At 66.3% G+C, this 57,671-nt stretch carries 37 protein-coding genes, 2 tRNA genes and 3 rRNA genes (2 of these 42 running past the window's edge); 16 read left to right on the top strand and 26 right to left on the bottom strand.

What is annotated here, in order from left to right; translation table 11 throughout:
- On the top strand, positions 1 to 28 hold the 3' end of the coding sequence (locus tag OHZ10_RS36700; protein ID WP_059241049.1) for a nuclear transport factor 2 family protein. The gene continues 344 nt to the left of window position 1, outside the view; 28 of the gene's 372 nt are visible here — the last part of the coding sequence; its start codon lies beyond the left edge, outside the window; the stop codon is at positions 26 to 28.
- Positions 29 to 287: 259 nt separating this feature from the next.
- Here OHZ10_RS36700 and OHZ10_RS36705 read toward each other — a convergent pair whose 3' ends face one another.
- Positions 288 to 2,117 carry a methyl-accepting chemotaxis protein gene (locus OHZ10_RS36705; RefSeq protein ID WP_342706143.1) on the bottom strand — a complete coding sequence of 610 codons (1,830 nt, stop codon included), beginning with the start codon at positions 2,115 to 2,117 and terminating at the stop codon, positions 288 to 290.
- 273 nt (positions 2,118 to 2,390) lie between these two features.
- Here OHZ10_RS36705 and OHZ10_RS36710 point away from each other — a divergent pair, with 273 nt between their 5' ends.
- The 4 genes from OHZ10_RS36710 (at position 2,391) to OHZ10_RS36725 (ending at position 4,411) form a co-directional block, all read left to right on the top strand.
- Positions 2,391 to 2,972, top strand: a complete 582-nt coding sequence (locus OHZ10_RS36710) for an RNA polymerase sigma factor (protein ID WP_196486675.1) — start codon at positions 2,391 to 2,393, stop codon at positions 2,970 to 2,972.
- Between the two features lie 12 nt (positions 2,973 to 2,984).
- The gene (locus tag OHZ10_RS36715; protein WP_059241051.1) at positions 2,985 to 3,293 is read left to right on the top strand and encodes a hypothetical protein; all 309 of its coding nucleotides are present in this window, start codon (positions 2,985 to 2,987) and stop codon (positions 3,291 to 3,293) included.
- 2 nt (positions 3,294 to 3,295) lie between these two features.
- Positions 3,296 to 3,592: a 4Fe-4S dicluster domain-containing protein gene (locus OHZ10_RS36720; RefSeq protein ID WP_081052077.1), complete on the top strand. Its 297-nt coding sequence runs from the start codon at positions 3,296 to 3,298 to the stop codon at positions 3,590 to 3,592.
- 102 nt (positions 3,593 to 3,694) lie between these two features.
- Positions 3,695 to 4,411 carry an O-methyltransferase gene (locus OHZ10_RS36725; protein ID WP_342706144.1) on the top strand — a complete coding sequence of 239 codons (717 nt, stop codon included), beginning with the start codon at positions 3,695 to 3,697 and terminating at the stop codon, positions 4,409 to 4,411.
- A gap of 561 nt (positions 4,412 to 4,972) precedes the next feature.
- Here the strand turns inward: OHZ10_RS36725 and rrf are convergent.
- The 5 genes from rrf to OHZ10_RS36750 all read right to left on the bottom strand — a co-directional run bounded on the left by rrf (position 4,973) and on the right by OHZ10_RS36750 (position 10,270).
- Positions 4,973 to 5,085, bottom strand: a 5S ribosomal RNA gene (gene rrf, locus OHZ10_RS36730).
- 228 nt (positions 5,086 to 5,313) lie between these two features.
- Positions 5,314 to 8,195, bottom strand: a 23S ribosomal RNA gene (locus tag OHZ10_RS36735).
- A gap of 285 nt (positions 8,196 to 8,480) precedes the next feature.
- Positions 8,481 to 8,556 (bottom strand) — tRNA-Ala (locus tag OHZ10_RS36740).
- Between the two features lie 41 nt (positions 8,557 to 8,597).
- Positions 8,598 to 8,674, bottom strand: a tRNA-Ile gene (locus OHZ10_RS36745).
- A 63-nt stretch (positions 8,675 to 8,737) separates the two neighbouring features.
- Positions 8,738 to 10,270, bottom strand: a 16S ribosomal RNA gene (locus tag OHZ10_RS36750).
- The 16S, 23S and 5S rRNA genes sit together here with 2 tRNA genes alongside, the layout of an rRNA operon.
- Positions 10,271 to 10,882: 612 nt before the next feature.
- Here OHZ10_RS36750 and OHZ10_RS36755 point away from each other — a divergent pair.
- Complete coding sequence (locus OHZ10_RS36755; protein WP_174994620.1) at positions 10,883 to 11,353, top strand: ATPase; 471 nt, start codon at positions 10,883 to 10,885, stop codon at positions 11,351 to 11,353.
- Positions 11,354 to 11,527: 174 nt separating this feature from the next.
- On the opposite strand, the gene OHZ10_RS36760 is transcribed toward OHZ10_RS36755, so the two are convergent.
- From OHZ10_RS36760 to OHZ10_RS36805, 10 genes are all read right to left on the bottom strand, one after another.
- Entirely contained in the window at positions 11,528 to 12,214 is a 687-nt protein-coding gene (locus OHZ10_RS36760; RefSeq protein WP_342706145.1) for a DUF429 domain-containing protein, read from the bottom strand.
- A 9-nt stretch (positions 12,215 to 12,223) separates the two neighbouring features.
- On the bottom strand, positions 12,224 to 12,748 hold the full coding sequence (locus tag OHZ10_RS36765) for an HD domain-containing protein (protein ID WP_059241055.1): 525 nt from the start codon (positions 12,746 to 12,748) through the stop codon (positions 12,224 to 12,226).
- Positions 12,749 to 12,859: 111 nt separating this feature from the next.
- Entirely contained in the window at positions 12,860 to 16,330 is a 3,471-nt protein-coding gene (locus OHZ10_RS36770; RefSeq protein ID WP_342706146.1) for an ATP-binding protein, read from the bottom strand.
- 3 nt (positions 16,331 to 16,333) lie between these two features.
- Positions 16,334 to 17,584 (bottom strand): DNA repair exonuclease, encoded by a 1,251-nt coding sequence (locus OHZ10_RS36775; RefSeq protein ID WP_342706147.1) that lies wholly within the window; start codon positions 17,582 to 17,584, stop codon positions 16,334 to 16,336.
- Between the two features lie 55 nt (positions 17,585 to 17,639).
- Entirely contained in the window at positions 17,640 to 17,819 is a 180-nt protein-coding gene (locus OHZ10_RS36780; protein ID WP_342706148.1) for a hypothetical protein, read from the bottom strand.
- 335 nt (positions 17,820 to 18,154) lie between these two features.
- Positions 18,155 to 18,931, bottom strand: a complete 777-nt coding sequence (locus OHZ10_RS36785; RefSeq protein ID WP_059241059.1) for a hypothetical protein — start codon at positions 18,929 to 18,931, stop codon at positions 18,155 to 18,157.
- Positions 18,932 to 19,181: 250 nt separating this feature from the next.
- Complete coding sequence (locus tag OHZ10_RS36790) at positions 19,182 to 19,724, bottom strand: hypothetical protein (protein WP_174994609.1); 543 nt, start codon at positions 19,722 to 19,724, stop codon at positions 19,182 to 19,184.
- Positions 19,725 to 20,037: 313 nt separating this feature from the next.
- Complete coding sequence (locus tag OHZ10_RS36795) at positions 20,038 to 20,406, bottom strand: hypothetical protein (protein ID WP_342706149.1); 369 nt, start codon at positions 20,404 to 20,406, stop codon at positions 20,038 to 20,040.
- Positions 20,407 to 20,475: 69 nt separating this feature from the next.
- Positions 20,476 to 22,461, bottom strand: a complete 1,986-nt coding sequence (locus OHZ10_RS36800) for a gamma-glutamyltransferase family protein (protein WP_342706150.1) — start codon at positions 22,459 to 22,461, stop codon at positions 20,476 to 20,478.
- A gap of 217 nt (positions 22,462 to 22,678) precedes the next feature.
- A complete protein-coding gene (locus OHZ10_RS36805) occupies positions 22,679 to 23,635 on the bottom strand; it encodes a LysR family transcriptional regulator (protein WP_174994612.1) in 957 nt (318 codons plus the stop codon).
- A 102-nt stretch (positions 23,636 to 23,737) separates the two neighbouring features.
- Here OHZ10_RS36805 and OHZ10_RS36810 point away from each other — a divergent pair, with 102 nt between their 5' ends.
- From OHZ10_RS36810 to OHZ10_RS36825, 4 genes are all read left to right on the top strand, one after another.
- A complete protein-coding gene (locus OHZ10_RS36810; protein ID WP_342706151.1) occupies positions 23,738 to 24,862 on the top strand; it encodes an aryl-sulfate sulfotransferase in 1,125 nt (374 codons plus the stop codon).
- A 58-nt stretch (positions 24,863 to 24,920) separates the two neighbouring features.
- Positions 24,921 to 26,276 carry a uracil-xanthine permease family protein gene (locus tag OHZ10_RS36815; RefSeq protein ID WP_059241065.1) on the top strand — a complete coding sequence of 452 codons (1,356 nt, stop codon included), beginning with the start codon at positions 24,921 to 24,923 and terminating at the stop codon, positions 26,274 to 26,276.
- Positions 26,277 to 26,574: 298 nt separating this feature from the next.
- On the top strand, positions 26,575 to 27,087 hold the full coding sequence (locus tag OHZ10_RS36820) for a DUF2165 family protein (RefSeq protein WP_174994615.1): 513 nt from the start codon (positions 26,575 to 26,577) through the stop codon (positions 27,085 to 27,087).
- Between the two features lie 84 nt (positions 27,088 to 27,171).
- Positions 27,172 to 28,110: a tyrosine-type recombinase/integrase gene (locus tag OHZ10_RS36825; RefSeq protein WP_059241066.1), complete on the top strand. Its 939-nt coding sequence runs from the start codon at positions 27,172 to 27,174 to the stop codon at positions 28,108 to 28,110.
- Positions 28,111 to 28,131: 21 nt separating this feature from the next.
- Here OHZ10_RS36825 and OHZ10_RS36830 read toward each other — a convergent pair whose 3' ends face one another.
- Both OHZ10_RS36830 and parS read right to left on the bottom strand, forming a co-directional pair.
- The gene (locus OHZ10_RS36830) at positions 28,132 to 28,611 is read right to left on the bottom strand and encodes an RES family NAD+ phosphorylase (RefSeq protein WP_342706152.1); all 480 of its coding nucleotides are present in this window, start codon (positions 28,609 to 28,611) and stop codon (positions 28,132 to 28,134) included.
- Positions 28,608 to 29,063, bottom strand: coding sequence for a type II RES/Xre toxin-antitoxin system antitoxin (gene parS / locus OHZ10_RS36835; RefSeq protein ID WP_262531115.1), 456 nt, complete (start codon positions 29,061 to 29,063; stop codon positions 28,608 to 28,610). The genes OHZ10_RS36830 and parS overlap by 4 nt, the downstream gene beginning before the upstream one ends.
- An 821-nt stretch (positions 29,064 to 29,884) precedes the next feature.
- Here parS and OHZ10_RS36840 point away from each other — a divergent pair.
- A complete protein-coding gene (locus OHZ10_RS36840; protein WP_342706153.1) occupies positions 29,885 to 43,582 on the top strand; it encodes an LWXIA domain-containing protein in 13,698 nt (4,565 codons plus the stop codon).
- A gap of 21 nt (positions 43,583 to 43,603) precedes the next feature.
- Here OHZ10_RS36840 and OHZ10_RS36845 read toward each other — a convergent pair whose 3' ends face one another.
- Complete coding sequence (locus OHZ10_RS36845) at positions 43,604 to 44,245, bottom strand: HD domain-containing protein (RefSeq protein ID WP_059241069.1); 642 nt, start codon at positions 44,243 to 44,245, stop codon at positions 43,604 to 43,606.
- A gap of 173 nt (positions 44,246 to 44,418) precedes the next feature.
- Here OHZ10_RS36845 and OHZ10_RS36850 point away from each other — a divergent pair, with 173 nt between their 5' ends.
- The 3 genes from OHZ10_RS36850 to OHZ10_RS36860 all read left to right on the top strand — a co-directional run bounded on the left by OHZ10_RS36850 (position 44,419) and on the right by OHZ10_RS36860 (position 46,965).
- Entirely contained in the window at positions 44,419 to 45,384 is a 966-nt protein-coding gene (locus OHZ10_RS36850; RefSeq protein ID WP_174994618.1) for a GlxA family transcriptional regulator, read from the top strand.
- 284 nt (positions 45,385 to 45,668) lie between these two features.
- A complete protein-coding gene (locus OHZ10_RS36855; RefSeq protein ID WP_059241071.1) occupies positions 45,669 to 45,980 on the top strand; it encodes a DUF4148 domain-containing protein in 312 nt (103 codons plus the stop codon).
- A 265-nt stretch (positions 45,981 to 46,245) separates the two neighbouring features.
- On the top strand, positions 46,246 to 46,965 hold the full coding sequence (locus OHZ10_RS36860) for a dienelactone hydrolase family protein (RefSeq protein WP_342706154.1): 720 nt from the start codon (positions 46,246 to 46,248) through the stop codon (positions 46,963 to 46,965).
- 111 nt (positions 46,966 to 47,076) lie between these two features.
- Here the strand turns inward: OHZ10_RS36860 and OHZ10_RS36865 are convergent, their stop codons facing one another.
- The 4 genes from OHZ10_RS36865 to OHZ10_RS36880 form a co-directional block, all read right to left on the bottom strand.
- Positions 47,077 to 48,597 carry an efflux transporter outer membrane subunit gene (locus OHZ10_RS36865; RefSeq protein WP_342706155.1) on the bottom strand — a complete coding sequence of 507 codons (1,521 nt, stop codon included), beginning with the start codon at positions 48,595 to 48,597 and terminating at the stop codon, positions 47,077 to 47,079.
- A 2-nt stretch (positions 48,598 to 48,599) separates the two neighbouring features.
- Positions 48,600 to 51,791: an efflux RND transporter permease subunit gene (locus OHZ10_RS36870; protein WP_342706156.1), complete on the bottom strand. Its 3,192-nt coding sequence runs from the start codon at positions 51,789 to 51,791 to the stop codon at positions 48,600 to 48,602.
- 15 nt (positions 51,792 to 51,806) lie between these two features.
- Positions 51,807 to 53,060 (bottom strand): efflux RND transporter periplasmic adaptor subunit, encoded by a 1,254-nt coding sequence (locus OHZ10_RS36875; RefSeq protein ID WP_059241075.1) that lies wholly within the window; start codon positions 53,058 to 53,060, stop codon positions 51,807 to 51,809.
- 230 nt (positions 53,061 to 53,290) lie between these two features.
- Positions 53,291 to 54,172, bottom strand: coding sequence for a LysR family transcriptional regulator (locus tag OHZ10_RS36880; RefSeq protein ID WP_342706157.1), 882 nt, complete (start codon positions 54,170 to 54,172; stop codon positions 53,291 to 53,293).
- Positions 54,173 to 54,765: 593 nt separating this feature from the next.
- On the opposite strand from OHZ10_RS36880, the gene OHZ10_RS36885 reads away from it, so the two are divergent.
- Positions 54,766 to 55,746 carry an AraC family transcriptional regulator gene (locus OHZ10_RS36885; RefSeq protein WP_342706158.1) on the top strand — a complete coding sequence of 327 codons (981 nt, stop codon included), beginning with the start codon at positions 54,766 to 54,768 and terminating at the stop codon, positions 55,744 to 55,746.
- Between the two features lie 6 nt (positions 55,747 to 55,752).
- Here OHZ10_RS36885 and OHZ10_RS36890 read toward each other — a convergent pair whose 3' ends face one another.
- Positions 55,753 to 55,875, bottom strand: coding sequence for a hypothetical protein (locus OHZ10_RS36890; RefSeq protein WP_342706159.1), 123 nt, complete (start codon positions 55,873 to 55,875; stop codon positions 55,753 to 55,755).
- 12 nt (positions 55,876 to 55,887) lie between these two features.
- Between OHZ10_RS36890 and OHZ10_RS36895 the strand changes: the two genes are divergently transcribed.
- Positions 55,888 to 56,082 (top strand): hypothetical protein, encoded by a 195-nt coding sequence (locus OHZ10_RS36895; protein WP_342706160.1) that lies wholly within the window; start codon positions 55,888 to 55,890, stop codon positions 56,080 to 56,082.
- A gap of 27 nt (positions 56,083 to 56,109) precedes the next feature.
- On the opposite strand, the gene OHZ10_RS36900 is transcribed toward OHZ10_RS36895, so the two are convergent.
- Together OHZ10_RS36900 and OHZ10_RS36905 are read right to left on the bottom strand one after the other, a co-directional pair.
- Positions 56,110 to 57,081, bottom strand: coding sequence for a sulfonate ABC transporter substrate-binding protein (locus OHZ10_RS36900; protein ID WP_059241079.1), 972 nt, complete (start codon positions 57,079 to 57,081; stop codon positions 56,110 to 56,112).
- Between the two features lie 268 nt (positions 57,082 to 57,349).
- Positions 57,350 to 57,671: the 3' portion of a LysR family transcriptional regulator gene (locus OHZ10_RS36905; protein ID WP_059241080.1), read on the bottom strand. 629 nt of this gene lie beyond the right edge of the window; 322 of the gene's 951 nt are visible here — the last part of the coding sequence; the start codon falls outside the window, past its right edge; it ends in the stop codon at positions 57,350 to 57,352.

The following is a 57,671-nucleotide window of genomic DNA, read 5'->3' on the forward strand; positions in this document are numbered from 1 at the left end:
TGCCGGGCATGCATCGCAGGTCATGTAGATTGCGCCGGATTCCGGCTGTCCGGACAGCCGCGTGCGCGTGACTTTCCCATTCAGCGCGCACCACCGGGAACAGGCGCCGGCCGCTCTCGATATCGCTGCGTCGCGGGATCGATGGACGGCTACCCGTCGCGGGTCACGTCCATTTCGGCCTGTCGATGGAGGCGGTGCCGCCTCTGCGTGCGCCAGCCGCGCCGGCACGCGTGAGGGATGCCACGCCCGCCCATCCAGCAGACGAGCGTGGCCGGTGTCGCGCGTCGTCAAACAGGCTGCATCGTCGATGCGCGCCTGTCCTCGAGCTTGAACTCGCCGACCGTCTGCGCGAGTTTGGCGGCCTGCTCGCGCAGCAACGTCGCCGCGGCCGCCGACTGCTCGACGAGCGCCGCATTCTGCTGGGTCGCATTGTCGAGATGCGACACGGCCTGATTCACCTGCTCGAGCCCGGTGCTCTGCTCCTTCGCTGCGACGGTCATTTCGGCGATCACGCCCGTGATGCCGCGCACGCCCTCGACGATTTCATCCATCGTCGCGCCGGCCGTCTGGACGAGTCCGGAGCCCCCCTCGATCTTCTCGACCGACGAGTGGATCAACTGCTTGATCTCCTTGGCGGCCTGCGCGCTGCGCTGCGCGAGTGCACGCACCTCGCCCGCGACGACCGCAAAGCCGCGGCCATGCTCGTTCGCACGTGCTGCCTCGACGGCGGCATTCAACGCGAGAATGTTGGTCTGGAACGCGATGCCGTCGATCACGCCGACGATGTTGGCGATCTCGCCGGAAGCCTGCGTAATGTCGTTCATCGTCGAGACGACCTCGCTCACGACCGAGCCGCCGCGCAGCGCGACATTCGACGCGGATTCCGCCAGACGGCTCACCTGGCTTGCGGCATCGGCCGAATTGCGGGCCGTGCCGGCGATTTCCTCGAGTGCAGCGGCCGTTTCCTGCAGGCTCGACGCCGCATGTTCGGTCCGGCTCGACAGATCCTGGTTGCCCTGGGCGATCTCGGCGCTCGCAAGGTTGACCGATGCGCTGAATTCGCGAATCTGCAGCAGGATCGTGCTGATCTTTTCGGCGAACAGGTTGAACGCATGCGCGATCTGCGCGGCTTCGTCCGTGCCGTCGGCAGGCAGGCGTTTCGTCAGGTCGCCGCTGCCGCTCGAGACGTCCGTGAGCGCATCGCGAACCAGCAGAATGCGTTTGAAGGCCGCGTTCGTCATCGCGCCGACGAGCGCCGCGGCGATGACGGCGACGATCAGGATCGCCGCCAGCGTCGTCGTCGCGACCGCACGCATACCGGCCGTCACGTCAGCCTTGTCGAGCGCGAGCACCAGCGACCAGTCCGTGCCGGCGATCGGTTGTGCGCGCATCAGCTTGGTGGCCCCGTCGATGTCGACCGCGACGGGGGCGGACGCCGTTTGTAGCGCGCCGAGGTGATCGGCGTCGAGCGCAGGCGACAAGCCGGTCGCAGGCTTCATGATCAGGTCGGTCTTGGCCGACGCGATCACGCGCCCGCTCTTGTCCACCAGGAACGCGAAGCTCGCCGGTGTCGGGTGAACGGAGGTGACAATCGCGCTTACGCTCTCCATGAACAGGCTGGCGGCGAGCACGCCCTTCACGGTGCCGTCTCGCACCACGGGCACCGCGAACGCAACAGCCGGCTTGCCGGTCGTCGCATCACGGTAGAGCGCCGTCACGACCAGCTGGCCCGCGCTGACGGCTTGCTTGTACCAGGGCCGTGCGGTCGGGTCGTAGCCGGGCGCGAGCGGAACATTCGAGAAGGCGGTCTTGTCCGGCAGTCCAAGCGTCAGCACCTCGAAGCCGCCCGACTTGCCGAGCAGCTTCAACGCCGGCAGCGGGTCGCCCTCGCCGATGGCGATCGTATCGGCTAGCGCCTGGGTTTCCCGTCCCCTGCTGGCCACCCATTCGTTGATCGCCAGCGCGTGACCGGCGAGGATCGACTTGTGATTCTGGTCGATGGTCTCGTCGTTGTGGTTCTTGACGACGCAATAGACCAGCCCCCCCGTCACAGCCAGCGCCGTGACCACGATGGCGACGCAGGTCGCGAGTATCCGAGCACGAATCGAGGACAGCATGATGACTTCGATCTCCGTTACTACGTTATTTGAATGGGGTCGCCGAAGGCCGGCAACGTCCTGTTTAACGACAGCGCCTGCGGGAACTTAAGGCCTGACTGGCCAGACCAGTTCACACAAGAGATCGGCGGGGGGCGAAAACGGAAGAGGACGGCTTGATTCGGCAGGGCCGGACGACCGTGCCGGCTGCCCGTGGCGCATAGCGGGAATGCGTGCTGCAGCAGATTTTCACAGGCGCCACAATATTCGGGCGCCTGAAACGTCTTCAGAGGCATGGAATCGCCACCCACTTCGCACATGATGACCGACCCAGACCGCGACATCACAGCGACAGTGATGCGTGAACGAACGAGGCTCGTGAATTTCATCCGGCGTCGAATACGCGACCCGGACGACGCCGAGGACATCCTGCAGGATGTGTTTCACGAATTCGTGCAAGCGTATCGACTGCCTGCGCCAATCGAACAGGCAAGCGCGTGGCTTTTCCGTACCGCGCGCAACCGCATCATCGATCGCTTTCGCAAGAAGAAGGAGCAGCCGCTGACCGACCTGCTCGAGGCCGAGGACGAAGCGGGCAGCGAGTATCGCCTGGACCTCGCGCTACCGGCACACGATGCCGGCCCCGAAGCGCTCTACGCTCGCACGCTCGTGCTCAAGGCCTTGCAGGATGCGCTCGACGAGTTGCCATCGAATCAGCGTGAGGTTTTCATCGCGCATGAACTCGAGGGGCAGTCCTTCAAGGAAATGGCCGCGCAAAGCGGCATCACGCTCAATACCCTGCTCGCGCGCAAACGCTATGCGGTCTTGCATCTTCGTGCGCGGTTGCAGCCCATTTATGACGAACTGGATCTCTAAAGGAGTCGGCGAATGAATTTTCGAATCAGATGTGCGGGCAAAGCAGTGCTCGTGGTGATCGCCATAGGCGTGCTCGGATGGGTCGTCATGATGCTGTGGAACTGGGTGATTCCGGCGCTATTCGTCGGTGCCCGTACGATCGACTTCGCCCGTGCGCTGGGCCTGCTCGTGTTGAGCCGCATTCTGTTCGGCGGATTCCGCGGACACCGTGGCTGGCACGGCCGGCGCCACTGGCGCAAATGGGAATCCATGACCCCGGAAGAACGCGAGCGTTTCCGGGCCGCATGGCGATCGGGCAGCAACCCGCGCACGGGAGAGTGAACATGCGCGAGAAATCAACGGGCGACTGCAAACAGAAGCCGGGGGTGATCGCGCCGGTCGTCGATCTGAAACGTTGCGAAGGCAAGGGGGATTGCGTCACCGTCTGCCCTGAGAACGTGTTCGAGATCCGGCGCATCGATCAGGCCGATTACCTCGGCCTCGGTCTGATGCATCGCCTGAAACAGCGCGTGCATGGCATGAAAGTCGCCTACACGCCGAATGCGCACGCCTGCCGGTCATGCGGGCTTTGTGTGACGGCGTGTCCTGAACGCGCCATCACGCTCGCCCGAAGGACCTAGCATCGCCCGGGTTCGTCGATGACGGAACCGCAGCGCAGGAAGCCTGACGGAGGGGCAGCCGCCGGATATGTCGTCGACTTCAATAATCTATTAGGAATGCAAATGGCTTCATCCACCATCGATCTGCTGCAACGGCTTCATGAAGAGAGCCGAGCCGAAATCATCGCCCGCGCACGCGCGCAGTTCCAGGGATCGAACGAAGCGTTCCTGACGCTCGGCGACGAATACGAGGCGCTGGCCCCCCGGCTGCGGGGACGATTTCTCGACATGATCGGGCTGTCCAGCGAAGACTTCGGGTCCCCGGAAGGCAGCCCGCTGTCGTTAGCCGTGTCGGCGGAAACAGGAAGATTCCTGCACAACATGGTGCTCTCGCAACGGCCGGCCAGAATCCTCGAGCTCGGCAGTTCCCGCGGCGTGTCCACGCTGTATTTCGCCGAGGCACTGCGCACGTTGGGTCGGGGCGTGGTCGTCGCGACCGAACGCGATGCGCTCAAGTGCGCACATCTGCGCGCTCACGTCGAGACAGCGGGCCTGGACGCCTATGTCGATATGCGGGAGGGCGATGTATTCGAGACCGTTGCCGCACTGGACGGCATTTTCGACTTGGTATTCATCGACGTGTGGGCCGACGCCTATCTCGCCGTATTCAAGCAGATCGAGCGTCTGCTGCGCCCGGGATCGATCGTACTTGCCGACAATATGTACACGGCCGAGGACGCCGCTCGACCGTACAAGCGCTATCTCGACGACGATCCGCGGTTTTCGACTACGACACTGGAGTTTGAATCGGGAGTTGAATTTACGGTTGTCGTTTCTTGAGCCGGGATGTCGTCGAGGGATTGGTTTTGCGGGAATGCCATTTACCGCAGCCAAGCCTGGGCATCAGCTCGACGTGGCGTGTCGAAAGACAGATGGATCACGCAGGGAGTTTTTCGGCAGGAATCGGGATTTGTCGATCATCGTCGACAAACGTCTCCCATCATCGGCCATCACGTGATCGCTGCTAAGCGCGTCGACCTTGGCAGGACGTCGGCTGACGGTGCGCTGGTGCAGCCCATCGACGAACGTACCGGGGATTTCAGAGGTGCTGGCGGTGGATCGCGAAGACAGCAGATACCTGAGTAGAAGGACACCAGCTTCGATAGTACCGACGCAAGTGAACGGGCAACCTGGGCAGGCGGAACATCTTTATATGCCAAGCTCGTGGAAGCGGGATGGAAGGTGGTCGAATGTGGCGCGTGGCGTGGATGCGGCCTCGGTCCGAATCGACGCCCGTCGGCGCCGCAGCGCCGGCCGCATTTCGCGTGGCCGGCATCGAACATTTCCGCCGCCGAAATGCAAAAACCCCCGCCTTTCGGGCGGGGGTTTCTGGCTTAGGGAGCCTGACGATTACCTACTTTCACACGGGAATCCGCACTATCATCGGCGTAGAGTCGTTTCACGGTCCTGTTCGGGATGGGAAGGGGTGGGACCGACTCGCTATGGTCATCAGGCAAAGAGGGTTGTTGCGCTGCTTCGCAGCACAACCAATCTTGGAAGAAGCAGTAATTTTGAGTTGTGTGTATCACACACGAGAATCCAACTTGTCTCGTCTTGCTACGCAGGTCGCCGGCACTTCAACCGGCGCTCCGCATCGATCAGCTTCGCTGCTCGATGCTCTGCGTGGGATGCTCGTAAGTGCTGAAGCACTAACGATCATCGACACAAGGCAGACTTGTTATAGGATCAAGCCTTACGGGCAATTAGTATCAGTTAGCTGAACGCATTACTGCGCTTACACACCTGACCTATCAACGTCCTGGTCTCGAACGACCCTTCAAGGGGATCTAGTCCCCAGGGATATCTCATCTTAAGGCGAGTTTCCCGCTTAGATGCTTTCAGCGGTTATCTCTTCCGAACATAGCTACCCGGCGATGCCACTGGCGTGACAACCGGTACACCAGAGGTTCGTCCACTCCGGTCCTCTCGTACTAGGAGCAGCCCCCTTCAAATATCCAACGCCCACGGCAGATAGGGACCAAACTGTCTCACGACGTTTTAAACCCAGCTCACGTACCTCTTTAAATGGCGAACAGCCATACCCTTGGGACCGGCTACAGCCCCAGGATGAGATGAGCCGACATCGAGGTGCCAAACACCGCCGTCGATATGAACTCTTGGGCGGTATCAGCCTGTTATCCCCAGAGTACCTTTTATCCGTTGAGCGATGGCCCTTCCATACAGAACCACCGGATCACTATGACCTGCTTTCGCACCTGCTCGACTTGTCGGTCTCGCAGTTAAGCACGCTTATGCCATTGCACTATCAGCACGATTTCCGACCGTACCTAGCGTACCTTCGTACTCCTCCGTTACGCTTTGGGAGGAGACCGCCCCAGTCAAACTGCCTACCATGCACTGTCCCCGACCCGGATCACGGGCCAAGGTTAGAACCTCAAACAAACCAGGGTGGTATTTCAAGGACGGCTCCACCGAAACTAGCGTTCCGGTTTCATAGCCTCCCACCTATCCTACACAGATCGGTTCAAAGTCCAATGCAAAGCTACAGTAAAGGTTCATGGGGTCTTTCCGTCTAGCCGCGGGTAGATTGCATCATCACAAACACTTCAACTTCGCTGAGTCTCGGGAGGAGACAGTGTGGCCATCGTTACGCCATTCGTGCAGGTCGGAACTTACCCGACAAGGAATTTCGCTACCTTAGGACCGTTATAGTTACGGCCGCCGTTTACCGGGACTTCAATCAAGAGCTTGCACCCCATCATTTAATCTTCCGGCACCGGGCAGGCGTCACACCCTATACGTCCACTTTCGTGTTTGCAGAGTGCTGTGTTTTTATTAAACAGTCGCAGCCACCAGTTTATTGCAACCCCTTCACCCTTTGCCCGCAGGGGCATCAAGCTACAAGGGCGTACCTTATCCCGAAGTTACGGTACCAATTTGCCGAGTTCCTTCTCCCGAGTTCTCTCAAGCGCCTTAGAATACTCATCTCGCCCACCTGTGTCGGTTTGCGGTACGGTCATCGTTAGACTGAAGCTTAGAGGCTTTTCTTGGAACCACTTCCAATTGCTTCGCTCCCTAAGGAGCTCGCGCCACACCCTTGAATTCCGCGCCCGGATTTGCCTAAGCGCCTTCTCCAATGCAGCGACCGGGACTTCCAACACCCGGACAACCTTCCGCGATCCGTCCCCCCATCGCATCTAACAATGGTGCAGGAATATTGACCTGCTTCCCATCAGCTACGCATTTCTGCCTCGCCTTAGGGGCCGACTCACCCTACGCCGATGAACGTTGCGTAGGAAACCTTGGGCTTACGGCGAGGGGGCCTTTCACCCCCTTTATCGCTACTCATGTCAGCATTCGCACTTCCGATACCTCCAGCACGCTTTTCAACGCACCTTCGCAGGCTTACGGAACGCTCTCCTACCATGCGTGCAAAGCACGCATCCGCAGCTTCGGTATATAGCTTAGCCCCGTTACATCTTCCGCGCAGGACGACTCGATCAGTGAGCTATTACGCTTTCTTTAAAGGGTGGCTGCTTCTAAGCCAACCTCCTGACTGTTTTAGCCTTCCCACTTCGTTTCCCACTTAGCTATATTTGGGGACCTTAGCTGGCGGTCTGGGTTGTTTCCCTCTTGACACCGGACGTTAGCACCCGATGTCTGTCTCCCGTGATTGCACTCTTCGGTATTCGGAGTTTGCTATGGCGGGGTAATCTGCAATAGACCCCCCAACCATGACAGTGCTCTACCCCCGAAGGTGAGACACGAGGCACTACCTAAATAGTTTTCGGAGAGAACCAGCTATTTCCAAGTTTGTTTAGCCTTTCACCCCTATCCACAGCTCATCCCCTAACTTTTCAACGTTAGTGGGTTCGGACCTCCAGTACGTGTTACCGCACCTTCATCCTGGCCATGGATAGATCACTTGGTTTCGGGTCTACGCCCAGCAACTGAACGCCCTATTCGGACTCGCTTTCGCTACGCCTGCCCTATACGGTTAAGCTTGCTACTGAACGTAAGTCGCTGACCCATTATACAAAAGGTACGCCGTCACCCCTTACGAGGCTCCGACTGTTTGTATGCATGCGGTTTCAGGATCTATTTCACTCCCCTCCCGGGGTTCTTTTCGCCTTTCCCTCACGGTACTGGTTCACTATCGGTCGATCACGAGTATTTAGCCTTGGAGGATGGTCCCCCCATCTTCAGACAGGATTTCACGTGTCCCGCCCTACTTGTCGCACACCTAGTTCTTTCATACTGTTTTCGCCTACGGGGCTATCACCCGCTATGGCCGCACTTTCCAGAGCGTTCGGCTAACAATACAAATAAAGAGTGCAAGGCTCATCCCATTTCGCTCGCCACTACTTTGGGAATCTCGGTTGATTTCTTTTCCTGCGGTTACTTAGATGTTTCAGTTCACCGCGTTCGCTTCGCATGGCCTATGTATTCAGCCATGGATACTCCAAAAGGAGTGGGTTTCCCCATTCGGACATCTACGGATCAAAGCTCGTTTGCCAGCTCCCCGTAGCTTTTCGCAGGCTACCGCGTCCTTCATCGCCTGTGATCGCCAAGGCATCCACCACATGCACTTGTTCGCTTGACCCTATAACGAGTCTGTCTCGTCGACAGTCGCTACAGGTTGAGTTCTCGCGTTGTGCCGTATTCCAATTGAGTCAAACATAGAGTTCGAATCATCTTGAGATACATCGATACAATCACAACCCGGATAGTTTTCACGTCCATCTCAAGACGCTTCCGCTATCCAAATTACTTACTTCTTCCAGATTGTTAAAGAACGACAGCCGATATCTATTGATATCCTCTGACTGGCTCAATCGCCAATGCAAAGCGCTCGCTGAATTTTCAGCAAACTCTTAGCATTGAGGATTGGTGGAGGCAGACGGGATCGAACCGACGACCCCCTGCTTGCAAAGCAGGTGCTCTCCCAGCTGAGCTATGCCCCCATGTACAGATGACCTCAGGTACCTACAGTCAGACAAGACATTGGTGGGTCTGGTTGGATTCGAACCAACGACCCCCGCCTTATCAAGACGGTGCTCTAACCGACTGAGCTACAGACCCCTGAGTCTGTCTTTAAATTTACAGCCGATAAGCGTGAGCGCTCAACTTTGCGAGAAGCTCTGGAAAGGAGGTGATCCAGCCGCACCTTCCGATACGGCTACCTTGTTACGACTTCACCCCAGTCATGAATCCTACCGTGGTGACCGTCCTCCTTGCGGTTAGACTAGCCACTTCTGGTAAAACCCACTCCCATGGTGTGACGGGCGGTGTGTACAAGACCCGGGAACGTATTCACCGCGGCATGCTGATCCGCGATTACTAGCGATTCCAGCTTCATGCACTCGAGTTGCAGAGTGCAATCCGGACTACGATCGGTTTTCTGGGATTAGCTCCCCCTCGCGGGTTGGCAACCCTCTGTTCCGACCATTGTATGACGTGTGAAGCCCTACCCATAAGGGCCATGAGGACTTGACGTCATCCCCACCTTCCTCCGGTTTGTCACCGGCAGTCTCCTTAGAGTGCTCTTGCGTAGCAACTAAGGACAAGGGTTGCGCTCGTTGCGGGACTTAACCCAACATCTCACGACACGAGCTGACGACAGCCATGCAGCACCTGTGCGCCGGTTCTCTTTCGAGCACTCCCACCTCTCAGCAGGATTCCGACCATGTCAAGGGTAGGTAAGGTTTTTCGCGTTGCATCGAATTAATCCACATCATCCACCGCTTGTGCGGGTCCCCGTCAATTCCTTTGAGTTTTAATCTTGCGACCGTACTCCCCAGGCGGTCAACTTCACGCGTTAGCTACGTTACTAAGGAAATGAATCCCCAACAACTAGTTGACATCGTTTAGGGCGTGGACTACCAGGGTATCTAATCCTGTTTGCTCCCCACGCTTTCGTGCATGAGCGTCAGTATTGGCCCAGGGGGCTGCCTTCGCCATCGGTATTCCTCCACATCTCTACGCATTTCACTGCTACACGTGGAATTCTACCCCCCTCTGCCATACTCTAGCCTGCCAGTCACCAATGCAGTTCCCAGGTTGAGCCCGGGGATTTCACATCGGTCTTAGCAAACCGCCTGCGCACGCTTTACGCCCAGTAATTCCGATTAACGCTCGCACCCTACGTATTACCGCGGCTGCTGGCACGTAGTTAGCCGGTGCTTATTCTTCCGGTACCGTCATCCCCCGACTGTATTAGAGCCAAGGATTTCTTTCCGGACAAAAGTGCTTTACAACCCGAAGGCCTTCTTCACACACGCGGCATTGCTGGATCAGGCTTTCGCCCATTGTCCAAAATTCCCCACTGCTGCCTCCCGTAGGAGTCTGGGCCGTGTCTCAGTCCCAGTGTGGCTGGTCGTCCTCTCAGACCAGCTACTGATCGTCGCCTTGGTAGGCCTTTACCCCACCAACTAGCTAATCAGCCATCGGCCAACCCTATAGCGCGAGGCCCGAAGGTCCCCCGCTTTCATCCGTAGATCGTATGCGGTATTAATCCGGCTTTCGCCGGGCTATCCCCCACTACAGGACATGTTCCGATGTATTACTCACCCGTTCGCCACTCGCCACCAGGTGCAAGCACCCGTGCTGCCGTTCGACTTGCATGTGTAAGGCATGCCGCCAGCGTTCAATCTGAGCCAGGATCAAACTCTTCAGTTTAAACCTGTTACTGTTTTCGGTTCAGTTAAGAACCGATCGCTCACTCAAAGCTGACAGGAATATGAATCACTTCATAAACCTGACTTACTTTAGTGTGAGACTCTTGATACTTTCGCTATCTGATCCGAGGATCAGCTCGCTTCCATCAAGCGCCCACACTTATCGGCTGTTAATTTTTAAAGAGCATTTCTGCGAGGAACTTCGTGTTTCTCAGCAGCGCTGCGTTTTCAGCAGCAGAGAAGCGAGATTATGAACCGTGTTTCGCAGCTCGTCAACAACTTTTTTACTACATCGTTGCGACTGCGGGGCTCAACTTCCTGCACCGCCGAGGCCGCTACTACCGGACCTCAACAGCACCGCTTCCCTTCCTCCCGCGCCGTGTTTCCGTTAGCGCGAAAGAGGCGTGATTCTATGCACCTCACGCCGTTCGCGCAAGCCCCTTTGTGAAGAAATTTGAAAAAGCCCCCGTGCACTGACGCGCACGGAGGCTTGGGGCTCGGCCGACGCTGATCCCACCGCGAGCGGTTCTCTATAGATATGACCTATGCCCGTCTTGCCACCTATATAAAGAGGGCGGCGAAACGGACAAGGAACCCGGTGCTGTCGAGTATCATGCCGCGACCGAACCACGCACTCATATCGACGATGGACAGCACGACTCAACCCGGCGACGCCGATCTTCGCGACGAATACGCGGCGCTGCGCGAACGCGCCATCCTGCTGGAAGAACAGACGCCGCCGCTGCTTCAGCGCATCTCGGATGTACTGCCGCGGATCAGCGGCGAATCCGAACTGGCGGACGAGCACCGCGAACGGCTCGTCGGCGCGCGCAATGCGGCGATGGTCTCGATCGAGAACTATCAGCAGGCGATCCCCTTCCTGCAGACGGCCGATTCGATCATCGAGCAGCTCGACAAGACGCCCGAGCGCGATGAAGACATCGAGTGGCGTGAATCGCTGCTGCAACGGCTCGACGAGCTGATCGACGTCGCCGTCGTGATGATCAACGATGCGGAAGACTACTTCGATCAGGCGCAAGCCTGCGACCTGGCCAACGTACCGAAGTCCATCCTCGAGGATTGAGCGGCGCTGCCCGGGATTGCCTGGTGCGCCGGCTTCATGTCGTGCGCACCGGCAATCCTGATGTTTGTCGGCCGACACTCGACATCTGACGCCACCGGCGCCAGGAAGACCGAACCTCTCCCGCAAACGCTCACCTTGTCGTGACAACTGCCCCGCAGTCGCCACGTGCCATCGCTACGGCGAGTCGAGCACGATCGCCTCGCTGACGATCGGCACGCGGATGTAGCCGCCCTCCGTATCGCCATACGCATGTGCGTTCCCGTCGATCACGTATTGCGCGGTCAACGCGCACAGGGTCGCGTCTCGCGCATCGACGGAGCGCAGCGTCGACACATCGATCCCCAGTCGCTCCAGCAATTGCAGGCGCTGCGTACGCTTCAGCTTCGCCGACGCCACCGCCTTGCCCAGCATCGAGCAGGTAATCGCGTACGGATAGGTCTCGAAACTCGCACGGCCACCCGCATAGTGCGCGCCCGTCAGCAACGGATAGGTGTCCGCGAGCGCGCGGTACACGCGCTCGCCGATGAACATCCAGTCGAAGAAGCCCGACGTGCTTGTGACGGCCTGCTCCCGCGACGGCGTCGGAAAGCACGAGATCCGTTCGCGCGCGAGCGCCTGTTCGGCCGCCCGGCGACCGGTGCCCGTCCACCACACGCTCGGTGCGTCGACGCCGACGGCCACGACGTCATGGGCGACGCACAGCGCGGGCACCGCCTCCGGCGCAATCCGCGCTTCGCGGCAAACGACCGTCGCCCCGCGCAGGATCACGAGATCGCACAGCTTCTTGTCGCCCCCGACGTCGACGCCCGCCACCGCGGGTACTGGCCGCTCTGCGGATTCGACGGATCGGGTCGCTGCCATGCGGAAACCTCAGTCCGCCGGCCGTGCCGCGTACGCGGTGTCGAAGATCGCCTCGAGGCCGGGATGGACGCCGCGCATCGGGTCGACGACCGACTTCGCCCAGTCGAAATACGCCTGCTTGCGCTCGAGCGGCCAGTCCGCGGGCGGATGCTGCGCGATGTCGCGCAGGTTGCAGATCTTGTCGGCCAGCTTCACGAGCTTCGCGCGACGGCTGATGGTGGCCGCATGCTCGACCTGCAGACGCTTGCGCTCTTCCTTCGGCAACGACTTGTCGTCGGTGACTTCCATCACGATGTCCGCCACGTCCTTGCCGAACAGCCGCAGCAGCTCCTGCTCGGTCGTCTCCGTATCCTCGACCGTGTCGTGCAGCACGGCTGCGACGATCACACGCTCGTCCTCGACGCCGGCCTCGTTGGCCAGCACGTCGGCGAGTGCGATCGGATGATTGATGTACGGCGACGCCTCTTCGTCCTTGCGACGCTGATTGCGATGCTTGTCCGCCGCGAACGCGATGGCGGCTACCAGCTTTTTCATATTTTCCCCTCGTGTGGCCAGACCCGCGACCGGTTGACCCGGCCGCGTGCGTTTCGGAACCGCTCATACTACCTGTACGCGATGCCCCCTCCCGCGTGCCGGCATCCCGCCTCACGCGCCGGCCGGCGCGCGCTGCAACTCGACCACGTTGACCCGCGCGCCGAAGACGTCCCTCACGAGCGGCAGCAGGTGGTCGTGGTGCGTCAGGAACAGCACCTGGGTGCGCGTCGACAGATCGCGCAGCGCGTCGAGCCCGGCCTTCGCGCGCGCGTCGTCGAAATTGATGAACAGATCGTCGGCGACGAACGGCAGCGCGGTCCGGCTGCCGAGCTGCAGCTCCAGCGCCGCGATGCGCAGCGCGAGGAACAACTGATCGCGCGTGCCTTCACTCAATCCCGCGACCTCGACCGATGCGCCCTTCGTGCGCCGTGCATACAACGCGGGCGGCGTCCGTTCGGTATCGACGGTCAGCTTCGCGAATTCGCCCAGCGTGAGCCCCGCGAAAATCTCGCCCGCGCGCCGGAGCATCGGCCCCTGCTTCTGGTCGCGATAGCGATCCGTCGCCCACTTCAGCAAGCGGCTCGCAGTGGCCGCCTCCAGATACTGTTCGGCCGCATCGCCCATCGCCGCCAGTGCTTCCTGCCGCTTCGACTCGGCAACGGCTGCGTTCGCCTGGCCGTCGATCGCGCCGAATGCCTGGTCGGCCACGACCTGCTGCTGCGACAGCTCGTTCAGCCGCCTGCCGACATCGCCGAGAGACTGCTTCACCGCTTCGAGATGCGCCGGCACGTCGGCAATGTCCTGCTCCGCGACTTCTACTTCCACGGCGGACCGGGACAGCCCGTCGCCGTCGCGCACCAGCGCTTCGTGCGCGGCATCGACCGCCTGCCGAAGCTGGCGCTGACGATCCGAGCGCTCGGCGAGAGGCAGCGCCGCGTCGATCGAAGCGACGCCGGCCAGTTGCAGCAGCGGCTGGATACGGGCATCGGCCCCGGCCACCGCGGCGGCCGCGTCCGCGACCTTGCCGTCGGCCTGCCGCACGGCCTCGTCGGCACGACCGATCGCACGCGCGAGTTCCCTGGCGGCCGTGAGGCGCATCGTCAACCGTCGCGCCACGTCCGGCCAGTCGCCGCCGGCAAGCCATTCCGGCGCGAGCGCTTCGGCAAGGCGCCGCGCGCCAGCCTCGAGCGCGGCCAACTCCGCGCGAATCGCTGCGATCCGGTTGCGCGGCGCATCGGCATCGGCCAGCTCGGCCGTCACTGCATTCGCGAGCCCGAGCGCCCCCTCCGCCGCGGCCAGCGTCGTCGCGCTCGCGGACAGTTTCGCGGCGGCCAGCGCGTCGCGCCATTGTGCCTGCCATGCATCGTAGGCCGCCTGTGCGTGACCGGCCCGCGATTGCGCCGTCGCGCATCCGCGTTCGGCTTCCCGCGCGCGATCGTCGAGACTGTCCTTCTGCGCGATCGCTTTCTCGGCCGACTGCACGAAAGTCTCGGCGATCGCGACGAGCGCCGCCAGCCCGTCAGACTCGCCGCCGCGCGATACCGGACGCAGTGCCGCACGTAGCGCGGCTTCCGCGCCGGCCCGTGCAGCGCGAATCGTGTCGAATTCGCGGCGCTGACGGTCAAGATCGGCCTGTGCAGCAAACACCGTTTCGCGCTTCGCGAGCCAGTCACCCATCGCCGCCAGCGGCATGCCGGGCACCGCGGCCGTCGTTGCAAGCGCGGCCCACGCGTCGCGATGCGCCGTCAGTTCGCGTTCGCGTTCGTCCAGTGCGGCCTTCCTGCGTGCCACGCCCGCACGCGCAGATTCGACCTGCTGACGCAGCGATTGCAGCGTCGCGGCCGCCTGCGTGGCGCCGAGCTGCGCATCGACGAGTTCGTCAGCGAGACGAATCGCGTCGTCGACTGCCGGTGCGCCGATTGCGAGATCGACCGCGCCACTGCGGATGTCTCCCCACGCGCCGTCGCGACGCGCGCGCGCCGCCAGCACGTCGGCGGTCGTAACGACCTTGTGGTTCTCCGCGAAATGCTTCTCCTGCAGCTCGAGCCGTTCGAGCTCTTCGAGCGCACCGTCGCGCGCTTCGCGCGCAGCAGCTGTCGCGCTTGCGCGTTCGCTGTCTTCCTTGAGCAGCGTGCCAAGACGCGCCGCTGATGGGACGTCGAGTGCGCGCAGCGCGTCGACCGGCATGCGCCACTGGCCGAGCGCATCGAGCGCGCCGGACAGCACGCGTTCGGCGGCCGCGATTTCGTGCGCCAGCGCCTGCTCGCGCTGGCCGCTATTGCGAAAGCCTTGCGCATCGGCCAGCGCCGCGCGCAGCGCTTCCGGCACGTCGACGGTCGACAGGCGCGCCTGTTGCTCCTGCACCTGCGCCAGCTCGCGCGTACGTTCGTCGAGCGATTCGCGCGCGCCGGCGAGCGCCTGATGCAGCGCGCCGTGCTCGCGCAGCAGGTTCGCGACGGTCTTCAGCGACAGCGCCGTCGGCAGCGACGCGCGCAGCGATGCTTCGTCCGTCGGCCAGTCGAGCTGGGCGGCTGCCGACGACGCGGCGGACAGGTGCCGCTCGACGTCCGCACCGAGCAGCAGCAGATCCTGCGCGTGATTCATGCACGCGCCGCGCAGCCGATCGAGCGCTTCGATATCGGCTTCCAGCGCCAGCGTGTCGGCGTCCGCGTCGATCGCATCGCGCGCCTGCCGTTTCGCGAGCAGGTCCGCGCGCCGTTCTTCGAGCACCTTCTGCTCGGCCGCGAGATCGCCCTGTGCCTTCAGCAGATCCGCATACGCAGTCGGCGGCAACTCGACGACTGCGCCGAGTTCGGCCAGCGCCGCATCCTTGACCGTCAGCTCCTTCAGGTACGGCGCGAGCCGCCGCACGCGCTCGAGCTTCGAGCGCAGCGTTTCGAGCCGGCGCTGTTCCGCACGCGCCTGCTCGATCTGCTGTTCGACCGCTTCGCGTGCATCCTTGCGATCGACCCAGTCGCGCGTGCGCACCTGGACCGTCTTCAGTTCGGTCACGGCTTCGTTGAACGACGTTTCGGCCAGCGCAAACGCGCTGCCGCTCCGGCGCGGCGCCCACAGCTCGACCGAACGCGCGTCGAGTTCCTCACGCACCGGCCCAAGGCTGCCGACACCGGCGGCCGATTCGAACAGCACCTGCCCGAGCTTGTCGGATGCATCGAGAATGCTCCGGCCGCCGTCGACCAGCCGCCCGTGATCGAGCCCGAACATCTGCTCGAAGAACTCGCGCGTCGCGCCGTCGAGAATGGCCGCCAGGTAGTCGTCGGGCAGCTTGTCGTCGGCCGGCGTGCGCAATGGACTGCGCCCGCGCGCGCGGTGGAACGCGAGTTCACCCGCGCCGCTCTCCAGCACGCCGCCGATCCGCAACTCGGGCGTGCTGTGCAGGAAATCGAGCGGCGTCTGCAGCTTCATCCCGAACAGCAACTCGGACACAGCCGTGCGGATCGTCGACTTGCCGGCCTCGTTCGGCCCGACGATCACATGAAAATCCTCGCCGGCCGACGGGAACCGCAGCGTCTCGTCGGTGAACTTGCCGTACTTGATCAGATCGAGCTGGCTGATGCGCATCGCTTATTCCCCCCTCGCCAGCCGCGCGAGCAGTTCAGGCCCGACCTGCTCGACCAGCGCCGTCAGCTCGCCCGCCCGCGCCATCGTCAGCAACGGCACGTCCTCCTTCACGTCGCTGCGGACCTTGCCGACGAACGGCTTCAGGTCGCGTTCGAGCAACGCGAGGAAATCCGGATCGTGCGCGGCATCGGCCAGGATCTGCTTCAGGTCCTCCAGCGCTTCGAGCGGCTCGCTTTCGCCCGGCTGATGATCGGCGGCGGACGTCGCGAGCCGGACCTTCTCGAGCCACAGCCGCTCGTTGCCGATGATGCCGATCTGGTTCAGCACTTCCGCGCGCAACTGCGGCGCGCGACCGAAAAAGAGTCCGTGTGCAGGCGTGCGCCCCGTGACCGTCACGCGCACCGCGCGCGGCACGTGGCCGTCGACGGTCAAAAGCGCTTCCAGCGCCTGGCCGATCTTTCTCGACAGATCGGCAACCGACAGGCAGTCGGATGCATCGACCGTCACGGCCTCCCAGCGCAGCACGTCGAGATACAGGCGCTCGACCTGCGTGCGGCCTTGCTCGACCGTCACGAGTACCGCGCCGCGGCGGCCCGTCTCGCGGATATGGCGCCCCTGCAGGTTGCCGGGAAACACGACGGTGGACGGCCCCGTCCATTGCTGGAACTCATGCACGTGGCCGAGTGCCCAGTAGTCGTAGCCTTTCGCCTGCAGTTCGGCCAGCGTGCACGGCGCATAGTTCGCGTGCGCGGCGTAGCCTTCGAGCGCCGTGTGCAGCACGCCGATGTTGTAGTAGCCGGGTACCGGATCCGGATAGCCGATCGCGAGATTGTCGACGACGGCCTTGTCCTTGAAGCTCTGCCCGTGCAGCGCGACGTCGAATTCGGGCAGCCTGACGGTTTCCGGCTTGCGGTGGCCGAACACGGTGACGTTGTCCGGCAACGTCAGCTTCTTCGTCATCTCGCTTTCGGCATCGTGGTTGCCGCCGAGCACGAACGCGCGGATGCCGGCCTTGCGCAGCCGCCCCATCTGCTGGCCGAAGAAGATGCCCGTGTTGTGGTCCTTCCAGTCGCCGTCGTACAGGTCGCCGGCGATCACGAGAAACGCGACTTCCTCTTCGATCGCACGATCCACGAGTTGCCGCAGCGCCTCGCGCGACGCGTTGCGCAACTGTGCGGCCGGCGCATCGGGATACGCGCTCAGGCCGTGCAACGGGCTGTCAAGGTGAATGTCTGCGGCGTGGATGAACTTCACGAAGATTCCTCTGTTTCATGGCGAACGGGCATCGCCGCCCGCACGAGCTCGGCCGTCAATCGCAATCCGGGTAGCCGCCGGGTTCGCCGCAATGGATGCAGCGAAACACGTACGCGGCCGGCGAGCCGTCCTTGTCGAGCGCGGCGAGAAAGCGTTCCCACGGGGGCGCGCCGGACCGGATCACGCTGCCCGATGCGAGCGGGTCGGGATGGTACCTGAAAGCGGGTAACGACATGAGGTTCTCCGTCGGTCCGGATGGCGGGGAAGCACGGGATACGGACACGAACCGCCATTGTGCCGCAGCACGATCGCGCAACAGCGGAACCTCGTCTCCGACAGCCGGACCGGTCGTGAAACGAACGCCACGCGGCGTCGCGCTGCCGCGCGCGAGATGCGCCACCGGACGTCGGTGTCGAGCTGGCGTCGCGCCACGCGATCGCTCGACAACGCGATTGCGCAGCGGATCCGGTTTCGGGCAAAACGGCGTCGGGACGGCGCTGAACGGGCAGCGGGAAACGCGCAGGATCACCCTGCGCGTCGCGATGCACGCGGACGCCCGGCTACGTGCCCTCACTCGCCGCGCGGGACGGGCGGCGGCGCAAAGCCGTTGTCGTTGCCGGGGAACGGATTCGCATTGCGGCGCAGCGCTTCCTCTTCGTTGTCCTTCTGCGCGAACAGCGCGACGCCGATCACGCCGACATTCGCGGCGTCGCCGTACTTCGAGTTCGCGACATAGCTGTCGGGCACCGCTGCGAAACGGAACGCAGCGACTTCGTCGCGGCTCTTGCGGAAGCCCTCGATCGTCAGCGTGCGGCCCGGATACAGCACGTAGCCACCGTTCGTGTAGCTGCCCGGGCGCCCCGACAGCACGTCGAGCCCGTCGACCGTCGACACGACTTCGAACGCGCGGCGCCCCTGGTTGCGCAACACGATGAGGTAACGCGAACCCTCGACGCCTGCCATGTGCCAGCGGCCATTGCTGCGCGCAAGACGCAGCGGCGCGCCCTTTTCGTCGGTAAACGACAGCGCGATGTCGCCGTTCGCGAGTGCGACGCGGGTCGGCAGCCGGCGAACCTGCGACGCGGGAAGATGGCCGGGCAGCACATCGTTGTAGTAGACCGACGCGAGATCCGTCGGCTTCGCCGGATCCGCGCGTTCGAAGTCGACCTGCCGGGTTTCGGATCGCACCGACTCGCCCCACGCGGTACCGAGCCCGCGACGTTCGCTGGCATCCGGTGCGGGAGCGGACGCGGCGGTACTGGCCGACGGCGGGGGCGGGGGCGGCGCCGCGCAGGCGGCCAGCCAGAGTGCGCAGGCGAGCGCGAGAAGACGGAACAGGATGGTCATGACGTGATGCCTCGGAATGTTATCGGACCGCGCCGGGCAGGCCGGAACGGTGCTTTTTGTGTCGTCTGTCGTCACGATGTCGATCGGACATGCTGGCCCGGATCGGCCGGCGCCGTCATTGCGGCGGCCCGGCGGCCGGGAGCCCTGCTATTTAAGCATGGCGCGCGGGCATTGGGCAGGGGCCACGCGCACCCATAAAAAAACCCGGCCCGCATCGAAGCGGGCCGGGTCCTGGCGGGATGGGTGTCGCTTACAGCGCGCCGCCTTGTGCCGACGCGGAGCCCTTCACGCCGACCGATGCACCGCCCTTCACTGCGTTCGTCGTGCCTTCGAGCGCTTCGCCGGCCTTCGCCTTCGTGCCGCCCGCCACGTCGCCCGCCGTCGACACGGCACCCTGTGCATGGCTCTTCGCCGAGCCGGAGACATGCTTCACGTGCGCCTTTGTCGAGTGGACGGCCGATGCCGCCGCATCCTTCGTCGTGCCGGCTGCCGAGCCGACCGCCTGCGTCGCACCGCCGACCGCATTGCCCGCTGCCGAGCCCACGCCGCCGACCGTCTTGCCGACGCCGTTCAGCGCGCCGCCAACGGCGTTGCCTGCACCCGAACCCGAGCCCGCCGCATTCGCGCCAGCGCCCGCCTGCACGCCCACGCCGCCGCCGAGCAGCGGCGTCTGGACCTGTGCGCCGACGCCTGCGGCACCCTGGGCACCCGTCTGGGCCGTCTGTGCAAATGCAGCCGAAGTCGCCATCGCCGTCAGAGCGGCACCCAGCAGAATCGTACGAATCTTGTTCATGGTCATTCTCCCCAAAGACGTTGTTGCTGCGGGCCGCCTTCTGCGGCCTGTCGCATGCCTCGCCGCGACGTGCGGCAGGTGGAGCTAATGTAGCGGCGCCGGCACGCAAAACAGTCGAATTGCGGGGACTGTTACTTCCGTTGCAAATGCTGACGATTGACTCACACTGTTTGACAATCGGAGGCTTGCAGCAGGATGGCTCGCGTATTTGACGGTGAACCGGCGCGAACCCGGCAGCATGGAACGCAAGCAGCACCGCGATCGCGACGGGCACGCCCGCCGAGCGTCGGGAGACAGGCGCAGGGTCACGCGGCTAGCAGGGAAACCGGCCGCTTTTATAAGCATCCCAAAGGATATGTTCGGGCCAGTTGCCGGGGCGGCCCGACAACCGGCTCCTCGCGATCAGCTCGATGTCGTCCGACACGCAGGCCGCCACACCGGCATGACCCGATGCACGGAACGCCAGCCTGTATGCCTTTTCCCGCAGCGCGTCCACCGACTGCTTGTCGATCGCCGCGGCCGGATCGCCGTCGATTGCATCGAACGCCGCCATCCACTGCGTATCGAACGGCTCGGCATCGCGACGCTCCAGCGCGGTATCGCCATCGACGTCGCCGAGGCAATCGAAAAAGCCCGGCGCCGACAGCGCGGCGTCCAGTTCGAGCAGGTGTGCGTTCGTCATTGCCGTCCCTTCAAGCAATACGGCCCCGACTGCCCGTCGGCAGATCGGGGCCGTACGTGTTCCGTCCGTTTACGGCCGGAACGTATCGCCGAGCACGACGCCTTCGCGACGCGGATCGGTGCCGCCCTGCAACACGGGCGACTGGCCGCCCGTCACGCGCATCACCGTGTTGACGCCGCTCGCCTGCGCGGACGTCGACACCTTGTGCCCGAGCGCGAGCAGCCCCGTGATCAGCGGATCGTTCGCACCGTTGTTCGCCGCGTTGACGTTCGGATGCTCGCCGCCGACCGTGGTCGTCGGGCTGTTGCTCGCGCCGAAATCGACGAGCCCCGCGGACTGCTGCGCGTCGAGGCCCCAGTCGAGCGCGCCGACGAGCGTCTTGACCACGTATTGCGGAATCGTGCCGCCGCCCGGCGAACCCGTCGCCATCACGAAGTCGCCGCGCGAGCCGTCGGCAGCCTGCCCGAACACGATCGTCGGCGCCATCGAGCTGCGCGGCCGCTTGCCCGGCTGCAGCCGGTTCGCCACCGGATTGCCGGACGTGTCGACCGGGTTCGCGGAAAAGTCGGTCAGCTGGTTGTTCAGCAGGAAGCCGTTGGTCATGTGGAACGAGCCCATGCTCGACTCGACCGTCGTCGTCGCGCTCAGCACGTTGCCGTCGCCGTCGACGATCGTGAACTGGTTCGTGCCATGCTCGATCAGCGTCGTGTCGACGCCGAGCGGCACCGCACCGAGATTGCCGGGCTGCGCGGTGCCCATGCTCCTGGTCGTGTCGATCAGCGCCGCGCGCGATTTCAGGTACGGCTTGTTCAGCAGCGTGTCCCACGTACCGCCCGGCAGCGGCACGAAATCCGTATCGGCCACGTACTTGTCGCGGTCGGCATACGCGAGCCGTTCCGCCTCGGTGACGAGGTGCACGCCCGCGACGGTCGGCTTGCCGCCTTCGAGATCGATCGCCGTCGGCTTCAGCGACTTCAGGTCGTAATTCTCGAGAATGCCGAGCGCCGATGCGACCGCGATGCCGCCCGACGACGGCGGCGGCATCCCGCAGACCCAGTAGCTGCGATAGGTCGTGCACACGGGATCGCGGCGCTTCGCCTGATACGCGGCCAGATCCGCGACGGTCGTCTTGCCCGGCGTGAGCGTCGAGCCGTCCGCGCCCTTCGTCACCGCGATCTTCGCGACGATGTCCTGCGCGATCTGCCCGGTGTACAGCGCATTCGCGCCCGATTGCGCCATCAGCGTCAGTGTATGTGCGTACGCGGGATTCTTCAGCACGGTGCCGAGCGTCTTCGGCGAACCGTCGGCGTTCAGGAAGTACGCGGCGGCCTCGGGGTCGCGCTTCAGGTTCGGCGCGTTCGAGGCGATCGCGTCGGCAAGCCGGCCGCCGATCGGGAAACCGTTGGTCGCGAGCGCGATCGCATCACCGAACAGGTTCTGCCACGGCAGGCGGCCATGATCCTGCTGCAGCGCCTCGATGAGCCGCGGCACGCCGATCGTGCCGATCGAGCGGCCGCTCGCGCGCGCGTTCGGCAGCGGCGCCGAATGGTCGGTCGTGTCGTCGACGTAGCGCAGGTAGTTCTCCGTCGCGGCGGCCGGCGCGGTTTCGCGGCCGTCGTATGCCTGCACCGTCTTGCTGCGCGCATCGTAGTAGAGCAGCACGCCGCCCGACCCGAGCCCCGTCGCCTCAGGCACCGTCAGGCCCAGCACGGCCTGCACGGCGACCGCCGCGTCGGCAGCCGTGCCGCCCTTCTTCAGCACCGCGCAACCGGCTGCGCTCGCATACGCGTTCGACGTGGCCACCAGGTACGTTTTCGCATAGACGGGCTTCATCCCGGTGCGATAGCCCGACGACGCTTCCGGCAGCGACGGATCGCCCGGCTGGTTCGAGCCCACCACGACCGTCGCGCCGCTGTTGTCGACCGCGAGGCAGCTCGCATCGGTGGAAGGTGTCGTCGTGCGGCCCGCTTCGTTCTCGACGTCGCCGCCGCATGCGGTCAACAGGGCGGCCGCGAGCAACGCGGACGCATACGGAAAAATCGCTGTTCTGTTCATTGTCTGCCGATGTTCTTGTAGGTCGTTGCGATGGACTTCACGTTGCCTGCAACCCCCTCGGTGCACGGGCAACGCGTTCGATAGTCCCATGAACAAAATTTTTTCCGCAATAAGGGTATGACGTAATGCAGCCGGACGTTGCACGCGCAACATCACCGGACCGGCCTGCGGATTCGCTGCTGCATGGCATCGCGATCAGGCAATGCGACCGGTGTCGCTACGTTGCCGCACGGCGGCGCTTGCCGGCTGCCTTGCCGCCAGGCGCGAATCCGCGCTCCATCGTTTCGATCGCCTCCGAGAAAAAATCCAGAAACATCGTCATCGCGACGGTCGCGCTCATGTCCGCCCGTTGATAGATGCAACTGAACGAGCGCGCGCCCGCATCGGCGAGCGGGGTCCACGCGAGCCGCCCGGCGGCGACATCGTCCGCGACGTTCTCTGCGATCAGGAAGCCGACCCCCGCACCTTCGGCCGCGAGGCGTCGCACCATCGACACCGAGCCCGTCTCGACCAGCGGCCGCACGGTGCGCGGTTGCCGCACATCGATCTGGTCGAACATCGCGCGCAGCTCCGTGTCGGGCGTCATCAGAATCAGCGGGTGCGCGAAGCAGTCGCGCATGCGCACCTTGCCGCCCGCCGATGCCAGCGGATGACCGGGCGCCGTGACGACCCCCAGCGGCTGCGCGAACGCGCGCACCTCGACGACGCTCGCCGCCGTGCGCCGGCGCAGCGCATAGCCGATGTCGACCTCGCCCGTCTCGACCCAGCGCACGATGTTCTCGCCGTTGCCCGAGCGCACGCTGTACGTGACGCCCGGATAGCGCTGCAGCGCGGCGAGGATCGCGTCGGGCACGAGCTTCTCGGCCGTCGATGCGGGCACGGCCAGGTTCACGTGCCCGCGCCGCAGCGCGCGCAGATCCTCGACCTGCGTCAGCGCGTTGTCGAAGTCGCGCTGGCCGCGCCGCACGGCCGCGATCACGATCTCGCCCGCAAGCGTCAGCTGCATGCCGCGCGGCAGCCGGTCGAACAGCGGCACGCCGACCTGCTCCTCCAGATTGCGGATCTGCTGGTGCACCGCCGCGGCGGTCAGGTGCAGCACGTCGGCCGCCTTGCGAATCGAGCCGCGCCTCGCGACTTCGTCGAAACAGCGGAATGTCTGCGATATCGAACGCATGGGGGTACCGTTAGATTTTTCCGAACAGGCCGTCAAGAATAATCCGATTTTACCGACGCGCCGGATCGTCTAGATTCCGCTGCATCCCCGCATCCGATTCGAATGGAGACCGCAGTGACGACCGTCGACCAAATCACCCAGCGCCGCCGAGGCGTCGGCCTCATCGCCCACGATCCCGCGCTGTCCGCGGGCGGCTATACGCTCATCGCCCCGCAGACGGCCGACGGCAACGTCTACCTCGTCGGCATCGACGGCGAAGTCGCGCACCAGTGGAAAATGCCCGTCCGCCCCGGCCGCCACGCGGTCATCCTCGCGAACGGCAATCTCGGCTACAACGGCAACCACCCGCGCTCCGAATCGCGCTATGCGCCGTGGTCGATGTGGCACGGCGGCGACTTCTACGAGGTCACGCCGCAAGGCGAAACCGTGTGGCGCCATGAGGATCCCGCGCATCACCACGACGCGCAGTGGCTGCCGAACGGCAACCTGCTCTACGCCGCGTGCGAACCGGCCGACGCGGCGTTCGCGCAGCGCGTGCCGGGCGGCACCGCGCATGGCCAAGACGAAGTGATGTATACGGATGTGATCCGCGAAGTGAACCGCGCCGGCCAGATCGTGTGGGAATGGCACGCGCGCGACCATCTGCGGCCCGAGGATTTTCCGATCGCGGCAGGCTTCGGCCGCTATCACTGGCCGCTCGTCAACGGTCTCGCGGTCGATGCGAACGGCCGCGTGCTGATGAGCCTGCGCACGACGTCGGGGATCATTGCCGTGAACCGCGAAACCGGCCGCGTCGACCTGCGGATCGGACCGGACGTCGTGTCGCACCAGCATGCGCCGGTGCCGCTCGCGAACGGCAACATCCTCGCGTTCGACAACGGCAATTTCCGCCACGGCGCGCACGTCGTATTCTCGCGCGTCGTGGAAATCGACCCGGCGACGCAACGCGTCGTGTGGTCGTATGCGGACGATGTAGTGAACCTGTTCTACACGCCGTTCATGGGCAACGCGCAGCGCTTGCCGAACGGCAACACGCACGTCACCGAATCGTCGACGGGCCGGCTGTTCGAAGTGACGCCGGCCGGCGAGGTCGTGTGGGAATACGTGATCCCGTGGTTCGCCGAATACCCGGACGAAGCGGCGCGCAAGACCGGCCCGGGCCAGTTGAACAGCGTGTTCCAGACGTTCCGCTACAGCGCCGCGCAATTGCCCTGGCTGCGGGCCTGACACGCCGTTCGCCGCCGGTTTCCGGCCGTTTTCGCCGTTCGCTTCCGAGGGGCCTGCCGTGCCGCACGATCCGATCTCTCCGCCCGTCGATGCCAAGCTGCCCGCGTGGCAGCTCGCGCTGTTCGGGCTGCAGCACGTGCTGTCGATGGCCGCGTCGCCGATCACGGCCGTCTTCCTGATCGCGAAGGTCCTCGCGCTGCCGGGCGACCTGACGGTCCAGCTGATCGGCGCGACGTTCTTCGCGTGCGGCATCGGCACGCTGGTGCAATCGCTCGGCGCCGGCCCGATCGGCGCACGCCTGCCGTTCGTGATGGTGCCCGGCGGCGCTCCGACGATGCTGTTCGCGGGCATCGCCGCGCAATCGGGGCTGCCCACCGCAACCGGCGCCGCGCTGCTCGCCAGTGCGTTCTACTGGGTGCTGCTGCCCGTCTTCACGCGCTGCCTGCGGCTCTTTCCGCGCATCGTCGTCGGCGCGATGCTGTTGCTCGTGTCGGTCAACCTGATCCGGATCTACGCGACGATCGTCGTCGGCCAGCCCGGCTCGGCCGACTTCGCACAGCCGCGCGCGCTCGGTCTCGCACTGGCGACGATCGTCGCCACCGTCGCCGCCGCCGGTGCATTCCGCGGCACGGGCGGACGCCTCGCCGTGCTGATCGGGCTGGTGGCCGGCGCGACGCTCGGCTGGGCGCTCGACGCAATGCCGGCGCTCGCCGACGTGTGGCACGGACCGCTGTTCACGCATCCGGTGTGGCTGCCGTTCGGAATGCCGCGCTTCGACCTGCTCGCCGCGCTGCCGCTGCTGATCTTCACCGCGATCTCGATGGCAGAGGCCACCGCGCAGACGGTCGCCGTCGGCGAGACGTGCGGCAAGACGATCTCGCTGCCGCGCGACGTGCCGAAGACGATACGCGGCGACGCGCTGGCGTCGCTGGCCGGCGCGCTGTTCGGCACGCCGCTGATCGTGACCAGCGCAGAAAACATCGGCGTCGTGCAGACGACCGGCGTGCGCTCGCGCTACGTGACGGCCGCGGCCGGCGCAATCCTGATCGTCATCGCGCTGTTCGCGCCGCTCGCGCGGCTTGCGTATGCGATTCCGGCCGCCGTGGTCGGCGGCACCGCGCTGGTCGTGTTCGCGATGATCGGCGTGATGGGCATCCGGCTGCTCGCAAGCGTCGACCTGCACGCACGCGCCAACCAGTACACGCTCGCGGCCGCGCTGGTGGTCGGCCTCGCGCCGATCCTGGTGCCGAACCTGTATCGCCATTTCGGCGCACCCGTGCAGATCGTGCTCGGCAACGGCATGGCGGCCGGCACGCTCGCGGCCATCGCGACGCAACTGGCATTCGCCGCGCTCGCGCGGCTGAGCGGACGGGCGCACGGGGGCGCGGCCGCGGCACCTTCGCGCGACGCATAACGGCAGCGGCAGGCAGCGCTGCTGCGCGACACGGGCACGCCGCGCCCTGCTTGACGACGCCTGCGGTTCGGCCGACAATCGCCGCTCCCTCCTGGCGCGGGCACTCGATCCAGCCGGCGCGTGCGTCTCCTCGACGCCGCACCGGCTTCAGGTTTTCCAGTCCCGATCTCCGCGCCGCCGTGCACACGCACGCAAATCCGCCGGCTCAGCCGTGCACATTTACGCAGGTCTCGCCCCGAACGCCGGTTCATCGCCGCACGGTCGCGCTTTCGACTGCCCATTCATTTCGGAGTCCATGATGATGATTCGTTGTTCCAAGGCAGCCATGGTGCTCGCCATGGCTTTCTTTGCATCGCTCGTCGCGTTCGGCAACATCACCGACTATGCGACGAATTTCGCATTCGTGCACCACGTGTTCCTGATGGACACCACCTTCCCGGGCAACGGGATCATGTATCGCGCGATCGGCACGACGTGGATCCATCACGCCGGCTACATCGGCATCATTTCGATGGAAACGCTGACGGCCGTGCTGTGCTGGATCGGCGGCATCCGGCTGCTGCGCGCACGGCGCGCCGACGATTCGGCGTTCCGGGCGGCCAAGGCGTGCGCGATCGCCGGCCTGACGCTCGGCTTCCTCACATGGCAGGTCGCGTTCATGTCGGTCGGCGGCGAATGGTTCGGGATGTGGATGTCGAAGCAATGGAACGGCGTGCCGGATGCGTTCCGCTTCTTCATCACGCTGTTGCTCGTGCTTGTTTACCTGACGATGAACAACGACGGCGTCGACGACACGCGTATCGCGCACTGACGCGCCGGTTGCATCGGGGCGCGCCGGCCGCCTGGACATCGGGAGACGATTGCCGGCGTCACCGTGTCCGGCTATAAATCGTGGATGGACACGAATCGCTGGATTCACGACCCCGTCGGCGCGTTTCGCGCATGGCAGGAAACCGCCGCGACCGGCGCCGGCCACCGGCCGTTCGCGCCGCGTTCGGTCGTACAGCACGTCGCGATGTTCGAGCGGTTCCTGCGCCACCTGGTCGCACACCGCGTGTCGCTGGCCACGTTCGGGCCCGACCAGGTCGCGGCTTTCCTCGCGGAACTCGACCGCACCTGCACGCCCGGCACGTCGACGCGCGTGCGCTATGCGAAGCTGATCGACCGGCTGAGCCGGCACCTGGTCGACACCGGCGTGCGGACGATCCATCCGGCCGGCCGGGCGACGCGCGATCTTGCATGGCCGGTCGGCGAGCCGGAGCCGTGCTACCTGCCGCCCGACGCCGACGCGGCGCTGCAGCGTCACGTCCAGCCTCGACCAGACGACACCTCGGCCGACTGCCGGAATCGTGCGATCGTCGCGCTGCTGCTCGCGAGCGGCATCACGTCGGCCGAGATTCGGGCGATGCCCTGCGACGCGCCCGATCTCGACGCGCGGCCACCGGCGTTGTCCGTGCCGCGCGATCGCGCGCGGCCAGCGCGCCGGATCGAACTTGCCGGGTTCGTGCTGGCGCCGCTCGCCGCATGGCGCGCGCATTCGGCAGACACGCGGGCATCGACGCTGCTGTTCCCCGCACCGCGCGGCGGTGGCGCGATGAACGACATGTTCCTGCTGCTGGTGGTACGCGACGCGCTGAACGCAATCGGCTTCCACGCAGCGGACATGAGCCCGCGCGTGCTGCGCAACACGTATGCGCGCCGGCAATTGCTCGCCGGCCACGCGCATGCCGATGTCAGTGCGATGCTCGGTCTCGTCAGCACGCGAACGGTCACACGCATCCGGCAGACGCTGCCGCCCGATGCCGCCGCGGACCGCGCCGCACACGAGCGCTGACCGCACGCCTTTTTCTGTCCGCTATTCGCCCGGCTTCGACTGGACGAGCCGCAGAATCCGCGTGTCGTACGGCGATTGCATGACTTCCGCGATGCGGATTTCGAGTGCCGCCGGATGCAGCGGATTCAGCAGGAAGTTGTGCGCGTGCGGCACGACGACGCTCGGCACGCGCAACAGCGCGCTCGGCTGCGTGTGCAGCCATTCGGTGCCGGTGCTGCGCGTCCAGTCGACATTCGTTTGCCAGTCGTCCGGCACGTCGCCTTCCGCGATTTCGGCGACATCCACCGAATCGGGCACCTCGATGCGCAGCAACTGGTATCCGCTCGGCAACTGCGCGACGGTGGCGATTTCGAAATGAACGAGTGTCTCGAGCAGTGCGAGCGCCGGATGCTCGGCGAGATACACGACGGGCTGCCCGGCAAAATGCCAGCGCCCGCCGGCCCGCAACCCACCGATGCCTTTCAGGTCGGCGTAATTGCTGATCCGCCACAGCGTCGTCAAGCGAAGTACCCCTCGTCGATCTGCGTGAGGACTTCCTCGACGAGCCGCGCGCCATGCTCGGTGCTCGCCATGTCGAGCGACGTGCGGCCGCCGAAGCGCTGCAGCCCGTTGCGCAGCCACGCCATCGCATTGTCCTGGTCGCCGAACGTGGCCGTCGCCTGCGCGACGATGCGTGCAAGACGGATCGCCTTGTCGGATTCCTCCGGCGACAGGCGTTCGTGCGCCTGGCGCCGATGGCTCAGCGTGCGGCGTGGAATGATGAAGGCCAGCTCGTCCGATTTCAGCCCGCGCTCCGACAGCCGGTCGATCACCGACACGTCGACGCGCGCACTTGCCAGCTCGGCCAGGTCCGCGCCCGACCGGACGCGGATCGCCAGCAGTTGCTCGAGTATCGTGAATTCGGCCTGACGCGGATGGGCGACGCCCGAAGGATGAAAAGCGATGGTGCTCATGACCTCTCTCCGGCAATTTGCCCAATCATTATAGGCGTTTTGCCACGGAATGGCGGATGGCGATGATGCAAGCTTGCCGACCGGGCTGGAAGACCGGTTATTGGGGTGCGCGAATCGGAGATTCGCCTAGCCGACGTGTTACACGCATTCAGTATATAAACTCATTCATCACGACTTGAAGTTGTCACGTAACAATTCTCCGACGGATGCACGCAGGTTGTGTCCCAATGCGATCACCCCGCTCCCGCGCCGCAGCCACGCCATTCCGCGGCAGCCTTCCGGTTTTGTCCAACGCTCCGTCGGCCGCACGAACCGGCAAGTCTGCCCCTCGCCGGATACCGGAACGATCCAGTTGGCCCCTGCCGGCAACGCAAGCGAATTGCCCGCCGTCATCCGATCCGGTTCCTCCGCCGATCACATGCACGCAGACAGCCTGTACTCGTGCCGCCGAATCCATCGCTCGATCCAGCGCACGCGGTACCGATCATCCACGATGCCTCCATCGCGGCGCATTGTTTCGCATACCTGATCATATGCGACGAAAGCAAAAAGTAAGACAGACTCCCGCACCGAAAGGAAGCTGTAACGATCGAACCTGCGCGTAGCGATGCGCGGGCCGCCTTGCCGCGCGATCGCCCATGCCGCGTACGTTCTCGACCTGCCCGCTTCTCGTAGCGGCACCCGGACCGGCCGGCTCCCCCTCGTCACCCGCTACGAATCGCCCCCGCGCCCGCTCCAGCCGCTTCCGTACACTCGAATTCGCGCCATGCGGCGCTGGCGGCGTGCATCCCGCGTACGGCCGCGCCTGACGGGAGCCTTGCATGCTGTCCATCGACGGAATGGGTTTGGGGTTGAACTGGCAGCGTTTCCTGTCGCAAACGCTGAATCCGGACCTTGCGCCAAAGCCGCCGCAAAATGCGGGCGGTACGTCCAACGACGGCCCGACCAACGGCCCGGCCAACCCGGTCAACCCGACGACCGCGCCGCCGATCCCGGTGCAGGCCGACCTCGGCACCGATCCGTCCAAACCGACCAACCCCGAGATCGCGTCGGCCACCGCACTGCTTCAGAGCATGGCCGATCAGTATCGCGTGGCGCCGCCCGAGATCACCGTCGACAACGACACGACGCGGGCCGTGCAGGGCGTGATCCAGGACGCGCAGACAAAATACGACAACGCACAACAGGCGCTGCAAGGCGCACAGGGTGTGCTGCGGATGGCGAATCGCGACCCCGACTCGACGCCCGACGAGCGCAAGTCCGCACTCGACAACTACACGAAGGCGCACGATGCGGCCGACACCGCGCAGCGCGAACTCGGCGTCACGACCGACGCCGGCTACCGGATCCTGTACGGCGAACAGGCGAAGGCCGACCAGTACAGCTCGGACCCGACGAACCAGAACATCGAGGGTCCCGCGCAGCAGCAGGCCGATGCGAAGTTCGCCGCGCTGCAGAAGCTGTTCCCCGACCAGACGAAGGCGAATCCGAACTTCATCCCGCAACAGGGCGACTGCAAGACGCCCGCCCAGGTCCAGGCCTACGACGACTGGCAATCGGCGACGTCGGGCGCGGTGACCGGCCAGGCGAAGTATTGGGCGGACGTCAGCAACGCGAATCTCGCCTATACGCAGTTCCAGTCGTATATGGCCGATCCCGCTTACAAGGACGCCATCGAAACCGGCGTCGGCAACCTGAACGATGCGCTCGCGCCGCTGCAACTGCAGATCGACCTGCCCGACGCGCCGCCGGCCGACGCCAACGGCAACGTCGACATGAACGCCGTGCAGGCCAACGTCGCGCAGGCCGCGAAGATCGCGAATTACTCGAACGCGGCCTATGCGGCGTCGCTCGACGCGCAGCAGGTCACGACGCTGCAGCAGAAGTACGACACCGACAGCGCCTGCCTGATCGGCTCGACACCCGGCGCGGCGACGGACGACAAGGCCGCGCTCGATCGCGCGACGACGCAGGCGAACACGAGCGGCGGCTACATGCAGATGCTCGGCGCGCAGCTCACCGTCGACGACCTGCAGGCCAAGTACGACTCCGCGAAAACCGCATCCGACGACTGGCATACCGCGAATCCGCGCTCGCTGGACCCGCATCCGCAAGTCGACGCCGACCTCGCCGCCGCATCGGATGCGCTGACGCAGGCCAAACAGAAGGCGAGCCTCGCGCACGACGGCTTCGTCGTCGCCTACGGCCAGACGCTCGCGCAGCAGTACGACGACGCCGGCGCGCAGATCGATGCGCAGCTCAAGCCGAAGGTGCCGTTCGTGCTGCAGAACCCGACACCGACGCTGTCGACGAATCCGCCGCCCCCGACGACGCCATCCCCTTCGGCCGGACCGTCGCCGTCGCTGAGCACGTCGCTGCCGAGCGCGGCGTCTACGCCGGGCACATCGAGTCCGCCGGCTCCGTCGACGACGCAGACCCCGTCGTCGTCGTTGAGCACGTCGGCGCCCGCAGCCAGCCTGTCGACGTCGCTGCCACCCACGACGCTGTTCACGAACCCGTCGTTCGTGCTGCAGCCACCCGGCTCGAACACGTCCGTACCGACCACCGCGACCGGCCAGACCGCGCTCGACGCAAAAAAACTCCATGTCGTCGCGGGCGCATTGCGGGCGGCCGACGGCCGGCTGTCCAACACGTTCAACGACGCAGCCGCGAAATTCCAGCTCGCGAGCGCGCAGACGCAGGAAGGCGTACTCAAGGGCAAGCTCGCGGACATCCAGAAAACCTACGACGACTGGTACGCGAACAACCCGACGCCGGTGCGGATGCGCGAGGTGAACGGCGACGAGATTCCGATGCGCACGCCGCTGCGTCCGAACCCTTATCAGGACCCGCTCGACAAGGCACGCAACGACCTGCAGCAGGCCGACGCGAACATCAACAAGCTGCAGTTGCTGACGGAGATGTCGCACCAGCAGGTGCTGCTCGACCAGTTCGACGCGGGGCTCGCCGAGAACCTGCGCAACCCGCAGAGCCAGGATGACAAGGATGCCTATTCGAAGGCGCTGGACGGCTTCTTCCGCGCGCACCAGGGCGAGCTGTCGCAATCGCTGCTCGACCAGGCGGGCGCGAGCACGAACAAGGCCGCGACGATCAATTTCGGCAAGCTGACCGACAACGAGCAGCGCAACCTGATCGGCACCGCGATCGGGCTCGCGCCCGACGTGCAGCCGTCGCCGGATTCGGGCTCGCCCGCCGCCCCCGTCAACGACGACTCGGTCCGCTACACCGACAAGGACAAGCTGGACACGATCAACAAGGTGCGCGGCGAAATCCTGAAGCTCGGCGGTGGCAGCGGCACGCAGGTCAACATCCTGCCGCTGATCTACTCGGACAAGACGGCCGGGATGGTGACGAGCGCACTGTTCAAGGTCACCGACAGCAAGGGCAACGTCCAGTACGTCGACGACACGTCCGCGAATTACGACAACGTCGGCGACTACCTCGACAACAACCAGCTGGCGTCGAGCGGCACGCTCGACCTCGTGACCGGTTACGACGACAACGGTCACGCGCAGTTCCAGCAGAAGTCCGCGCATCACGACGACTGGTTCGACAGTGCGCTGAACACGCTGACCGGCGGCAAGGTGAACCTCGGGATGATGGGGCTCGGGCTGCTGATGGACGGCGCCGGCGTGCTGCTCGACGCAACCGGCGTCGGCGCGTTCGCCGGCGGCGCGCTGAACTTCGCGGGCGCGGTGATGATGGACACGGCGATCGGTTCGAGCATGGCGAAATCCGCGATCGATATCGGCTCGCGGTGGGAACACAACCAGAGCATCAATCCGTTCACCGACGCCGGGGCGCGAGGCGACTGGCTCAACCTCGTGCCGATGGGCGCGGCCGGCGCGGCGAAGTTCGCCGGGTCGGAAGTGTTCGGCAAGACGATCACCGCGCTTACCGGCTCGGCGAAGGCCGCGCGCGTGACCACCGCGATCGTGCGCGGCACGTCGCTCGTCACCGGCGTCGGCGCCGCAGGCGAGAGCTTCGTCGAAGCCGGGGTCGCATTCGCCCACGGGAACAGCGAACAGGGCTGGGAAGACATCAAGTCCGGCGTCACCAACGTGGCGCTGATGGGCGCGGGCGGCGTGCGGGACCGCATGGTCAACGCAGCGGTGCGCGTCACCGGCCGGCCACTGGTCGCCCGCACGGCGGGCGGCGAGAACATTTCGATCGACGGCCAGCAGCTGCAGAAAATCCTGAACAAGAACGAACCGTCGCAACTCGCGTTCGGGGCCACGCGCGCGTCGCTCGACGGCGTCGACATCACGGTCGCGAAGGACGGCACGCTGATGGCCGGCGACAAGGTGCTCACCTACGACAACATGCCCGTGCGCGTGCTCGACGGGCTCAACAACAAGGACCTGAACAACCTGCCGCACGGCGAATCGGTGATGCTCGGCGAGAACGGCGAACTGACCGTCGTCAAGCTGACGGGCAAGACGTGGACCGAAGGCACGAAGGTCGATTCGGTCACGGCAACCGGCGACCGGCTGTCGTTCGGCAGCGACGGGGAAATCAATGCGCCGTCGAAGCTCGTCGCGAAGACGCCGCCCCCGTCGCGCAACAACACACGGCAACCGGCGAACGACCCGGCGCCACCGGCCGACAACACACCGACGACGGCGGCGGCCGACGAAGCCGCGGCACGCGCCACCGAAGCGGGCAACCCGGCCACCGCCACCGTCTCGGCTGGCGCGCGCAACGCGCAGCGCACGAGCGAAGCGCAGGCCGCGCGCGACGAGAGCCAGCTGGAAACCCGCTCGTCGGATTCGCATGTCGCCGCGCAGAATCGCCGCAGCAGCGACCTGCGCGCGGCGGACGACCCGGCCGTCGCACGAGCCCCCGGCGCACCCGGCGCCGGCGCCCTCGAAGAACCGGCCAGCGCCGCGCCACGCACGCCGGTCCGCGTGATCGACCTGACCGACGCCGAACCGGCCTCCCGGCCCGCGACGCTCGACCCGGCCGGCGTCTCCGTGCCGCGCGGCCCGTCGGTCGAAGCGCTCGACTACGGCGAACACACGCTGTTCATCGTGCGCAACGGCGACGACCCCGCCGCCATGCCCAAGGCGGCGCGGCCGCGCGCGGCGGGCGCGCCGCCCGCCGACGTCGCGGAACCGATCATCGTCGTCGCCGATGCCGAGGACGCGCACGTCGCGCCCGAACTCGCGAACCGCTGGCAGCGCCCGGTGTTCGCGGCCGCGCCGGATGCCCTGCACGCGGACGGCACGCTGCGCGCGGATGCACCGCTGACGCGCTACCTGCCGGCCCCCGACGCGCCAGCGGCAGGCGGCCGCGTCGTCGGCACGAACGCGCAGGCGCCGCACGCCGATGCGGCAGGCATCGCCGAAGCCGACCCGCATGCGCCGAATCCGGACGCTCCCGCGGCGCGGCGCGCGCCGCCGCCCGCGAACGACGACACCGTCGTCGTGCTCGCGACGACGCGGCGCAACGCCACCGATCCGGAAACCCGCGCCGCCCTGCCGCCGCAACCACCCGCTCGCGCGGCGCGCGCGCTGGACGGCGCATTCAGCGCGCCGAACCGCATCCTGGTGCTCGTCAGGCCGGCCGAACGGTCTGCATCGGAAGCGGCGAACGAGACGAACGAAGCCTCCCGGCCAAATCGGGCCGGCGACGCGCGCGCCGACGATCGCACGCTTCCAGCCGCCGCCCACCCGGAAACCACCGAAGCCCCGCAGGATCCGTCACTCGCCGGTCCGGGCCTGTTCACGCGGCTGCAGATGCGCTTCGGCGGCGCGCCGCTGCCGGACGCGGTGCACGCGCTCGCGCAGCAATCGGACACGCTCACGCAGCAGTTGCGGATGATGAGCGACGCCGGCTGGCGCGTGAGCCTCGGCAAGCGCGGCGGCGGCAGCCGGATCGACCCGAAGCGGCGGCGCGTGACGATCGACGGCGGACTGCACGATTCGGGCAGCATCACGTACACGCTCGCGCACGAGGCCAAGCACGCGGTCGAGGCGATCGACGGCACGCTGGACTCGCTCGACTACAGCGGCCGCAGCCGCTTCACGCGCAAGGCGCTCGAAGCCGAGGCGCGCGCGCAGATCAACGCGTTCGAAGCGCGCTACGAAATCGACCTCGCGGGCGGCGGCGACATCGCGTCGAAAACGACGCTGCCCGATGCGCTCCAGCACGAGGCCGACCGCTGGGGGCCGTCGAGCGACTATGCCGGCACGGTCGAACGGCTCGCCGACGCGTTTGCCGATGCGCCGGTGTCGGGGCGCCGCGGCGAGACGTACCAGACCTTCTATGACGGCATCTGGGACAAGCAGAAACGTCAGGGTGGCGCCCCGCGCCGCATGCCCGCGCCACACACGACGGACGCGGCCGGCGGCGGCACGCACCTGCCGCGCACGCTCGAGGAACAGGTGCAGTGGAGCGTCGCGCATGCGGAGGCGATCTCGCCGTTTGCCGAACGCGGGCGCAGCGAGCCACGGCAGATGACGCTCCGGATTCTGGACGAACGCACGTCGTCCGGGACCGAAGAACCGCTGACGGTCATCCACGGCCGTACCAACGCCGCGGGCCAGCTGCTCGACGCACACGGCCGCCCCGCGCAGCATCTGGACTTTTCGATCGCGAACTTCCTGGCCGGCACGTCGACCAGCGCCGGCAGCGGCCGCGCGCTCGTCCTGGCCGCCGACAACGGACACGCCGCCGCTGCGTGGCTCACGAACACCTGGCAACGGCCGGTCTACGTGCCGGACGGCGGCGCGATCCGCGCGCTCGACGCCGCCGCGGGCAATCCTGCCGTCGCGAGGGCCCAGGTGCGATTCGATCGCGCGCCCGCGTGGACCCGCTATGCGCCATCGCCGCGCGAGCGAATCGACTACGGCGAACTCGCCGCCGACGAGAACGGCCTTCACATCGCGGGCGATCCGTCACGGCGACTGGATGCGCAAGCGCTGATCGGCCCGTTCCTCGGGGCCGGCATCGAAAAAAGCGTGTTCGAACTCGGCAAACGCAACGCGATCGGCCTGTACGACGTCGATCCCGGGCGGCCGCGCGACAGCCAGCTCGCCCATCATTACGATGCGCTCGGCACGGAACGCAACGGGCTCGACCTGTTGCGCCGCTACGGGCTGCGCACGCTGACCATCGACGGCCCGTTCTCGGTCGGCAACCGGATCGCGATCCTGTACCACCCTCTCGCGGAACTCAGCAGCCGGGCTGTCTCGCTCGGCGCGCTGCCGGAGCGCGTCACGCACGAATCGATGCGACAGCTCGCGGCGATACGCGCGATCGTCGAGCGCGACGGCCTGGAATTCGACTTCCAGGGTGTATTCGACGCGCACGGCGAGTTCTACTTCAGCGATCCGTCGGCCATCTCGCGCTCGGACAATCGCGGCGCAATCGAGTCCACCCTCGAGGAAATCGACAGCGTCATCGAGCCGCTCGAACGCGGCATCGACGACGGCAGCATCGCGCTCGCGCACCCGGCGATTAGCGAATCGCTGCCGGACGGCGCATTCGTCCAGAAGCCGTCGCTCATCGCGCGCATCCGCATGTGGTTCGGCGGCGCCCCGCTGCCCGACGCCGCCTATGCGCTCGCCGGCCAGTCGAGCCTGCTCGCCGGCCAGATGCGGCTGCTGAAGTCGGACGGCTGGCAGGTCGTGCTGGGCCGCGCGGGACGCGGCAGCCGCACCGACGTCGACCGGCGCCGGATCGTGATCGACGGCGGCCTGCGCAGCAACGGCACGCTCGTCTATACGCTCGCGCACGAAGCCGGCCACGCGACGGACGTGTCGAACAACCGGCTCGGCCTCGACACCAGCAGCCCCGACGCATTCGTGCGCAGCACGCTGCTCGCCGAGGCGCGCGCGCAGGCCAACGCATTCGCGGTACGCAAGCAGATCCTCGAATCGACCGGCGTCGACATCGCCGAGCATGCGGTGCTCCCCGACGCGATCGCGCGCGAAGCCGACCACGTGATGCCCGGCGACGCGGCGGGCCTCGCGCGCCTCGCCGACGCGTTCGGCAACGCCCCCGTGTCGGGCCGCGACGGCGAGCGCTACAGCACGTTCTACGGCCGCGCGTGGGACCGGCAGCAACAGCCGGGCAACGCATCGTTGCACATGCCCGCACCGCACACGACCGAGTCGTCCGGCGGCAGCGGCGGCGCACGGCTGCCGCGCACGCTCGACGAACAGGTGCAGTGGAGCCACGCGCACGCGGACCGTGCGTCGCCGTTCCCCCGGCGCTGGTTCGGCGGCGGCGCGCCGAAACTGACATTCTCCCGCAACGGTCCGGTGTCCTATGCGAACGGCGAACCGCTGACGCTCGTCCACGCGCAAACCGATGCGGCCGGCGGCCTGCTCGATGCGCACGGCCGCCCCGCCACGCCCGTCGACTACTCGATCGACCATCGCCATGCGCTCGGGCCCGCGCAGGCGGGCACCCCCGTCGTTCTCGAAGGCGGCGACGCGCGCGCGGCACACGGCGCATGGCTCGCGAACATCTGGCAACGCACGATCTACGTGCCCGACAGCGGCACGGTCCGCGCGATCGGCGAGTCGCGCACCGACGGCACGCACCGCATGCAGTTCGGCGGCCCGGGCACATGGACGCGCTACACGCCGTCGCCGCGCGAACGGATCGATGCGGGCGCACTCGCCGTCGACGGCAACGGGCTGCACGTCGCCGGCGATCCGTCGCGGCGCGTGGATCCTGCCGACCTGCTCGGCCCGTTCCTCGGCGCCGGCACCGCGAAGGCCGTGTTCGAACTCGGCAAGCGCAACGCGATCGGCCTGTTCGACGCCGGCGGCGACAAGGCGCGCACGATGCTCGCCCATGAAATGCGCGGGCTCGACCAGTTGAGGCAGCTCGGCATGCGCACGGTCACGGTCGACGGGCCGTTCACGTACCTCGGGCGCATGGCGGTGATGTACAGCCCGCTTGCCGAGCTCGGCAGCATCGACGTAATGAACGGCATCCTGCCGAAACGCGTGATGCGCGAATCGATGCAGCAGCTCGTCGCGATGCGCGAGATCGCCGCACGGCACGGCCTGTCGTTCGACTTCGAAGGCCTGTTCGATGCGCAGGGCCGGTTCTACTTCAGCGACCCTTCCGTCCTGATCCGGCATCCGGACCCGGCGGCCAACCGGACGCCAGCGATGATCGATGCCGTCATCGATCCGCTCCAGCGCGGCATCGCGAGCGGCCGCGTCGAGCTCGCGCATCCGGCGATCAGCGAATCGCTGCCGGACGGCGCATTCGTCCAGAAGCCGTCGCTCATCGCGCGCATCCGCATGTGGTTCGGTGGCGCCCCGCTGCCCGACGCCGCCTATGCGCTCGCCGGCCAGTCGAGCCTGCTCGCCGACCAGATGCGGCTGCTGAACCCCGGCCGCTGGGAGATCGTGCAGGGCCGCGCGGGCGCCGGCAGCAAGGTCGATGCCGAGCAGCGCCGGATCGTGATCGACGGCGGCCTGCGCCACGCCGGCACGATCGTCTATGTGCTCGCGCACGAGATCGGTCACGCGGTCGACGTGGCCACGAACCGGCTCGACCTCGACACCAGCAGCCCCGACGCGTACGTGCAAAGCACGCTGCTCGCCGAGGCGCGCGCGCAGGCCAACGCGTTCGCGGTGCGCAAGCAGATCCTCGAATCGACCGGCGTCGACATCGCCGAGCATGCGGTGCTCCCCGACGCGATCGCGCGCGAAGCCGACCACGTGATGCCCGGCGACGCGGCGGGCCTCGCGCGCCTCGCCGACGCGTTCGGCAACGCCCCCACGTCGCTGCCCGGCAACCCCGTCTATCGGGCGCTGTACCGCGCGCAGGCCGAGCAGGCGCTGCGCGACGGCGCAGCCGGACGAACCGGCGCGGCGCCGCGAACGATGCCGTCGATGATGATGTGGCCCATGCCGGACCCGTCGTCCTTCTTGCCGGCCACGCCCGCGCTCACGCCCGAGTCGCGCGCGGCCGACTGGCTCGACGCGCACGGCAAACGCGACCTGAAGCGGATCGACGGCACGCAGCTGGCCGACATCCGCGACCTCGCGCAATACGCGGGCCCCAACGCACATGTGCTGATCGCGAAGCATGTCGACCGGCCGGCGGACGACGGCACGCATCCGCAGCCCGAGTTCGTCGCGAGCCTGAAGACCGACGCACACGGCCAGCCCGGCCAGGTCGAATCGGCCGATCCCGGCGGCGCGCCGTCACATGACGTACGCGACGCGGTATATCCGGGTACGCGTCCACGCAAGCGCAACGGCAGCGAAACGCCGCATGAAACGCGTGCGAAATTCGACTTCTACCTGTCGCCGGTATCGCTCGACGAGCTGCGGCAATTCGGCGGCGCGGCGAAGGTCGAAGCCATCGACTCGAAGCGCGTCTGGCATGCGGACCCTTCGGGCGAAGCGCCCGCGCAAGCGGTCGTCGAGCAGATCGGCGAACTCGCCAACGCACCACAATTCAAGCGGCCCAAGGCGGCCGCGAAGGCCGCGGACGACGGCGCGACGATCTTCGCGGTCGACAAGAAGACCGGCAAGGTGCTCGGTTACGCGGAGCCCACGCAGGGCGGCAGCGGCTGGACCTATCACGAGAAGACCTCGGTCGGCGACGCGTCGATCGGCGGGCAGGATCTCGGCACCGCATTCCGCCGCCGCGCACGCGGCCTGCCCGACGGACGGCGCGGCGTCGTGTTCGTGCCGTCCTCGCTGCCGGAATCGGCGGTATCCCGATACGGCGGCTTCGAGCCTGCCGAGCGGGCGTTGCCGGTCGCCGAGCAGAAGCCGCCGCCGCTGAAGCTGAGCGATCGCGTGCAACGCCGGCTCGGCAGGATCCAGTCGGCCGGCAAGCCGCCTGCCGGGGCGACGCCGCTCGCGCATCGGTGGATCGCGCCGAACCTGCTGCCGAAATCGGCCGACGACGTGCACGACTTCAGCGGTGCGAACACGCTGCATCTGCGGCGCGTGATCGATCTCGGCCAGGTCGGCCCGGAATACTTCATCTACGTCTACGGCACGGACGGCGCGCTGATCGATACGCTGCACCAGCCGGAAGGCATCCTCGCGACACGCGACGGCACGCTGCAGTGGTTCGACGATGCCGCGCATTTCAACGACACGGGCAAGCCCGGCGTCGATCTCGACAAGACGAAGATCGGCGGCGGTCCGGATGGCTCGAACCGGCATTTCCTGGTGACGCGGCTCGACCCGGCCGCATTCGACGCACGCACGAAACCGACACAGGTCGCCGCCTATCAGTTGAAACAGGACGAACTCGGCAAGCAGCTGCGGAAAGCCGCCGCCGAATCGTCCGCGCCGTTCGGCGAACTGGAGAGCCGCATCGCGGCCGAACTGACGGCCGCGCAGAACCAGCAGGCCCGGCTGGCCAACGCCCCCGCGCCCGGCGCGTCGGCCGCCGGCTCGCCGGCGAAGCCGAAGAAGCCCGCTCGCGGCAAAAACAGGAAAAGCACCCGGAACGCGCCGGCGGTGCCGGCACCGGCCGCGTCGCCGGCGCGCCCCGCCGGCAAACCGTTCAGCATCAAGACCTATCAACCCGGCCTGTCGAGCGCAACGATCGCCGAATGGACCCTCCGCTTCGGCAAGGCGAAAGTCGACAACTGGTTCCCCGAGCACGAGCGCGTCAAGGCGTTCGCGGGCCGCACTGGCGAGCCGCTCGACCTCGGCACGACGCGCCAGGTCATGATGGCCGACAGCGTAATGATGAAGGCGCTCGGCATCCCGTTGCGGCTCGCGCGCGACGCGTCGAGCATGCCGTGGCGCGGCCCGCTGTCGCGGCCCGACCATGCAGCCAACGTGCTGTCCCGCCACGCGAAAAGCGCGATCACCTATCTGTCGGTCGCGCGGGCCGCGGACCGGCGTGCGCTGCAGGCCTACGCACGCGCGAAGGTCGAGATCCAGGATCGCATCGCGCTGATGGCGCGCGGCTTCACGCTGCGCGACAACCCCGACGAGATGCTCGCGCTCGTAAAACGCTATGGCGGCGCCATGCCGGTCGTGTCGGTCGCGGTCGATCCGCATTCGCTGGCCGCCGCGCTCGGCAGGAAACACGACCCGGCATTCATCCGCCGCGTGCGCGAACTCGGCAAGCTCGACAATGCGAAGTTCGACGAGGCGAACGCGCGCATCGACATCGACGGCACGGGTCGCCAGCTCGAACTCGACGATCTCGACCACCTGTTCAAATGGCTCGACGCGGCGTCCGAAGGCGGCTTCGTGCTGCGCCTCGAAACCGCGCCGTCGCGCGCGCTCGTGTCGGCGGAAGACCAGCGCACGCTCGCGGGTACCAACGACGCGTATCACGACTACGTGCGCACGTTCGACGCACTCGAAACATGGGCACGCGGAAACACCGACGCAAACGCGCCGCACGTGATGGTGACGTTCCACGGCTGGGACGCCGTGCTCGAACCGGTGCCGGGCGACGGCCACCTGAAGCTCGTCGAGGCCGTGCTCGACCGCAAGGAACTCGACTGGGTTCACCTCGGGTTGTCGTATGCAACGCACGGCTCGGACTTCGTCGCGAACCAGGACCTGACCGCCGCACTCGCCCGCACGCTCGTCGACTACAAGCTGCACGCGCCCGACAAGCTTGCGCGCCTGCACGGTGCCGACGCGCTCACGCGCGTGTTCGAACGGATCGGCACGCAAACGCTCGCGAACCAGCACCAGGTGCTGTTCGCCGAAGTCGAACGTATCGGCCTCGCGAACGGGATGACGCCCGACCAGCTCGCCGCGCTGCGCGCCGAACTGTACGAAGGCCATACGACCGCGCTGATGGATCGTGCACGGCAGGCGACGATCACCTATGCAAAGGATAACTACTGGAACAGTACGGCCCCGGCCAACCGGGCCGAACTCCGCGCACGCGATGCCGGCAACCGCTGGCTGGACCAGTACGCGCAGCCCGACACCGAACACAAGATCGAGGCCCACGCGAACCCGGATGCATCGAGCACCGCTTTCTGGCGCGCGGTAGCGGCCGATCCGAAGCTCGCAATCGACGATACCAAGCCGGTCCTCGTGAACCGCGACATCGCCTCGCAGCCGAGCCACCAGCGTGGCGACCCGCAGCAAGCCGCGCTCGCGCAGCTCAACGCGCTGCGCGTTCACCGGCCGTCGTTCGGCAAGCGCGACTGGGCCTGGTCGCTCGGATTCGGCGGCACGGTCGCCGGGGCCAGCTCGCTCGTCGCGCTGAACGTGTTCAACGGCATGAACATGATGAGCTCGGATGCGCTGACGCACGCGAACACCGCGCTCTTCGTCGGCGCACGCGCAGGCCGCGTATTCGGCGCGATGCACCAGGGCGCGGTGCAAAGCCTGCAGAGCGGCGACCCGCGCGCAGTGCACGACGTGCTCGACCGCCTGCAGCGCTCGCTCGCGCAGCAGTTGAACGCGCCGGTGCACGAATACAATCCGGCGCGGCTCCAGCAGCTCGACCTTTTGACGAACGAGACGCGCGTGAAGGCGAGCCAGCTCGTCGAAATGCATCGCCAGGGGCTCATCGGCTTCGACGATGCGGCCGCGCAGATCAAGGACCTGTCGGCCGACCTGCTCGCGAACATGCAGGGCATGGTCGGCGGCACGTCGCTCACGCAGCTGCATCACGCCAATTCGCGCCGGCTGCTCGGCCTCGTCGGGCGCGGCAGCGCGATCGTCGGCTATTCGGGGACGATCGCCGTCGGCGTGCACGGGCTGATGACCACGCCAACCGTCGCCGGTGCGCTCACGACCGCGAGCGCGGCGCTCGCCGCAACGTACTCGGGCCTCGTCTATGCGGTCAGCGCGCATCGCGTGAACGCGGACAAGCGCAGTCGCGTCGTACGCCTGATCGATTCGACGTCGGATTTCGTCGGCGTCGCGAGCGGCATCGCCGGCACGATCGCGCAGTACGACAAGGGCCACTACACCCTCGCGGCGACGGCCGCGACGTCGACGGCGATGCTGCTTGGCGCGCGCCTGAACACCCATTTCCCTAACGCGACGCGCTGGGTCAAGAAATACCCGACCGCGCTCATTCTCGTGCCGATCGGGATCTGGGGCTTCACGCAGTTGCAGAGCCTGTTCTTCGGCTCGCCTTCGGGTGGATCGGGATCGACGACCCACAAGCCGCAGCCCGCGCCCGCGTCGCCATCGCATCAGCCGCCGCAGCCCGGCGCCACGCCGACGGCCGGGCTCGCACCAGGCGGCACCGCCACGCAACCGCCCGGGACCGGCACGACCGGCAAGACGAACGGCGCGCCGGGCAGCACGACGCCCGCGCAGCCGTCCACGCCGCCGTCGCCGGCCGCCCAGCCGTATATCGTCGTGGCCGGGGATTCGCTGTGGGTGATCGCCGACGCACATCGCCAGTCACTGCTCGATGCGGCGCATGTGTCGCCCGACGACCAGAAGACGATGACGCGCGGGCAGCAGGATGCCCGCGCGCTGAACGAGATCCTGCAGCTGAACCCGGGCATGGCGTCGGCGCCGAACGTGCTGTACGCCGGGCAATCGATCAATGTCGGCTGAAGCGCGGCCGGTCGTCCGCGGTCAGCCGGCCCACGCGGACGCCCGGATCACGCTGCAGAAGTTGCCGGCATGGAAATGCGGATCCTTGTCCGCGAGCACGTCGGCCTTCACGTTGCCGAACGTCGTGCCGGGCTTGTGCCTGATTCCGTCGTAGAACGCCTGGATGATGTCCTCCTTGAAATGCGGCGTGCGCGGATGCGCACGCACGACCGCTTCGCGCTCGACCTCGCTGTATTCCGGATACGTCAGGCCCAGGACGTCCATCTCGACACCCGCCGTGACCAGCGCAACGACCGGATGCATGTGTTGCGGAATGCCGGGCGTGGTGTGCAGCGCGATCGAGGTCCACACGACATCGATGTCCTGTTGCGAAATCCCCTTGTCCTTCAGGAAATCGCGGGCGGCGTTGGCGCCGTCTACTTCGAAGCGCTCGCATGCGCTGCTGTGGCGGTGAGTGAGCCCCATGTCATGGAACATGCAGCCGCAGTAGAGCAGCTCGGGATCGTACGTGAGCCCGCGCCGCTGGCCCGCCAGCGCCGCGAAATAGAACACGCGGCTCGAGTGGTGGAACAGCAGCTCGGACTCGGTATCGCGCACGAGCTCGGTAATCTCGCGCGTCAGCCGCGTATCGGGAAGGGTGATGCCGGCAACGTTCACAGTCATGATCGACCTCCATTGAAGACACCCTCGATTCTCCGGAGTCCGATAGCTGTCTCCAATAGACGTGTTACGCCATATCCTGCCATTTCGCGCGACGGACGGACACGGTGCCTGCGCGCCGAAAGGCGCAGCCCTATACTGCTACGCATCACGTTCGACACAACACGCAACCGATCATGCCGAAGGTCGTGGGGATTTTCGCCGTTCCGGGCGTCCAGCTGCTCGACGTCTCCGCGCCGCTCGACGTGTTCGCGCAGGCGAACGCCGAATGCGGCAAGCCGTTCTATGCGCTGCGGATCATCGCGTGCGGGCCCGGTCCGATCCGCAGTTCGTCCGGCGCACGATTGCTGCCCGACTGGATCGCGCCCGACATCCCGGAGCGCATCGACACGCTGCTGGTCGCCGGCGCGCCGAATGCCGGCCAGGTCACGCTGCGTACCGACGTCCTCGCGTGGCTGCGCTCGGCGGCCGTGCAAAGCCGGCGCTACGGCTCGATCTGCACCGGCGCATTCGTCCTCGCGGCCACCGGCCTGCTGAAAGGGCGCCACCTGACCACGCACTGGGCCGCCGCCGACGCGCTCGCCGAAGCCTATCCGTCGCTCGTCGTCGACGCCGACGCGCTGTATGTGCGCGACGGCAAGCTGCGCACCGGCGCCGGCGTCACGGCCGGGCTCGATCTCGCGCTCGCGCTGGTCGAGGAAGATCTCGGCCGCGAGATCGCGCGGCGCGTCGCCGCGCAACTGGTGATGTTCTTCAAGCGCCCGGGCGGGCAACTCCAGTTCAGCCGCAAGGGCGAGGCGCGCCCCGCCGGGCGGTCGGTGCTGCAGGAAGTCCAGCGCTGGATCGCCGCGCATCCGGAACGCGAGCATTCGGTCGCCGCGCTGGCGAAGCATGCGGGCATGAGCCCGCGCCACTTCGCGCGGCTGTTCCGCGCGGAAGTCGGCATGACGCCGGCCGCGTGGGTCGAGGCGACCCGCATCTCGGCCGCCCGCCAGTTGCTCGAAAACGGTCACGACACGCCGAAGCAGGTCGCCGCGAAATGCGGCTTCGCGAACGTCGACACGCTCAGGCGGTCGTTCACCCGGCACGTCGGGATCACGCCGGCGGAATACCGGAAGCGGCAAGCCGTCCTGGCTGCGTGACGCACAGCAGGCGATGCCGGCGCCGCATCCATTTACTTCGGAATGCGATTCACCTTCCTGCTCCACCTCGGCAGTCCGATCGACGGGACCGCTCCCCAAAGGTCGGGCCTGCCGTCCGGCCGCCCCGAAATAATCAGACAAAATACCCGCGTGCGGATCGTATACCCAGTTGCAATAATGATTCGCTGCAACGCCTATTTCCGGCCGGTAACGCGATCGCTACGATGCAATCAACCGCTGAACGCAACAAGCGAAGCGAGAAATCAACAGAACCGGAGGTCATCATGAAGTCGTTCATCACCGCTGTCGTCGCCGCAACCGCCCTGTCCGCCTCGTACGGCGCATTCGCTCAATCGAACCCGTCGGGCCAGCTGACGCGTGCCCAGGTCCGAGCTGAACTCGTCCAGCTCGAACAGGCCGGCTACAAGCCCGAAGTCTCCGATCAGTACTACCCGCGCGCGCTGCAGACCGCCCAGGCCCGCGTGACGAACGGCGACGAAACCGGTTACGGCGTGCAAGCTGCCGCCGGCGTGCGCGCCGGCCGCGCGATCGCGGTCAAGCAGGACGGCCGCGATTCCGTCTATTTCGGCCAGTAAGCCGGACCCGCAAACGCGTATTCCGATACGCGCGCGGCACACGTGGCACCCCGCTCCCGTTCATCGGGGCGGGGTGTTGGCTTTTGGGGCGCCCGCTCCCGGCGCCGGCCGCATGCGGCACGGCACGGTTCACGCAAGCCGCCGGTGTTTGCGCATAGAATGGCCGCGTGGTCGGCGTCGGCCGTCACGCACGCGGGCTGAATCGCGACGCTCGCCGGCCGGCCCGATGCCGCACTCAGCGCATTTTTCGAAAAGGAGCGGTTTCATGTCTCAAACATCCGGTTCCATGATCACGTTTCGCCGCCCTGACGGCCAGGAACTGCAGGGCTATCTCGCCACGCCGGCACAGACCGAAGGCGCGCCCGCGGTCGTCGTCATCCAGGAATGGTGGGGGCTGAACGACCAGATCCGCGGCGTCGCCGATCGCCTCGCGCGCTGCGGTTACATCGCGCTCGTGCCCGACCTGTATCGCGGCAAGTCGACGGTCGAGGAAGAAGAAGCGCACCACCTGATGACGGGGCTCGATTTCGGCGATGCCGCATCGCAGGACATTCCCGGCGCGGTCACGTATCTGAAGACACTGGCATCGCGTGTCGCGGTGACGGGCTACTGCATGGGCGGCGCCCTCACGCTGCTGTCGCTGCAGTACGCCGATGCGGACGCGGGCGTCATCTGGTACGGCCTGCCGCCGCTCGACTACATCGATCCGGCCAAGCTCAAGGTGCCGCTGATGGGTCACTGGGCGACGCAGGATGCGTTCTTCGCGATCGATCAGGTCGATGCCCTGGAGAAGAAGCTGACCGATGCGAAGGTCGGGTTGGAATTCCATCGCTATCTCGCGCATCACGCGTTCGCGAACGAAACGGCCGTCGGCCCCGGCCGCATCGCCGGTACGCAGTTCGATCCGGTCTGGTCGCAAATGGCCTGGGATCGCACGCTCACGTTCCTCGGTCGTACGCTCTGGACGAAACAGCGGGTAACGTAACGCCCCGCTGCCCGCCGGGCAGCCATGCAAAAGAAAACGCCACGGACGCAAATCCGTGGCGTTTTCTTTTTGCGTACAGCCGGTTCGACGGGCACCGGCCCTTCCTTGCGCTTACCCGTTCGTCGCCGCCGCCGGAGCGGCCGCCTTGTCGTAGTCGACCGGTGCATCCGGCGCGCGCGGCGTCTCGCCGGCGCGCTGGACCCACCCGCCGCCCAGGGCGCGGTACAGGTCGACCAGGTTCGTCCAGCGCGCCAGACGCGCGCTGATCAGCGTCTGCTGCGCCGAGTACAGGTCCGTCTGCGCGGTCAGCACCGACAGGTAGCTGTCGACGCCGTTCTTGTAACGCAGGTCCGACAGATCGAAACGGCGCTGCTGCGCGTGCTCGTTGCGCTCCAGCGCCGCGATCTGCTGGTCGTACGTGCCGCGTGCGGCCAGGCCATCCGACACTTCGCGGAACGCCGACTGGATCGCCTTCTCGTAGTTCGCGATCTCGATGCGCTTCTGCACGTGCGCAAGATCGAGGTTCGCGATGTTCGCGCCGCCCTCGAAGATCGGCAGTGCGATGTTCGGCGCAAACGACCACGCCGCCGTGCCGGCCTTGAACAGGCCGCCCAGCGTCGGGCTCGCGGTGCCGAACGCCGCCGTCAGCGAGATCTTCGGGAAGAACGCCGCACGCGCCGCGCCGATGTTCGCGTTCGCGGCCAGCAGCGTCTGCTCGGCCTGCATCACGTCCGGACGGCGCGTGAGCAGATCCGACGGCAACCCGGACGGCACGTCCGTCAGCAGGTTCTGCGCGTCGAGCGGCATGCCCGCCGGCAGGTCGTCCGGCAGCGGCTCGCCGATCAGCAGCACCAGCGCGTTCAGCGCCTGTGCGCGGGCACGCGCCTGCGCCTGCTGGTTTGCAAGCGCCGTCTCGACCACCGTCTGCGCCTGACGCAGCTCGAGCTCGGAGCCCGTGCCGTTGTCGAACTGCAGCTTGGTCAGGTCGTACTGCGCCTGAGCGGACTTCAGCGTGTTCTCCGTGACCTGCAGCAGGTCGTCGGTCGACAGCAGCGTCAGGTATTGATCCGCCACCTGCGACACCAGCGAGATCTCCGACGCCTGCCGCGCATACGCGGTCGACAGGTACTGCGCGAGCGCCTGGTCCTTCAGGCTCTGCACGCGGCCGAACAGGTCGAGTTCCCACGATGCGGACAGCCCGACGTTGTAGCTGCGCGTGATCAGCGGCTGCTGCGTCGTCGACACACCGGCCGGCAGGCGCTGGATGTTGCCCGTGCCCGTACCGTTGAGCGTCGGGAACAGGCCCGCGCGCGTGATCTGGTACTGCGCGCGCGCCGCCTCGATGTTCAGCACCGACACGCGCAGGTCGCGGTTGTTCTTCAGCGCGATCTCGATCAGCCGCTGCAGGCGCGGATCGACGAAGAATTCGCGCCAGCCGATGGCGGTCGCCGCCTGGCCGTTCGCGCTGCGCGCGCCGGCCGCACCCGGCTGCGTCGCGTAGACGCCGCCGGCCGGGTACGCCTGCGCGACGGGTGCGTCGGGCCGCTTGTAATGCGGCGCCATCGTGCAGCCCGTGGCAAGGAGCGCGGCGGCCAGTGCGACCGCGGTTGCAGTCAAAGCGTGTTTTTGCATCGTTACTGCCCCTTCGAATCGTGTGCGTCGCCGTGACCGCGCTGCAGGTCGCCCTGCACGAGACGCCATGCGTCGTCGACGTTTTCCGTCTCGCCGCTGAAGATCGCGCGAACCCGCACGAAGAACATCGGGATCATGAAGATCGCGAGGAACGTCGCCGTGATCATCCCGCCGATCACGCCGGTGCCGATCGCGTGCTGGCTCGCCGAGCCCGCGCCGTTGCTGATCGCGAGCGGCAGCACGCCCAGCATGAACGCGAGCGACGTCATCAGGATCGGACGCAGCCGCAGGCGCGCCGCCTCGATCGCCGCCCGCACCGGCCCCATGTTCCCGCTCGCTTGCAGCTCGCGCGCGAACTCGACGATCAGGATCGCGTTCTTCGCGGACAAGCCCACCGTGGTCAACAGGCCAACCTGGAAGAACACGTCGTTCTCGAGGCCGCGCAACATCGTCGCGAGCAGCGCGCCGACCACGCCGAGCGGCACGACCATGATCACCGAGAACGGGATCGACCAGCTTTCATACAGCGCCGCGAGACACAGGAACACGACGAGGATCGAGATCGCATACAGGATCGGCGCCTGCGAACCCGACTGGATTTCCTGGAACGACAGGCCCGTCCACGAATAGCCGATGCCTTCCGGCAGCTTGCTCGCGAGCGCTTCCATCGCGGCCATCGCCTGACCGGTCGACTTGCCTTCCGAGGCCTGCCCCTGGATCTCGATCGACGACACGCCGTTGTAACGCTCGAGCTTCGGCGAACCGTAGATCCAGTGACCGGTCGAGAACGCGCTGAACGGCACCATCCCGCCCGCGCTGTTGCGCACGTACCAGATGTTCATGTCTTCCGGCGTCATCCGGAACGGCGCGTCCGACTGCACGTAGACCTTCTTGATCCGGCCATCGGTATCGAGAAAGTTGTTCACGTACTGCGACGCCCACGCGATCGAGAACGTCTGGTCGATCGCGGCGGCCGTCACGCCGAGCGCATTCGCCTTCTCGCGGTCGATGTCGACCTTGTACTGCGGCGTATCGTTCAGGCCGTTCGGGCGCACCAGCGCCAGTGCAGGATCCTTCGACGCCATCCCGAGCAACTGGCCGCGCGCGGCCATCAGCGCATCGTGGCCGAGACCGGCGTTGTCCGTCAGCTCGAAGTCGAAGCCGGCAGCCGTACCGAGTTCGGGAATCGACGGCGGATTGAACGGGATCACCATCGCGTCCTTGTACGTCGAGTAGTGCGCGAAAGTCCGGCCGATCAGCGCCTGGACCTTCTGGTCCGAACGCTGGCGGTGCTCGTACGGTTTCAGCTTCACGAACACGAGGCCCGCATTCTGGCCGCGGCCCGCGAAGCTGAAGCCGTTGACCGTGAACACCGAGTCGACCACATCCTTCTCGGCGGTCGTCAGGTACGTGTTGATGTTGTCGAGCGTCTTGCCGGTCGTTTCCTGCGTGGAACCGGACGGCGTCTGCACGATCATGAACATGTAGCCCTGGTCTTCATCGGGCAGGAACGACTTCGGCAGGCGCGCGAACATCACGCCGACCGCGATGAACACGGCCAGGTAGATCACGAGCCAGCGGCCCGAGCGCCGGATCACGTGGTTCACGCCACCCGTATAGCGATCGCGACTGCGGTCGAAGGTCCGGTTGAACCAGCCGAAGAAGCCCTTCTTCTCTTCGTGATGCCCCTTCGGGATCGGCTTCAGGATCGTCGCGCACAAGGCCGGCGTCAGAATCAACGCGACGAGCACCGACAGCACCATCGCCGACACGATCGTCAGCGAGAACTGACGATAGATCGCGCCAACCGAGCCGCCCGAGAACGCCACCGGCACGAACACCGCCGACAGCACGAGCGCCACGCCGACGAGTGCGCCGGTGATCTGGCCCATCGCCTTGCGGGTCGCCTCCTTCGGTGACAAGCCCTCCTCCGCCATCACCCGCTCGACGTTCTCCACCACCACGATCGCATCGTCGACCAGCAAGCCGATCGCGAGCACGAGGCCGAACATCGACAGCGTGTTGATCGAGAAGCCCGCGAGTCCCATGATCGCGAACGTGCCGAGCAGCACCACCGGCACCGCGATCGTCGGGATGATCGTCGCGCGCAGGTTCTGCAGGAACAGGTACATCACGAGGAACACGAGCACGATACCTTCGAGCAGCGTCTTGACCACTTCCTCGATCGACAGGCGCACGAACGGCGTCGTGTCATACGGGTAGTGCACGACCAGACCGTGCGGAAAGTACTTCGACAGCTCGGCGATCTTGACCCGCAGCGCGGTCGCGGTGGCCAGCGCGTTCGCGCCGGTCGCAAGCTGGATGCCGAGGCCGGCCGTCGGCTGCCCCATGTACTTCGTATCGAACGTGTAGTTCTCCGAACCCAACGCCGCACGGCCGACATCCTTCAGCCGGACCTGCGAGCCGTCCTGGTTGACCTTCAGCAGGATGTTGCCGAACTGTTCGGGCGTGCGCAGCAGCGTCGATTCGGTGATCGTCGCCTGCAGCATCGTGCCCGGCTTGGCCGGCGTGCCGCCGATCTGGCCGCCCGCGATCTGCACGTTCTGCTGCGTGATCGCAGTCGATACGTCGATCGGCGTGAGGCCGTAGTTCGTCAGGCGGGTCGGGTCGAGCCAGATCCGCATCGAGAACTGCGAACCGAGCAGCAGCGTCTGGCCGACGCCGTTCACACGGCTCAGCGGATCGAGCACGTGCGAAGCCACGTAGTTCGTCAGGTCCTCCTTCGACATGTTGCCGTCCTCGGAGTTGAACGCGAACCACATCAGCCAGTTGCTGCTCGACTTCGTGACCTGCATGCCGAGCTGCTGCACGACCTGCGGCAGGTTCGGCGTCGCGAGCGACAGCTTGTTCTGCACCTGCACCTGCGCGACGTCCGGATTCGTGCCGGGCGAGAAGGTCAGCGTGATCGTCGCGTTGCCCGAGTCGTCACTCGTCGACGACATGTACAGGAAGTTGTCGAGACCGCTCATCTGCTGCTCGATCACCTGCGTCACCGTGTCTTCCACCGTCTTCGCGGAAGCGCCCGGATAGTTCGCCTGGATCTGGATCGTCGGCGGTGCGATCGTCGGATACTGCGCGATCGGCATCTTGAAGATCGATGCGACGCCGGCCAGCATCAGCACGATCGCGATCACCCACGCGAAGATCGGGCGATCGATAAAGAACTTGGCCATGAAACGGACTCCCTGTTATTGCGCGACCGACGCGGCGGCCGCACTCGCTGCAGCATGGGTGGCGGTACTCGCCGGCGCTGCGCTTGCCGGTGTGGCGGAGGCGGCAGCACCCGATGCGGCGTCGGCCGCCGGTGCGAGCTGCGCGGCAACCGTCTTCACGGTCGCACCCGGGCGCACCTTGTCGACGCCCTGCACGATCACGTGATCGCCCGCTTGCAGACCGCCTTCGACGATCCAGTCCTGCCCGTAGGTGCCGGTCGTCGTCAGCGGACGCGTCTCGACCTTGTTGGCCGCGTTCACGACCAATGCGATTGCCTGCCCCTTCTGGTCATGCGTGACGCCGATCTGCGGCACCAGGAACGCGTTCTCGTTCACGCCTTCCTCGATCCGTGCGCGCACGAACATCCCCGGCAGGAGCACACGGCCCGGGTTCGGGAAGATCGCGCGGATCGTCACCGAGCCGGTGGTCTGGTCGACCGTCACGTCCGAGAACTGCAGCTTGCCCGCTTCCGGGTAGGTCTTGCCGTCTTCCAGGATCAGCGACACCTTCACAGCGCCCGGGCCGCTCGTCTTCAGGCGGCCGCTTTGCACGTCCTGGCGCAGCTTCAGGCCGTCGAGGCTCGACTGCGTGAGGTCGACGTACACCGGATCGAGCTGCTGCACGGTCGACATCAGCGTGGCCTGGCTTGCCTGCACGTACGCACCCGGCGTCACCTGCGAAATGCCGACACGTCCCGAGACCGGCGACACGACATCGGTGTAGCCGAGATTGATCTGTGCGGTATCGACTGCCGCCTTGCCGGCTGCGACGTCCGCGGCAGCCTGCCCTTGCGTGGCCACCGCGTTGTCGTAGTCCTGCTTGCTGACCGCGTTCGCCGCGACCAATACCTTGTAGCGCGCGACCAGCGCGTTCTGCGTGACGAGGTTCGCCTGCGCCCTCGCGAGTGTCGCCTTCGCGCTGTTCAGCGCGGCGACGTACGGCGCCGGATCGATCTTGTACAGACGCTGACCGGCCTTGACGTCGGTGCCTTCGGTGAATTCACGGCGCAGCACGATGCCGTCGACCCGTGCGCGCACCTGCGCGACGAGGAACGCACTGGTGCGGCCCGGCAGTTCGGTTAGCGCCGGCACGGCTTGCGGCTGGACGGTGACGACGCCGACTTCCGGCGTTTGCGGCGGTGGCGCCGATTCTTTTTTCCCGCATGCGGCCAGGAAAACGGCGGCCGTTGCGGCAGTGATTAAGCGGTATGGAACCCGTTCGACGCGCATGGAGCGACCTCTCACAAATAGACGACCTTCAATGGGAATCACCAGATCTCCTCACGGCCTGCATGCGCGGGCGGAATGCCGTCGCTTCCGGTCCGCCACCCATGCGGGCGATTGCTTCGGGTGTGCGTTGCACCCTGCGGAGCGTTCGTTTGCCGAACTGCTTCCGAAAAAAGGAACGGCGCGCCCGCGGCCCCGGTGGGCACGGGTTGCCGTGGCGGCCAGCGGGGCCGCTAGCGCGCGGGCCGGAACGCGGCGCCGGCGAATTCGATGAACGCGCGCGCGGCGGCCGGCAAATGCGCGGCACGCGCATGCGCGAGCTTCAGCGTGACGGGCGCGAGCGGGCGGACCGGTGCGATACACACCAGCGTGCCGGCCGCCAGATCGGCGTCGACGAGATACGCGGGCAACACGGCCGCGCCCATGCCGGCCACAGCCAGCCGTCGCGCCATCTCGAGATGGCCGACGCCCGCATTGCCGGGCACCGTGCCCGGTCGAAACGCGGCCGCAGGGCCGTCGTCGGTCGCCGGCAATTCGAGCCGCACGGTCGCAAGGTCCGGCCAGTCGCCCGACGCAGCCGCGCCACCGTGCGCAGCGACGTAACCCGGCGCCGCGACGCGCACGGATTCGTACGCGGCCAGCGTATGCAGCGCATGCGCACCGGACACCGGCATGCCGTCGGTCAGGAACGCGACGTCGATGTCCTCGGCGGTCAGGTCGACGTGCGCATCGGTCAGCGTCACGGTCGGCCGCACGTCCGGAAACAGGTGCACGAAACGATCGAGCAACGCACTCAACTGGCTGAGCCCGAACGCGACCGGCGCAGCCACGCGCAATGGGCCTTCCGGCTTGCTGCCCATCGCGACGAAACGGCCGTCGATCTCGTCGATCGCACCGAGAATCTGCTCGACGCGCGCGAGATACAGCTCGCCGATTTCCGTCAGCGACTGGTGGCTGGTGCTGCGTTGAAGCAGGCGCGCGCCAAGGCGCGTCTCGAGCGCATCGACCAGCCGGCTCGCCATCGCCGTCGATACGCGCAGCCGCGTCGCCGCCCGGCGAAACCCGCCTTCCCTTGCCACCGTCACGAATGCCCGAATCGATTGAAGTTGGTCCATTTGTCCGGATTCCCTGCGCGGACGGCTGCCTTTATGCCTGCATCCGACGCTGCGCCGCCGCCGGCCCGCATCGGCCCGGCCAATGCAGCGGCACCGACGCCGGGTCAACCGGGTCGGACGGCACGCTCGCGGCAAGCACGCACCGGCATGCAACGGACGCAAGCCGGCCTCGGCTGGCCCGATGCACGATCATTCGATAGCAGTCCTGAGTCTTTTCCAGCGGTTCGCGGCGGCGACGCGCACGGCAGCGCCGACGGCGCCCGCGCATCATGCGGCGGTCCTGCCCGGATCCTCCGGACGCGCTGGAATACATTTCCTTCAGCAGGTGCAATGGTATGAAAACCGCCGGGAAATGGCTTGCCCGATCCTGCGATTGTTTTGCCTTAATTTCCGAATTTGTGCGCTGCACACCACGCAACGACGGGCGATACGGTCGCCAACCCTGCAGGTCCGGATGATCGGGCTAATTTCGGACAGGTTTAGGCAATCCCGCGCACGCGACTGGCCGTACGATGTGACCGCCGCACCTGCGCCCGACCGGGAATCGCAGTCGCGCGCATTGCATCGCTCACTCCGCCAACTGCTCACGCAACATGGAAATCGACGCCCGAACGCCACTGCAACCGCGCACCGCGCCTGGTCACGACCGCCGGTCGCCGGCCCGGCCGCCCGCGGCCCGGCTCGCGGCACTGATCGCCGCGTACGCGCCGCACGACGGGTCGTTCGACCTCCCGGTGCGCGGCATGCGCATCTCGCGCGCATCCGTCGCGCCCCCGCAGTGGAACCACGGCGTGCACCACGCGTGCCTGAGCATCGTCGGGCAAGGCGCGAAGTCGATGCGGGTCGGCGACGACACCTATGCGATCGACGAAGCGCGGATGCTGGTCGCGACGGCCGACGTGCCCGTCACCGGCCGCGTGACGCGCGCGAACCCGGCCGAGCCGTTCCTTTACGCCCAGCTCGAACTCGATCCGGTGCGCATCGCGGTGCTCACGCCGCTTGTCTTTCCGTGCGGGCTACCGAAAACCGTCGACTACGGCGCGCTCGACACGCTCGACGCGACGCCGGAAATCGTCGACGCCGTCGCGCGGTTGATGCAGCTGATCGCGCAACCGGACGACCTCGACCTGATCGCGCCGCTGATCCTCGACGAAATCCTCATTCGGTTGCTGCGCGGCCCGTCGGGCGCGCGCGTCGCGCAAGTCGGCGAGGCCGGTTCGACGACGCAGCGCATCTCGCGCGCCGTCGCGTGGATTCGCGACCATTACCTCGATCCGATGACGGTCGACTCGCTCGCGCGACAGGTGGACATGAGCCCGTCGACCTTCCACCACCACTTCCGTGCGGTGACGTCGATGAGCCCGTTGCAATGCCAGAAGGTGCTGCGGCTGCAGGAGGCGCGCCGCCTGATGTGCGTAGCGGCGATGGACGCGCGGCAGGCGTGCCGCAGCGTCGGCTATGTGAGCGCGTCGCAGTTCAGCCGCGAATACGCGCGGCTGTTCGGCGATGCGCCGGGCCGCGACGTCGCGAGACTGCGCGGCGCGGCGGTGCCGCTGTCGCGCGTCGTGCCGTAGGCCGCTTCACGTGCGGCACGTGCGCGAGCGCGCAGCGCCCTTCTTCCCGCCGGCGTTCGCCCGCTCGGCCTGCACGGCTTCGCCGACGCAGCGCACGCAATAGTCGGCGAACGACGCGAGCTGGGTCACGCCAACTGCGCAATGCCGCACGCGCGGCAGCGGGTCGCGCACAAGGGGATGATGCTCGCGGCGAAGACGATGGCCACGACCGCGATCGACCTGCTCGGCGCACCCCACACGCTCGCCAGCGCAAAGGCGGAACCGCTCGAGCGGCGCGGCGGCCGGCCATACGTGTGCCCGATTCCGGACGACGTCGCCTTGCCGTTCCGCCGCTAAGCATGTCGTGCCGCGCCGGTTGTGCCATCAAGCGAGCGTGGGCGGCGCAGCCTGGCTGACGTCGACACGTTTCGGCAGGATGCCGGCCTGGTAGAACACATCCGCGATCCGCTGCTGGTACGCAAGCGTGTCGCGCGTGACAGGCTCGACGCCGAAGCGCGCGCGGCGAAATGCGAGTGCGACGGCCGGTTCCGGAATCCCCCAGAGTTTCGAGAACTCGGCCGCGCCCTGCGCGCGGTTCGCATCGAGCCAGCGCTGAACGGCCGTCAATTCCGACACGGCGACGTCGAGCACGTCGGCATTGTGCTGCGCATACGTGCGCGAAGCGAAGTAATAGCCGCGATTCTCGACAAGCCCCGACCCGTCCGCGACGATGCGCGCACCGAACGCCTGCTGGACCACCGCGAGGAACGGATCCCAGATGATCCACGCATCGACCGAACGGTTCTCGAATGCGGCGCGCGCATCGGACGGCGACAGCCAGACCGGCGTGACATCCGCATAGTTGAGCTTCGCGGCCTGCAGCAGCCGGACCAGCAGGAAGTGCGTATTCGATCCCTTCACCAGTGCGATGCGCTTGCCGCGCAGGTCTGCAAAGGTCTTGACCGGCGAATCCTTCGGGACGATCAGTGCCTCGGCCGCGGGGCCCGACGGCGTTTGTGCGTAATAGACGAGCGGTGCACCGGCCGCGAGCGCGAAGATCGGCGGCGCTTCGCCGACATCGCCGAAATCGATCGATCCCGCGTTCAATGCCTCGAGCTGCGGCGGGCCCGACGGGAACTCGGTCCACGTGACGTTCACGCCGAGCGTCGCGAGCTTGCCCTGCAGCGTGCCGCGCGCCTTCAGCAGGCTGAGCGGCCCTTTCTGATAGCCGATGCGCAACGTTCGTGTGCCGGCCGCACCGGCCCATGCCAGGCCCGGATGCACAGCGGCGCCTGCCGCAATCGCCAGGCCGGCATGAAGGAGCCGGCGGCGGGTTCTGGAGTGTCGATCTGCCATGTCGTTTATGGTTCGAAGGAGTGGGCGCGGATGGACGCGCGCATGCGATGAAGCAGGTCGAACCGATTCTAGAGGGTTGCTGCCGCACGCCGAACCAACGATGTTCGATATCGAAAGCAAGCGCTTTCATAAGGCCGGGCCGGTGGCACCGGCATCGTTTCCCGGGCCGGTCCTGCATACGTAGCCGGCGCCGGCCTTTCGTACAGGACTACAGATTATTTTCACCTGTCAGGCGAGGCGGCGCACTTGTGCGCCGGCCGTGCCCGAATCAGGTATTGCGTGACGCGCAGGACGCGTTCAGCGCCGCCTCGTCGGCAGCCAGCTTCTCGGGTACGAATTCGCGCAGGAAATCGACGAACGTGCGGATCTTCGCATCGAGATACTGACGCGACGCGTACAGTGTGTAGACCGTCAGCTTCTGCAACCGATAGTCGGGCAACACGCGCACCAGTGCACCGCTCGCCAGCGCGGGCAGCGCGGACGACATCGGCAGCGAGCCGATCCCGAGGCCCGAGCGCAATGCGAGGCCCAGCGCATCGGCGATGTTCACCTGGAAGTCGGCCAACGGCAGGTCGAATGTCTCGTGTCCG

The sequence above is a fragment of the Burkholderia arboris genome, from assembly GCF_038723655.1.
Classification (GTDB): Bacteria; Pseudomonadota; Gammaproteobacteria; order Burkholderiales; family Burkholderiaceae; genus Burkholderia; species Burkholderia arboris.

Bases quoted from the DNA above. Each gene is read 5' to 3' on its own strand.
- OHZ10_RS36705 (WP_342706143.1), bottom strand. From the start codon at position 2,117: ATGCTGTCCTCGATTCGTGCTCGGATACTCGCGACCTGCGTCGCCATC.
- OHZ10_RS36710 (WP_196486675.1), top strand. From the start codon at position 2,391: ATGGAATCGCCACCCACTTCGCACATGATGACCGACCCAGACCGCGAC.
- OHZ10_RS36715 (WP_059241051.1), top strand. From the start codon at position 2,985: ATGAATTTTCGAATCAGATGTGCGGGCAAAGCAGTGCTCGTGGTGATC.
- OHZ10_RS36720 (WP_081052077.1), top strand. From the start codon at position 3,296: ATGCGCGAGAAATCAACGGGCGACTGCAAACAGAAGCCGGGGGTGATC.
- OHZ10_RS36725 (WP_342706144.1), top strand. From the start codon at position 3,695: ATGGCTTCATCCACCATCGATCTGCTGCAACGGCTTCATGAAGAGAGC.
- OHZ10_RS36755 (WP_174994620.1), top strand. From the start codon at position 10,883: ATGCCGCGACCGAACCACGCACTCATATCGACGATGGACAGCACGACT.
- OHZ10_RS36760 (WP_342706145.1), bottom strand. From the start codon at position 12,214: ATGGCAGCGACCCGATCCGTCGAATCCGCAGAGCGGCCAGTACCCGCG.
- OHZ10_RS36765 (WP_059241055.1), bottom strand. From the start codon at position 12,748: ATGAAAAAGCTGGTAGCCGCCATCGCGTTCGCGGCGGACAAGCATCGC.
- OHZ10_RS36770 (WP_342706146.1), bottom strand. From the start codon at position 16,330: ATGCGCATCAGCCAGCTCGATCTGATCAAGTACGGCAAGTTCACCGAC.
- OHZ10_RS36780 (WP_342706148.1), bottom strand. From the start codon at position 17,819: ATGTCGTTACCCGCTTTCAGGTACCATCCCGACCCGCTCGCATCGGGC.
- OHZ10_RS36785 (WP_059241059.1), bottom strand. From the start codon at position 18,931: ATGACCATCCTGTTCCGTCTTCTCGCGCTCGCCTGCGCACTCTGGCTG.
- OHZ10_RS36790 (WP_174994609.1), bottom strand. From the start codon at position 19,724: ATGAACAAGATTCGTACGATTCTGCTGGGTGCCGCTCTGACGGCGATG.
- OHZ10_RS36795 (WP_342706149.1), bottom strand. From the start codon at position 20,406: ATGACGAACGCACACCTGCTCGAACTGGACGCCGCGCTGTCGGCGCCG.
- OHZ10_RS36800 (WP_342706150.1), bottom strand. From the start codon at position 22,461: ATGAACAGAACAGCGATTTTTCCGTATGCGTCCGCGTTGCTCGCGGCC.
- OHZ10_RS36805 (WP_174994612.1), bottom strand. From the start codon at position 23,635: ATGCGTTCGATATCGCAGACATTCCGCTGTTTCGACGAAGTCGCGAGG.
- OHZ10_RS36810 (WP_342706151.1), top strand. From the start codon at position 23,738: ATGGAGACCGCAGTGACGACCGTCGACCAAATCACCCAGCGCCGCCGA.
- OHZ10_RS36820 (WP_174994615.1), top strand. From the start codon at position 26,575: ATGATGATTCGTTGTTCCAAGGCAGCCATGGTGCTCGCCATGGCTTTC.
- OHZ10_RS36825 (WP_059241066.1), top strand. From the start codon at position 27,172: ATGGACACGAATCGCTGGATTCACGACCCCGTCGGCGCGTTTCGCGCA.
- parS (WP_262531115.1), bottom strand. From the start codon at position 29,063: ATGAGCACCATCGCTTTTCATCCTTCGGGCGTCGCCCATCCGCGTCAG.
- OHZ10_RS36840 (WP_342706153.1), top strand. From the start codon at position 29,885: ATGCTGTCCATCGACGGAATGGGTTTGGGGTTGAACTGGCAGCGTTTC.
- OHZ10_RS36845 (WP_059241069.1), bottom strand. From the start codon at position 44,245: ATGACTGTGAACGTTGCCGGCATCACCCTTCCCGATACGCGGCTGACG.
- OHZ10_RS36850 (WP_174994618.1), top strand. From the start codon at position 44,419: ATGCCGAAGGTCGTGGGGATTTTCGCCGTTCCGGGCGTCCAGCTGCTC.
- OHZ10_RS36855 (WP_059241071.1), top strand. From the start codon at position 45,669: ATGAAGTCGTTCATCACCGCTGTCGTCGCCGCAACCGCCCTGTCCGCC.
- OHZ10_RS36860 (WP_342706154.1), top strand. From the start codon at position 46,246: ATGTCTCAAACATCCGGTTCCATGATCACGTTTCGCCGCCCTGACGGC.
- OHZ10_RS36865 (WP_342706155.1), bottom strand. From the start codon at position 48,597: ATGCAAAAACACGCTTTGACTGCAACCGCGGTCGCACTGGCCGCCGCG.
- OHZ10_RS36870 (WP_342706156.1), bottom strand. From the start codon at position 51,791: ATGGCCAAGTTCTTTATCGATCGCCCGATCTTCGCGTGGGTGATCGCG.
- OHZ10_RS36875 (WP_059241075.1), bottom strand. From the start codon at position 53,060: ATGCGCGTCGAACGGGTTCCATACCGCTTAATCACTGCCGCAACGGCC.
- OHZ10_RS36880 (WP_342706157.1), bottom strand. From the start codon at position 54,172: ATGGACCAACTTCAATCGATTCGGGCATTCGTGACGGTGGCAAGGGAA.
- OHZ10_RS36885 (WP_342706158.1), top strand. From the start codon at position 54,766: ATGGAAATCGACGCCCGAACGCCACTGCAACCGCGCACCGCGCCTGGT.
- OHZ10_RS36895 (WP_342706160.1), top strand. From the start codon at position 55,888: ATGCCGCACGCGCGGCAGCGGGTCGCGCACAAGGGGATGATGCTCGCG.
- OHZ10_RS36900 (WP_059241079.1), bottom strand. From the start codon at position 57,081: ATGGCAGATCGACACTCCAGAACCCGCCGCCGGCTCCTTCATGCCGGC.